This is a genomic window from Pseudomonas syringae (assembly GCF_002157375.1).
Lineage (GTDB): Bacteria > Pseudomonadota > Gammaproteobacteria > Pseudomonadales > Pseudomonadaceae > Aquipseudomonas > Aquipseudomonas syringae_T.
On the sequence record NZ_MTSA01000003.1, the window covers coordinates 288,358 to 344,944 of the forward strand.

The 56,587-nt window shown below is 59.1% G+C and carries 52 protein-coding genes, 2 tRNA genes and 1 pseudogene (2 of these 55 running past the window's edge); 33 read left to right on the forward strand and 22 right to left on the reverse strand.

What is annotated here, in order from left to right; translation table 11 throughout:
* The 4 genes from BW686_RS04765 to BW686_RS04780 all read left to right on the forward strand — a co-directional run.
* A protein-coding gene (locus tag BW686_RS04765; RefSeq protein ID WP_084914813.1) for a phosphotransferase family protein crosses the window boundary here: on the forward strand, positions 1–496 show its final stretch. Its footprint begins 572 nt before the window's first position; the window shows 496 of its 1,068 coding nt (coding positions 573–1,068); its start codon lies off the left edge, out of view; it ends in the stop codon at positions 494–496.
* Positions 497–519: 23 nt separating this feature from the next.
* Positions 520–1,287: an SDR family oxidoreductase gene (locus tag BW686_RS04770; protein WP_084914815.1), complete on the forward strand. Its 768-nt coding sequence runs from the start codon at positions 520–522 to the stop codon at positions 1,285–1,287.
* 103 nt (positions 1,288–1,390) lie between these two features.
* Positions 1,391–2,539: a Gfo/Idh/MocA family protein gene (locus tag BW686_RS04775; protein ID WP_084914817.1), complete on the forward strand. Its 1,149-nt coding sequence runs from the start codon at positions 1,391–1,393 to the stop codon at positions 2,537–2,539.
* A gap of 91 nt (positions 2,540–2,630) precedes the next feature.
* Positions 2,631–3,410, forward strand: a complete 780-nt coding sequence (locus tag BW686_RS04780; RefSeq protein ID WP_084914820.1) for a TSUP family transporter — start codon at positions 2,631–2,633, stop codon at positions 3,408–3,410.
* Here the strand turns inward: BW686_RS04780 and nudC are convergent.
* Complete coding sequence (gene nudC / locus BW686_RS04785; RefSeq protein WP_084914823.1) at positions 3,378–4,214, reverse strand: NAD(+) diphosphatase; 837 nt, start codon at positions 4,212–4,214, stop codon at positions 3,378–3,380. The genes BW686_RS04780 and nudC overlap by 33 nt on opposite strands.
* A 38-nt stretch (positions 4,215–4,252) precedes the next feature.
* Entirely contained in the window at positions 4,253–5,065 is an 813-nt protein-coding gene (locus tag BW686_RS04790; RefSeq protein WP_084915078.1) for a crotonase/enoyl-CoA hydratase family protein, read from the reverse strand.
* 226 nt (positions 5,066–5,291) lie between these two features.
* Here BW686_RS04790 and BW686_RS04795 point away from each other — a divergent pair, with 226 nt between their 5' ends.
* Together BW686_RS04795 and BW686_RS04800 are read left to right on the forward strand one after the other, a co-directional pair.
* Entirely contained in the window at positions 5,292–6,776 is a 1,485-nt protein-coding gene (locus BW686_RS04795) for an ATPase domain-containing protein (protein WP_084914825.1), read from the forward strand.
* Complete coding sequence (locus BW686_RS04800) at positions 6,773–8,821, forward strand: hybrid sensor histidine kinase/response regulator (RefSeq protein ID WP_084914828.1); 2,049 nt, start codon at positions 6,773–6,775, stop codon at positions 8,819–8,821. Before BW686_RS04795 ends, BW686_RS04800 begins: the two co-directional genes overlap by 4 nt.
* Positions 8,822–8,855: 34 nt before the next feature.
* On the opposite strand, the gene BW686_RS04805 is transcribed toward BW686_RS04800, so the two are convergent.
* The 5 genes from BW686_RS04805 to BW686_RS04825 all read right to left on the reverse strand — a co-directional run bounded on the left by BW686_RS04805 (position 8,856) and on the right by BW686_RS04825 (position 15,510).
* Positions 8,856–9,233 carry a response regulator gene (locus tag BW686_RS04805; protein ID WP_084915080.1) on the reverse strand — a complete coding sequence of 126 codons (378 nt, stop codon included), beginning with the start codon at positions 9,231–9,233 and terminating at the stop codon, positions 8,856–8,858.
* 113 nt (positions 9,234–9,346) lie between these two features.
* On the reverse strand, positions 9,347–10,528 hold the full coding sequence (locus tag BW686_RS04810) for a hybrid sensor histidine kinase/response regulator (protein WP_084914831.1): 1,182 nt from the start codon (positions 10,526–10,528) through the stop codon (positions 9,347–9,349).
* Complete coding sequence (locus BW686_RS04815) at positions 10,522–11,136, reverse strand: chemotaxis protein CheB (RefSeq protein WP_084914833.1); 615 nt, start codon at positions 11,134–11,136, stop codon at positions 10,522–10,524. Before BW686_RS04815 ends, BW686_RS04810 begins: the two co-directional genes overlap by 7 nt.
* The gene (locus tag BW686_RS04820) at positions 11,133–11,954 is read right to left on the reverse strand and encodes a CheR family methyltransferase (RefSeq protein WP_179149185.1); all 822 of its coding nucleotides are present in this window, start codon (positions 11,952–11,954) and stop codon (positions 11,133–11,135) included. The genes BW686_RS04815 and BW686_RS04820 overlap by 4 nt, the downstream gene beginning before the upstream one ends.
* A gap of 49 nt (positions 11,955–12,003) precedes the next feature.
* Positions 12,004–15,510: a response regulator gene (locus BW686_RS04825; protein WP_084914838.1), complete on the reverse strand. Its 3,507-nt coding sequence runs from the start codon at positions 15,508–15,510 to the stop codon at positions 12,004–12,006.
* A gap of 335 nt (positions 15,511–15,845) precedes the next feature.
* Between BW686_RS04825 and BW686_RS04830 the strand changes: the two genes are divergently transcribed.
* Together BW686_RS04830 and BW686_RS04835 are read left to right on the forward strand one after the other, a co-directional pair.
* Positions 15,846–16,205, forward strand: coding sequence for a response regulator (locus tag BW686_RS04830; protein WP_084915083.1), 360 nt, complete (start codon positions 15,846–15,848; stop codon positions 16,203–16,205).
* A complete protein-coding gene (locus BW686_RS04835; RefSeq protein ID WP_373270980.1) occupies positions 16,198–17,517 on the forward strand; it encodes a glycosyltransferase in 1,320 nt (439 codons plus the stop codon). Before BW686_RS04830 ends, BW686_RS04835 begins: the two co-directional genes overlap by 8 nt.
* Here the strand turns inward: BW686_RS04835 and cobF are convergent.
* Positions 17,514–18,272, reverse strand: a complete 759-nt coding sequence (gene cobF / locus BW686_RS04840) for a precorrin-6A synthase (deacetylating) (RefSeq protein WP_084914841.1) — start codon at positions 18,270–18,272, stop codon at positions 17,514–17,516. The genes BW686_RS04835 and cobF overlap by 4 nt on opposite strands.
* Positions 18,273–18,401: 129 nt before the next feature.
* On the opposite strand from cobF, the gene BW686_RS04845 reads away from it, so the two are divergent.
* The 8 genes from BW686_RS04845 to BW686_RS04880 all read left to right on the forward strand — a co-directional run bounded on the left by BW686_RS04845 (position 18,402) and on the right by BW686_RS04880 (position 27,826).
* Positions 18,402–19,307: an AraC family transcriptional regulator gene (locus tag BW686_RS04845; RefSeq protein ID WP_084914843.1), complete on the forward strand. Its 906-nt coding sequence runs from the start codon at positions 18,402–18,404 to the stop codon at positions 19,305–19,307.
* Positions 19,308–19,547: 240 nt separating this feature from the next.
* Positions 19,548–20,870, forward strand: a complete 1,323-nt coding sequence (locus BW686_RS04850; protein WP_084914846.1) for an ABC transporter substrate-binding protein — start codon at positions 19,548–19,550, stop codon at positions 20,868–20,870.
* Between the two features lie 87 nt (positions 20,871–20,957).
* The gene (locus tag BW686_RS04855) at positions 20,958–21,890 is read left to right on the forward strand and encodes a carbohydrate ABC transporter permease (protein ID WP_084914849.1); all 933 of its coding nucleotides are present in this window, start codon (positions 20,958–20,960) and stop codon (positions 21,888–21,890) included.
* A gap of 10 nt (positions 21,891–21,900) precedes the next feature.
* A complete protein-coding gene (locus BW686_RS04860; RefSeq protein ID WP_084914851.1) occupies positions 21,901–22,734 on the forward strand; it encodes a carbohydrate ABC transporter permease in 834 nt (277 codons plus the stop codon).
* 31 nt (positions 22,735–22,765) lie between these two features.
* Complete coding sequence (locus tag BW686_RS04865) at positions 22,766–23,872, forward strand: ABC transporter ATP-binding protein (protein WP_084914853.1); 1,107 nt, start codon at positions 22,766–22,768, stop codon at positions 23,870–23,872.
* 17 nt (positions 23,873–23,889) lie between these two features.
* Positions 23,890–25,371 (forward strand): mannitol dehydrogenase family protein, encoded by a 1,482-nt coding sequence (locus BW686_RS04870; protein ID WP_084914855.1) that lies wholly within the window; start codon positions 23,890–23,892, stop codon positions 25,369–25,371.
* A gap of 10 nt (positions 25,372–25,381) precedes the next feature.
* Positions 25,382–26,863 (forward strand): xylulokinase, encoded by a 1,482-nt coding sequence (gene xylB / locus BW686_RS04875; RefSeq protein ID WP_084914857.1) that lies wholly within the window; start codon positions 25,382–25,384, stop codon positions 26,861–26,863.
* Positions 26,864–26,887: 24 nt separating this feature from the next.
* Positions 26,888–27,826 carry a carbohydrate kinase family protein gene (locus BW686_RS04880; RefSeq protein WP_084914860.1) on the forward strand — a complete coding sequence of 313 codons (939 nt, stop codon included), beginning with the start codon at positions 26,888–26,890 and terminating at the stop codon, positions 27,824–27,826.
* 122 nt (positions 27,827–27,948) lie between these two features.
* Here the strand turns inward: BW686_RS04880 and BW686_RS04885 are convergent, their stop codons facing one another.
* Both BW686_RS04885 and BW686_RS04890 read right to left on the reverse strand, forming a co-directional pair.
* The gene (locus BW686_RS04885) at positions 27,949–28,503 is read right to left on the reverse strand and encodes a hypothetical protein (RefSeq protein ID WP_084914862.1); all 555 of its coding nucleotides are present in this window, start codon (positions 28,501–28,503) and stop codon (positions 27,949–27,951) included.
* 180 nt (positions 28,504–28,683) lie between these two features.
* Positions 28,684–31,566 carry a bifunctional diguanylate cyclase/phosphodiesterase gene (locus BW686_RS04890; protein ID WP_179149175.1) on the reverse strand — a complete coding sequence of 961 codons (2,883 nt, stop codon included), beginning with the start codon at positions 31,564–31,566 and terminating at the stop codon, positions 28,684–28,686.
* Positions 31,567–31,831: 265 nt separating this feature from the next.
* Here BW686_RS04890 and BW686_RS04895 point away from each other — a divergent pair, with 265 nt between their 5' ends.
* The 4 genes and pseudogenes from BW686_RS04895 to BW686_RS27060 form a co-directional block, all read left to right on the forward strand.
* Positions 31,832–32,896, forward strand: coding sequence for an NAD(P)-dependent alcohol dehydrogenase (locus BW686_RS04895; protein WP_084914865.1), 1,065 nt, complete (start codon positions 31,832–31,834; stop codon positions 32,894–32,896).
* Between the two features lie 315 nt (positions 32,897–33,211).
* The gene (locus BW686_RS04900; RefSeq protein WP_084914867.1) at positions 33,212–33,574 is read left to right on the forward strand and encodes an NUDIX hydrolase; all 363 of its coding nucleotides are present in this window, start codon (positions 33,212–33,214) and stop codon (positions 33,572–33,574) included.
* A 124-nt stretch (positions 33,575–33,698) separates the two neighbouring features.
* Positions 33,699–34,760 (forward strand): SDR family oxidoreductase, encoded by a 1,062-nt coding sequence (locus tag BW686_RS04905; protein WP_084914870.1) that lies wholly within the window; start codon positions 33,699–33,701, stop codon positions 34,758–34,760.
* A 716-nt stretch (positions 34,761–35,476) separates the two neighbouring features.
* Positions 35,477–36,316: pseudogene (locus BW686_RS27060) on the forward strand (IS3 family transposase); the annotation flags it as partial.
* A 327-nt stretch (positions 36,317–36,643) separates the two neighbouring features.
* Here BW686_RS27060 and BW686_RS04920 read toward each other — a convergent pair.
* Positions 36,644–36,720, reverse strand: a tRNA-Val gene (locus BW686_RS04920).
* Positions 36,721–36,887: 167 nt separating this feature from the next.
* A tRNA-Val gene (locus BW686_RS04925) sits at positions 36,888–36,964 on the reverse strand.
* 183 nt (positions 36,965–37,147) lie between these two features.
* Between BW686_RS04925 and BW686_RS04930 the strand changes: the two genes are divergently transcribed.
* Entirely contained in the window at positions 37,148–38,431 is a 1,284-nt protein-coding gene (locus BW686_RS04930) for an NAD(P)/FAD-dependent oxidoreductase (RefSeq protein ID WP_084914876.1), read from the forward strand.
* Between the two features lie 51 nt (positions 38,432–38,482).
* On the opposite strand, the gene BW686_RS04935 is transcribed toward BW686_RS04930, so the two are convergent.
* Positions 38,483–39,178: a hypothetical protein gene (locus BW686_RS04935; protein ID WP_084914878.1), complete on the reverse strand. Its 696-nt coding sequence runs from the start codon at positions 39,176–39,178 to the stop codon at positions 38,483–38,485.
* 220 nt (positions 39,179–39,398) lie between these two features.
* Here BW686_RS04935 and BW686_RS04940 point away from each other — a divergent pair, with 220 nt between their 5' ends.
* Positions 39,399–39,578: a hypothetical protein gene (locus BW686_RS04940; protein ID WP_084914881.1), complete on the forward strand. Its 180-nt coding sequence runs from the start codon at positions 39,399–39,401 to the stop codon at positions 39,576–39,578.
* 98 nt (positions 39,579–39,676) lie between these two features.
* Here BW686_RS04940 and BW686_RS04945 read toward each other — a convergent pair whose 3' ends face one another.
* Positions 39,677–40,432: a TerC family protein gene (locus BW686_RS04945; protein WP_084914884.1), complete on the reverse strand. Its 756-nt coding sequence runs from the start codon at positions 40,430–40,432 to the stop codon at positions 39,677–39,679.
* Positions 40,433–40,466: 34 nt separating this feature from the next.
* Positions 40,467–40,709, reverse strand: coding sequence for a hypothetical protein (locus tag BW686_RS04950; RefSeq protein WP_084914887.1), 243 nt, complete (start codon positions 40,707–40,709; stop codon positions 40,467–40,469).
* A gap of 132 nt (positions 40,710–40,841) precedes the next feature.
* Between BW686_RS04950 and nhaR the strand changes: the two genes are divergently transcribed.
* Positions 40,842–41,780, forward strand: a complete 939-nt coding sequence (nhaR, locus tag BW686_RS04955) for a transcriptional activator NhaR (protein ID WP_084914890.1) — start codon at positions 40,842–40,844, stop codon at positions 41,778–41,780.
* Here the strand turns inward: nhaR and BW686_RS04960 are convergent.
* Together BW686_RS04960 and BW686_RS04965 are read right to left on the reverse strand one after the other, a co-directional pair.
* Positions 41,728–42,903: an MFS transporter gene (locus tag BW686_RS04960; protein ID WP_084914893.1), complete on the reverse strand. Its 1,176-nt coding sequence runs from the start codon at positions 42,901–42,903 to the stop codon at positions 41,728–41,730. The genes nhaR and BW686_RS04960 overlap by 53 nt on opposite strands.
* 230 nt (positions 42,904–43,133) lie before the next feature.
* On the reverse strand, positions 43,134–43,643 hold the full coding sequence (locus BW686_RS04965; RefSeq protein ID WP_084914895.1) for a DUF1993 domain-containing protein: 510 nt from the start codon (positions 43,641–43,643) through the stop codon (positions 43,134–43,136).
* Between the two features lie 154 nt (positions 43,644–43,797).
* Here BW686_RS04965 and BW686_RS04970 point away from each other — a divergent pair, with 154 nt between their 5' ends.
* Positions 43,798–44,460 carry a YceH family protein gene (locus BW686_RS04970; RefSeq protein ID WP_084914897.1) on the forward strand — a complete coding sequence of 221 codons (663 nt, stop codon included), beginning with the start codon at positions 43,798–43,800 and terminating at the stop codon, positions 44,458–44,460.
* Between the two features lie 46 nt (positions 44,461–44,506).
* Here the strand turns inward: BW686_RS04970 and BW686_RS04975 are convergent, their stop codons facing one another.
* Positions 44,507–45,322 (reverse strand): shikimate 5-dehydrogenase, encoded by an 816-nt coding sequence (locus tag BW686_RS04975; RefSeq protein ID WP_084914900.1) that lies wholly within the window; start codon positions 45,320–45,322, stop codon positions 44,507–44,509.
* A gap of 200 nt (positions 45,323–45,522) precedes the next feature.
* On the opposite strand from BW686_RS04975, the gene BW686_RS04980 reads away from it, so the two are divergent.
* Together BW686_RS04980 and BW686_RS04985 are read left to right on the forward strand one after the other, a co-directional pair.
* Positions 45,523–45,888, forward strand: a complete 366-nt coding sequence (locus BW686_RS04980; RefSeq protein ID WP_084914902.1) for a hypothetical protein — start codon at positions 45,523–45,525, stop codon at positions 45,886–45,888.
* Between the two features lie 172 nt (positions 45,889–46,060).
* Positions 46,061–46,243, forward strand: a complete 183-nt coding sequence (locus tag BW686_RS04985; protein ID WP_084914904.1) for a hypothetical protein — start codon at positions 46,061–46,063, stop codon at positions 46,241–46,243.
* Between the two features lie 108 nt (positions 46,244–46,351).
* Here the strand turns inward: BW686_RS04985 and BW686_RS04990 are convergent, their stop codons facing one another.
* Complete coding sequence (locus BW686_RS04990) at positions 46,352–46,912, reverse strand: hypothetical protein (protein WP_084914907.1); 561 nt, start codon at positions 46,910–46,912, stop codon at positions 46,352–46,354.
* A gap of 262 nt (positions 46,913–47,174) precedes the next feature.
* On the opposite strand from BW686_RS04990, the gene pbpG reads away from it, so the two are divergent.
* The gene (pbpG, locus tag BW686_RS04995; RefSeq protein ID WP_084914909.1) at positions 47,175–48,116 is read left to right on the forward strand and encodes a D-alanyl-D-alanine endopeptidase; all 942 of its coding nucleotides are present in this window, start codon (positions 47,175–47,177) and stop codon (positions 48,114–48,116) included.
* A gap of 75 nt (positions 48,117–48,191) precedes the next feature.
* Here the strand turns inward: pbpG and BW686_RS05000 are convergent, their stop codons facing one another.
* The 3 genes from BW686_RS05000 to BW686_RS05010 form a co-directional block, all read right to left on the reverse strand.
* The gene (locus tag BW686_RS05000) at positions 48,192–49,622 is read right to left on the reverse strand and encodes an NAD-dependent succinate-semialdehyde dehydrogenase (RefSeq protein WP_084914911.1); all 1,431 of its coding nucleotides are present in this window, start codon (positions 49,620–49,622) and stop codon (positions 48,192–48,194) included.
* Between the two features lie 179 nt (positions 49,623–49,801).
* On the reverse strand, positions 49,802–50,662 hold the full coding sequence (locus BW686_RS05005; RefSeq protein ID WP_084914913.1) for a glucose 1-dehydrogenase: 861 nt from the start codon (positions 50,660–50,662) through the stop codon (positions 49,802–49,804).
* Positions 50,663–50,749: 87 nt separating this feature from the next.
* Positions 50,750–51,889, reverse strand: coding sequence for a glutathione-independent formaldehyde dehydrogenase (locus BW686_RS05010; protein ID WP_084914916.1), 1,140 nt, complete (start codon positions 51,887–51,889; stop codon positions 50,750–50,752).
* 270 nt (positions 51,890–52,159) lie between these two features.
* Between BW686_RS05010 and BW686_RS05015 the strand changes: the two genes are divergently transcribed.
* The 6 genes from BW686_RS05015 to BW686_RS05040 form a co-directional block, all read left to right on the forward strand.
* A complete protein-coding gene (locus tag BW686_RS05015; protein WP_084914919.1) occupies positions 52,160–52,750 on the forward strand; it encodes an amino acid synthesis family protein in 591 nt (196 codons plus the stop codon).
* Between the two features lie 33 nt (positions 52,751–52,783).
* Positions 52,784–53,617, forward strand: a complete 834-nt coding sequence (locus BW686_RS05020; protein ID WP_084914922.1) for an alpha/beta fold hydrolase — start codon at positions 52,784–52,786, stop codon at positions 53,615–53,617.
* Positions 53,614–55,095 (forward strand): aldehyde dehydrogenase, encoded by a 1,482-nt coding sequence (locus tag BW686_RS05025; protein WP_084914925.1) that lies wholly within the window; start codon positions 53,614–53,616, stop codon positions 55,093–55,095. Before BW686_RS05020 ends, BW686_RS05025 begins: the two co-directional genes overlap by 4 nt.
* Positions 55,096–55,108: 13 nt before the next feature.
* A complete protein-coding gene (locus tag BW686_RS05030; protein WP_084914928.1) occupies positions 55,109–55,594 on the forward strand; it encodes a flavin reductase family protein in 486 nt (161 codons plus the stop codon).
* 190 nt (positions 55,595–55,784) lie between these two features.
* Positions 55,785–56,537: a GntR family transcriptional regulator gene (locus BW686_RS05035; RefSeq protein WP_084914930.1), complete on the forward strand. Its 753-nt coding sequence runs from the start codon at positions 55,785–55,787 to the stop codon at positions 56,535–56,537.
* A gap of 1 nt (position 56,538) precedes the next feature.
* Positions 56,539–56,587: the start of an NUDIX hydrolase gene (locus BW686_RS05040; protein ID WP_084914933.1), read on the forward strand. The gene runs 515 nt beyond the window's last position; the window shows 49 of its 564 coding nt (coding positions 1–49); the start codon lies at positions 56,539–56,541; the stop codon falls past the right edge of the window.

The window sequence follows — 56,587 nt, forward strand, 5'->3', positions numbered from 1 at the left end:
GTGGGAGCGAGTCAAACGCTGGCTGATCGATAACATGCCTGCCGACTCCCACACCTCGAGCATCGTGCATAACGACTATCGCTTCGACAATGTGATTCTCGACCCTGCGGACCCGATGCGTATCATTGGCGTGCTTGACTGGGAACTGACCACGCTGGGCGATCCGCTGATGGACCTGGGCAACAGCCTCGCCTACTGGATTCAGGCTGACGACCCTGCGCCGGTCCAGTTGATGCGTCGCCAGCCCAGCAATGCCCCCGGCATGCTGACCCGTCAGCAATTCGTCGACTACTACGCCGAGCGCTCGGGCGTCCGCATCGACAATTTCGATTTTTACTACACCTACGGGCTGTTTCGTCTGGCCGGTATCGTGCAACAGATCTACTACCGGTTTTTCCACGGCCAGACCCAGGACAAGCGCTTTGCGCAGTTCATCAATATGAACCGGCTGCTTGAGCAGATGAGTCTCAATGTGATCGCCAACTCCAGCCTTTGATGGCGCCAAGACAGGGAAATGAGATGTCCAGAACCCAGCTTTTCGATCTCGACGACAAAGTGGCCTTTGTTTCAGGGGCCAGTCGCGGCATTGGCGAAGCCATCGCCAGGTTGCTCGCTCAACAAGGCGCACATGTTGTCGTTTCAAGTCGCAAGCTCGACGCCTGCCAGGCCGTGGCCGACGCGATCGTCGCCGAAGGCGGCAAGGCCACGGCCATTGCCTGCCACATTGGTGAAATGGAGCAGATAACCGCGGTTTTCGCTCAGGTCCGTCAGCAGTTTGGCCGACTGGACATCCTGGTCAATAACGCCGCCACCAATCCGCAATTCTGCAACGTGCTGGACACCGATCTCAGCGCGTTTCAAAAGACGGTTGACGTGAACATTCGCGGTTACTTTTTCATGTCTGTGGAAGCCGGCAAGCTGATGCGCGAAGGCGGTGGCGGCAGCATTATCAATGTCGCGTCGATCAACGCGGTATCACCCGGCGCCTATCAAGGCGTCTATTCCATGACCAAAGCCGCAGTGGTCAACATGACCAAGGTCTTCGCCAAGGAGTGCGCGGAATTCGGCATCCGCTGCAACGCCCTGCTTCCCGGCCTGACAGATACCCGATTTGCCTCGGCGCTGGTCAAGAACGATGCAATCCTGAACCTGGCGCTTTCACAGATTCCGCTGAAGCGCGTTGCTGCGCCCAGTGAAATGGCGGGTGCCGTTCTCTATCTGGCCAGTGAAGCGTCCAGCTACACCACAGGCGTGGCGTTAAATGTGGACGGTGGCTTCCTGTCCTGATCGGCGTTCGATCATTAAAAACAGGTAACGAGAATTAATTTTCCATTATTTAATTATTTGGAATATATTTTCCGCATAACAACAATCCATTCTGGAGAGTGTCATGCGGGAATCTCTAACGACTGACCGGTCGCATCTGGGTATAGGGCTGATCGGCACCGGTTTCATGGGCCGCGCCCATGCGCTCGCATTCGGCAATGCCAATGCGGCCCTTGAATTGCCAGCCCGCATCCGGCTGGCCGCACTGGCGGACGCAGACAGCGCCAGGGCCGAGCACTGCGCACGTGCCTGGGGCTTTGATCGCAGCCACGCCGACTGGCAACAGTTGATCGACGACCCGCATGTGCAGATCGTAGCGATTACCACGCCCAATCATCTTCATTTCCCCATGAGCATGGCGGCCATCGCTGCCGGCAAAGCGGTGTATTGCGAAAAGCCGCTGGCGGTCAGCCTGGCGCAGGCGGATGAAATGCGCCGCAGCGCCAAGGCTGCGGGCGTGGTCACTCAGGTCGGCTACAACTACCAGCATAACCCGATGATCGGGCTCGCCAAAGACATGATCGAAGCAGGCGAACTGGGCGATATCGTCAGTTTTCAGGGCGAGTTCAGCGAGGACTTCATGGGCAGCCCGACCTCACCCTGGTCATGGCGATGCGAACCTTCCCAGGCAGGCGGCGCACTGGCGGATCTGGGCAGTCACCTGCTGGCAATGGCACGCTACCTGATGGGCGACATCGAAGCCGTCTGCGCGGACTCCAGCACCGTACACCGTCAACGTCCGGCCAGCGCCGGCAACAGCGCAATGCGTGCCATTGCTGTGGATGACCAGACTCACGCGTTGCTGCGCTTTACCAATGGGGCCAGGGGAACCTTCAGCAGCAGCTGGCTCAAGCATGGCTACAAAAACCACCTGAGTTTCGAAATCGGGGGCACTCAAGGCACCCTGACGTATGACCAGGAACGCCTCAACGAGCTGCGCATCTACCGCTCGGGGACGCCTGGGCGCGACGGCTTTCAGCGCTTGCTGGCCGGGCCGGCGCTTCCCGGTTACGCCGCGTTTTGTCCCGCACCCGGTCACCAGTTGGGCTACAACGAACTCAAGGCGCTGGAAGTGCAGGCGCTGATTCTGGCGGTGTGTGGCCAGGCCAGCCGCGGACCGGACTTTGAAGAGGCCTGGCAAATCGAGCGCCTGGCCAGTGCGATTCGCCTGGCGGCGACGGAACAGCGCTGGGTTGCCCTCGCGGAGATCTGACTTCCTGAGATCACCGGCGAAGGAGTAGAATGCAGGCCGTTCCGGCAGCCATTCTGGCCTTTGCCTCTGATCTCTATAAGCCCCTCCCGCCATGCCTTTTGAACTCAGCGTCGACCTGACCACACTTGCCATCCTGGCTGTGGTTGCATTCATCGCAGGCTTTATCGACGCCATCGCCGGAGGTGGCGGGCTGCTCACCACCCCTGCCCTGATGACCGCCGGCCTGCCACCGCATCTGGTGCTGGGCACCAACAAGCTCAGCTCGACCTTCGGATCGGCAACCGCCAGCTACACCTTTTACCGCCGCAAGCTGTTTCATCCGCGACAGTGGCTGCACGCGATAGTCGGCACGGCAGTGGGTGCCGCCATAGGCGCGGTCATCGCCCACTACCTGCCTGCCGAGTGGCTGAATCAGATGCTCCCGGTGATTGTGTTCGGGTGCGGGTTATACCTGCTGTTCGGCGGCACGCCCAAGGCGCCGCTGGACGTTGACGCGCCCATCAAGAAGAAATGGCAGTTACCGCAAGGGCTCGGGCTGGGCTTCTATGACGGTATCGCAGGGCCGGGCACCGGTGCGTTCTGGACGGTCAGCACGTTGCTGTTGTATCCGGTTGATCTGGTCAAGGCCAGCGGCGTTGCCCGCAGCATGAATTTCGTCAGCAACGCCGTGGCTTTATCGGTGTTCATGTTTTCCGGCCAGGTGGATTACATCATTGGCCTGAGCATGGGCCTTGCCGTGATGCTGGGCGCTTACTTCGGTGCCGGTACGGCGATCAAGGGCGGTGCAAAATTCATCCGCCCGGTGTTCATCACCGTGGTGCTGGGGCTGACCGTGCGGCTAGCCTGGCAGCACTGGTTCGGGGGCGCCTGAGCGCTCGGCCAGGTAAGCTTCGATCAGGTAACGGGCGATCGACCGGCTGGCCGGTAAGGGCGGCAGGTCATTGATGTGAAACCAGCGCGCATCTTCAATCTCCTCAGCCTGAGGCACGATGTCACCGCTTTCATATTCCGCATGAAAGCCGAGCATCATCGAATGCGGAAACGGCCAGCACTGGCTGCCCCGGTATTTCAGGTTCTTGATGCGCACCTGAACTTCTTCCATCACTTCACGGTGTACACAGTCTTCAGCCGACTCGCCAGGCTCCACAAACCCGGCCAGCGCACTGTACATGCCCGTGACAAAACGCGGCGAACGGGCCAGAAGCACTTCATCACCACGGGTGACCAGCACAATCATGCTGGGAGAAATGCGGGGGTAAAGACGCAGGTTGTCGTGCTCACAGAACATCGCCCTTTCGCCAGGAATCTGTACGGTCGCACGACCACAAGCGCCGCAGAATCGGTGTTCTCTTGCCCAGGTGCTGACCTGCGCGGCATAGCCCAGCATCTGGAAAACCGCAAAATCGCCTTCCAGCATGAACTGGCGCAAGCCTTGCCAGGAACAGCCCTCGACCGACGCCGAACCGTCCAGCACCAGCAGATAAACCGGTTCCCCTTCAAAATGGCCGATGCCGTGCTCACTCTGCACCGGTAAATCCAGACCTTTCAGCCATTCCCTGGGGAACATGACGCCATTGGCGTCCAGCAAAAAGCCCTGGTCGCCCTGTACCACGGCCAGACCGCCACGGGCTTCGACCTCCAGGACTGCAGTTGTCCAACGCTGCGGGCGCGTCATGAAAAACTCCTCTGCTCATACTCAAGCACTGTCGTGCATCAATTATCGAAAACCGGCTTCTGCTTGCTCATCTGCGCGGCCATTGCCAGCTTCAAGTCTGGCGATTGCAGCATGGCGGCGTTCCAGACAGCAACGTGCTCAAGCCCGTCTTCAACCCTGTGATCACGCATATAGCTGATCATTTCCTTGGTGCCTTCAATCGCGATGGGCGACTTCCCGGCTATTTCCCGGGCCACCGCAAAAACACCCTCCAACAGACCGGCGAGATCATCGAAGGTGCGATTGACCAGCCCGATCCGCTGCGCTTCTTCCGCGCCCACGGTGCGTCCGGTGTAGGCCAGCTCACGCAGCATGCCGTCACCGATGATCCTGGGCAGGCGTTGCAGAGTGCCCACATCCGCAGCCATGCCCATGTCGATCTCGCGAATGGCGAACTGCGCATCGGCGGCGGCGTAGCGCATGTCGCATGCCGAGATCAGGTCAATGGCGCCCCCCAGGCAATAACCCTGAATGGCCGCCAGGACGGGCTTGCGGCATTTGTCGACGGCGGTGAATGACGCCTGCATGTCGCGAATGGTGCGCCTGAGCACGCGCGCGTTGCGGCCTGCATCTTCACCCAAGCGGCTGGCGACCGAGGCCAGCAAGGCCAGATCGATGCCTGAAGAAAAGTGCTTGCCCGCACCACTCAGCACAACGACCCGTACTTCGTCAGTGCGCTCGACCCAGTCGAATATCCGGATAATTTCGCTCCAGAATGCCTCGTTCATGGCATTGAGCTTCTCGGGGCGGTTAATTTGCACATGCGCAATACGGTCTGCCAGTTCGACCCGGAAGGCGTGGTAATCAGACACGGTTTGATCCTCGGACATTTTATTGTTCAGGCGCAGGACTATAACAATAGCCGTCGCGGTATCGACACCGGGCCAAGGTGATAATGACCGAGCCCGCCTTGATCTTGATACAGATATAAATATAACGCTGCGCGGCCGCTAGCTCTAATTACTGTGAACGGTCAGAATGCGGAGTGGTCCAGTATTAAGTGAGATCAAACCTAAACGGGTTACTAGAGGGCGATACTTGAATACGTCAAAAGCGGCAACCGGGATTGAAGGTCTGGATGACATCCTTTCAGGGGGTCTTTCATGCAGTCATGTTTTCCTTCTCGAGGGAGAACCCGGAACCGGCAAGACAACGGTAGCACTGCAGTTTCTACAGGCAGGCGCTGCGGCGGGCGAGATTTCCCTGTATATCACCCTGTCGGAGACCGAAAGCGAGCTTCGTTCAGGTGCAGCCTCGCATGGCTGGGAGCTCGACGAGCGGATCAACATATTCGAACTGACACCCCCCGAAAGTCTGCTCGATGCCGACCATCAGCAAAGCCTGCTCTACTCTTCCGACCTGGAGCTGGGTGAGGCCACTCGGCACATCTTCGAGGTGGTAGAGCGCGTCAAACCTTCTCGCGTGGTGATCGACAGCCTGTCGGAAATCCGGCTGCTGGCGCAAAGTTCGCTGCGCTACAGAAGGCAGATTCTGGCGATCAAGCACTATTTCACGCGTTACAACGCGACGGTGCTGTTGCTGGACGACCTGACCACCGAGGCGCTCGACAAGACCGTACACAGTGTTGCCCACGGTGTGATTCGTCTTGAATCGCTGACGCCTGTTTATGGTGCCGAGCGCCGGCGTCTGAAGATCGTCAAATACCGCGGCCAGAAGTACCGGGGCGGTTTCCACGATTTCACCATTGCCGAAGACGGTATTCATGTGTTCCCACGCCTGGTTGCTGCCGAACACCGCTCCAGCTACGCGCGCACGCAGATCAGCAGCGGCATTGCGGAACTGGACAAATTACTGGGTGGCGGCATAGAAAGCGGCTCCAGCACCCTGATTCTCGGCCCGGCAGGGACCGGGAAGTCGCTCATTTCGCTGGTGTTTGCGGTTCAGGCCGTGGCGCGCGGTGAGCGGGTCGGGCTGTTCATCTTCGACGAAGAGCTGGGCTTGCTGTTCGAGCGCATGCTCAAACTCGGGATCGACCTGCGCGCGCTGCAGGATACGGGCAATCTGGTCATTGAACAGGTGGACGCCGCAGAGCTGTCCCCCGGCGAGTTCGCGCACCGGGTACGAAGTGCGGTAGACCGCAAGCAGATAAAGACGGTCGTGATCGACAGTATCAACGGCTACCAGGCCGCGATGCCGGAAGAAAGCGCGCTGGTGCTGCACATGCACGAGCTGTTGCTCTACCTCAATCGCCAGGGGGCATCGACCTTCATGACGGTCGCGCAGCACGGGCTGGTGGGCGACATGCGCTCGCCGGTCGATATCACCTACCTCGCCGACAGCGTCATTCTCTTGCGTTACTTCGAAGCGATGGGTCAGGTGCGACGTGCCATTTCCGTCATCAAGAAGCGCACCGGCACGCACGAGTCCACTATTCGCGAATACCGTATCGGCTCAACCGGATTGACCATCGGCGAACCGCTTGAAGCGTTCCAGGGGGTCTTGCGCGGCATCCCGTCTTATCACGGTGAAAAAGGACCGTTGCTGGCGGATAAAGACCTGTGAATACACCGGCTTTATTATCGGAGCGCTCGATCATTCTGGCTCCCAGGGGGCGAGATGGTCAGATCGCCCTGCGGATTCTGGACGAAGCAGGCTACCCCGCTACCATCGCCAGCGATCTTGATCACCTGGTCCGGGAGCTGAGCGCCGGAGCCGGCCTGGCAATCATCGCCGATGAAGCACTTCGCAATAGCAATCTCAACCCGTTGCTGGAGCTTCTGAGTCTTCAACCTGCGTGGTCCGACTTGCCCATCGTGCTGCTTACCCACCACGCGGGCACCCATCATGTGCCCCCTGCCCGTCTGGGCAATCTGCTGGGTAATGTGACATTTCTGGAACGTCCCTTTCATCCGGCCACACTGGTGAGCCTGGTTGCCACGGCGGTCCGCGGTCGAAGGCGGCAATACGAAGCCCGCGCGCGCATGGAAGACCTTCACGAAAGTGAAGGACGCCTGCAAAACGCGCTGAAAGCCGGAAGACTAGGGTCATGGCAGCTTGAGGCGCAACAGCTCAAGCTCACCTGCTCGGCGATCACGAAGTCCCACTACGGTCGCGATGAGCAGAACGATTTCAGTTATGACGACTGGCTTGCCGCCGTCTATTTTGAAGACCAGCCCAGAATGCAATCGGCGCTGCAACGCAGCCTCGACACCGGCGTCGACTTCATTATCGAGTACCGCAACGTCTGGCCGGACGGTTCCTTGAGCTGGGTGGATGTGCGGGCTCGCGCGATTCGTGGCAAAAACGGTCTGGTAGGTTCGCTGGCGGGCGTGACGTCGGACATTACCGAGCGCAAGCAGGCTGAATCGCAATTGCGCCGCCTGAACGAGACGCTTGAACAACAGGTCGAGGAACGCACCTCCCAGTTGCGCCACAAGGAAGAGATTCTTCGTCAGTCGCAAAAAATGGAAGCGGTCGGCCAGCTGACCGGCGGGATCGCTCACGACTTCAACAACATGCTGACCGGTATCATCGGCAGTCTTGAATTGATCAGAAGACGCCTCGCCCGTGGACGCACCGAAGACCTGAACAGCCTGATCGATCTCGGCGTGACGTCGGCAAATCGCGCAGCGGCCCTTACCCACCGCCTGCTGGCCTTCTCACGGCGCCAGTCGCTGGATTCCAAGCCGGTCGAGATGAATCATCTGGTCAATGCGATGGATGAACTGCTGCAACGCAGCGTCAACGAAAGCATTCATTTGCAATTGCGTCTGGCAAATGACCTGTGGACCGCCGAAGCCGACCCCAACCAGCTGGAAAACGCTTTGCTCAATCTGGTCCTCAACGCCCGCGATGCCTTGCCGGACGGCGGCACGCTGGTGGTCGAGACTTTCAACCAGCAACTGGACAAGTCCTTCACCAATGCCCACGAAAACCTGCTGCCAGGTGACTACGTGGTCCTTAGCGTCAGCGACAATGGTTGTGGTATGCCTGAGGCGGTGATCAATAGAGCATTCGATCCGTTTTTCACCACCAAGCCCATTGGCCAAGGCACCGGGCTTGGCTTGTCGATGATCTACGGCTTCAGCAAACAGTCGCATGGTCATGTATCGATCAGCAGCGAAGTCGGTCGCGGCACGACCGTGCAACTGTACCTGCCGCGCTTTCAGGGCGCTTCGAACGAGGTCGAACAGAGCTTTCAAAGTAACGCCGTCTGCGCTGAAGATGGCGAGACGGTACTGATTGTCGAAGATGATCCCGCCGTCCGTGCCTTGGTCAGTGAGGTGCTCAGCGAACTGGGTTATACCTTCTTCGAGGCCAGCGAAGCGAAGGGGGCCGTGCCGATCCTGGAATCAGGTCAGCGAATCGATCTGCTGATCAGCGACGTGGGCTTGCCCGGCATGAACGGCAGGCAACTGGCGGACATCGCAAGGCAGTTGCGGCCGGAACTCAAAGTCCTGTTCATTACCGGCTATGCGGAACATGCGGCTGTGCGCGCAGGCTTTCTGGAAACCGGCATGCAGCTTATTACCAAGCCCTTCGCCTTCGATCACTTGACCTCGAAAGTCCGTGAAATGATCGAGTCCAGAGACACGATCAGGGCCTGACACGGCACAGCACGGTCGCCTGAGTACTCCCTTCTCAGGCCAGCAGCTTCTGGATCTGCGATTGCAGCGTTTCCATCGTGAAAGGCTTGGCCAGGATCGGCGCCTTCAGGGCAATCGGGCTGCCCGAATCGAGAATTTCCGCCGGATAGCCGCTGATGAAAATGACCTTCAGCTCAGGACGCAGCATCACGGCAGGCTCGGCGATCTGCACCCCAGACACACCGCCCGGCAGCCGATAGTCAGTGATCATCAAATCAAGGTGTGGCTTGGTCGCCAGAATCTCGAACGCCTGCTCGCCGTTTTCGGCCTGCAGCACACGATACCCCTCACCAGACAGATAGTCGGCCAGCAACATCAGGATAAGAGGTTCGTCTTCGACGATTAGTACGACGTTTTCTGCATCAGCGCTCATTGAACTGCCTTCGATCTTATAGATAGCTGCCATTACGACCACGGCATGCATGGGAGGTTGCGCCCGCTTTTGATTAAACTTGATTGCCAGTGGCTATCACTTGCCACGGTGCCTCACAACGGCAGACAAATCCTGAAGGTCGATCCCTTGCCCTCCTCGCTTTCCACTTCGATACGACCGCCGTGGGCAATCACGATCTGTTCGGAAATGAACAGCCCCAAGCCAAGCCCGGCGACGACATGGCTGGTCGAAACCCGCTCGAATTGCTGAAAAATACGTTTCTGGTTTTCAGCCGTGATACCGATGCCCTGATCGCTGACCTCGATAAACGCCTCACCGTCCCTGCTGTACACAGCTACCTCAATGGGTTTGCGCGCGCCGTAGCGCAGGGCATTGGTCAAGAGATTGGCCACCACCTGCTCGATACGAAACTCGTCCCATACACCAATGACCGGCTCATCGGCAGACAGCGTGACGGAGGAACCGCCAGCCGCGATCTGAGCCGCGAAACTTTCCAGCAATTGATTCAGCAGTTCACTCAGGTCAAACGGACTCGGCCTGATCGAGAGCTTGCCGGTACGGATTCTCGACACATCGAGCATGTCTTCGATCAAGCGGATGAGGCTCTGGATCTGTCGCTCGTCGCGGTCCACCATCGCGCGCAGCTTTTCCATGGTGAACGCCGCTTCGTTGTCCTTGGCCAGGTGCAGTTTGCGCAACTGGGTTTCCAGAATCAGGCCGTTGAGGGGCGTACGCACTTCGTGGGAGACGATCGACATGAAGTCATCACGCATGCGAATGGCGTGCTCCAGCTCGCCCTGCGTCGACTGCAGACGCTTGAGCAGCACTTCCTGCTCCTGCCGACTGCGCTCGAGTTCTTCGACCTGCAGTTTCATGGCCTTGCGCTGACGGTACAAATCGACAAACACATTGACCTTGCTCTTGACCGCATGAATATCCAGCGGCTTGTGCAGGAAGTCTACCGCCCCGCTTTCATAGCCCTTGAAGGCGTAATTCAGCTCGCGACCGGCCGCACTGACAAACACGATGGGGATGTTTTTGGTCTTTTCGGTGCTGCGCATCATTTCGGCCAGCTCGAAACCGTTCATGCCTGGCATCTGGACGTCGAGGATCGCCAGGGCAAACTCGTGCTGCAACAACAGCGACAACGCTTCATCCGCCGACAATGCCTTGTAGACCAGCCGATCCCCACGCTTGATCAGCGCTTCGAGGGCCAACAGGTTTTCCGGCAAATCATCCACAATGAGCAGTTTTGCCTGAATTTCACTTAACATGCGGTTCGTTCCAGCTCGACCAGCAAGCGGCCAATATCGTTCAGGGAGAGAAGGTAATCCGGCGCATGCAGCGCCAGAGCCGCTTCCGGCATGGTCGATGCCCGGGCCTGCGAAGGATCCTGGATCACCGTGAAACCACCATAGCTCTTGATCTGCTTCAAACCGCGCGCCCCGTCATTATTGGCTCCTGTCAACAATATGCCCGCCAGCCTCGGGCCATAGGCGTCTGCAGCCGAATCGAACAGAATGTCGATACTGGGCCTTGAATAAAACACCCGGTCTTCCTGGCTCAATGACAGAGAAAGATCGGACTCCACTGAAAGGTGATAACCCGAAGGCGCGAAGTACAGCGTGCCCGGCACGATATCTTCCTTGTCGTCAGCTTCCTTGACCGGGATAGACAGACGATTCTGAAAGACCTCGGCCAGTTGGCTGCGACGATCATCCGGCACATGCAAGACCGTCAGAATCGGCAGGCTGAAATGGGGTCGCAGCCCACTGAATATCTTCAGCATGGCCTCTACCCCGCCTGCCGAGGCGCCCACCACAATGGCATCGACGACCGGCAGGTTGCTAAGGGGCGAGTCTTCAGCAAACGTGGTTTTCATAGTTTTCGGTAGATACGCTCGGGTTTTACCAACGTTTCAAACGCGTCGCCGTAGGCAGAAAAATCCAGGGTTTCCTTACTGCCCAACGCCAGAAAACCGCGATGGCACAACGAGTCATGAAACAACCCGAACGCTCTGTCCTGCAGCTTTTTATTGAAGTATATCAAGACGTTGCGACAGGATATGAACTGGGTTTCGGAGAATACGCTATCGGTTGCCAGGCTGTGATCGGCAAACGTGACGTTCTCGCACAGGGTTTTGTCAAAAATCACATGATCATAGGCCGAGGTGTAGTAATCGGCGAAATGGCGCTGCCCACCCGACTGGCGGTAGTTCTCGGTGTAGGTCCGCAGGTTGTCCATCGAGAAAATGCCCTGCTTGGCCTTTTCCAGCGAAGAGGGATTGATGTCGGTCGCGTAAATGATCGTCCGTTCCAGCAACCCCTCTTCGCGCAGCAAAATGGCCGTGGAATAGACTTCTTCCCCGGTGCTGCAACCGGCTATCCAGACCTTGATCGACGGGTAAGTGCGCAATACCGGCACGACTTCTTTGCGGATGGCCAGAAAGTGCAAGGGATCGCGGAACATTTCACTTACCGGGATCGTGAGTATCTGCAATAACTGCATGAACGCGGCCGGGTCGTGCAGCACCCGTTCCTGCAGCGCAGAAATGGTTGCACAGTCAAACTGGCGCAGCGCATGCACCACCCGGCGCTTGATCGACGCGCCTGAATAGTCGCGAAAGTCGTAGCTGTATTTGAGGTAGATCGCCTCGATCAACAGCCGCAGCTCGATCTCCGCATTTCGGTCAAGGTGCATGATGCCGTCCACAGTGGTCATCAAGGGTGACCTTCCGGCGCGCAGTCACTCAGATACGCTCCATCTTCGGCAACCAGACGCGGATCAGCGAAAACAGCCGGTCCAGATCAATCGGTTTGGCCAGATAATCATTTGAACCTGCTTGCAGACAGCGTTCCTGATCGTCCTTCATGGCCTTGGCCGTGACGGCAATGATCGGCAGTTTGCGCCAGCGCGGGTCCTTGCGAATCTCGATGGTCGCTTCGTAACCGTCCATTTCCGGCATCATCACGTCCATCAGCACCAGGTCGATGTCTTCGACCTCATTGAGCCGGGCAATTGCTTCCAGACCATTGCGCGCGATTTCCACCACCGCTCCTTTGTGTTCCAGCGCACTGGTCAGGGCAAAGATATTCCGCACATCGTCATCGACCACCAGAATCTTGCGCGCCTCGAAGACCTTGTCACGGCTGCGTGCCGTCTTGAGCATTTTCTGACGCTCGTTGGACAGCTGCGACTCGACCTTGTGCAGGAACAACGTGACCTCGTCAAGCAAGCGCTCCGGTGAGCGCGCGCCCTTGATGATGATCGAGCGCGAATACTTCATCAGTTCGGCCTCTTCATCACGCGTCATGTTGCGCCCGGTGTAGACGATCACCGGCGGAAAGGCACAGATGTCTTCGGTGGACATGCGCTTGAGCAATTCATTGCCGAGCATGTCCGGCAACTTCAGGTCGATGATCATGCAGTCGTAAACATGATCACGCAGCAGGTCCAGCGCCTCTTGGGCGAAACCCACGGCGGTGATTTCGACGTCGTCGTCACCGATCAGGCGTGCAATGCTGTCGCGTTGCAACGCGTCGTCTTCGACCAGCAGGATGCGTTTGACCTTCTGGGTCAGCTTGGCTTCCAGCTTGGCAAATACATCCTTGAGTTCTTCACGGGTCGTCGGCTTCACGGCATAGCCGATTGCGCCCATGTGCAAAGCGGCCTCCTGACGGTCCTCGACGGAGATCACATGCACCGGAATATGGCGGGTCGGCGCCAGTTCCTTGAGGCGTTGCAGCACCGTCAGCCCGGAGTGGTCCGGCAGGCGCATGTCCAGCAGGATCGCATCCGGCGTGTAACGCGCGGCAAGGTTGAAGCCTTCGTCCGCGGCATGCGCCACCAGGCAGTCATAACCCAGTTCGTGGGCCAGATCGAACAGGATCTGGGCGAACCGCACTTCGTCTTCAATGACCAGAATACAGCGCCGCTCGAAGGGCGCCTTGTCGCGGTCATCGGCAAAGACGGCCACAGGCATCTCCACCGGCACGGGCTGTTGAGCAACAGGGGTTGCAGTGACCGGCAGTTGCGGCGCAGGAGCGGCATAGGCAACGACAGGCTCACTCCCCGGTTGCTGCGGACCCTGCTCGACATACTGCTCAGGCAGCACCAGCGTAAAGATACTGCCTTGGCCCGGCGCACTGGTCACGCTGATCGACCCACCCAGCAGCGCCGCGAGATCACGGGAGATCGACAGCCCCAGCCCGGTGCCGCCATAACGTCGGTTGGTGGTGCCATCGGCCTGACGGAAGGCCTCGAAAATCCCCTGCTGATGCTCCTCGGCAATGCCGATACCCGAATCACGCACAGAGAACACGATACCCGCGCCCGGCTGGCGCGAGACGACCATGCTGACTGCACCGGCTTCGGTGAACTTGATCGCATTGGACAGCAGGTTCTTGAGAATCTGCTCCAGACGCTGTCGGTCGGTGAACAGCATGGTCGGCGCACCCGCCTGGATGTCGACCGTAAACGCCAGCTTCTTCTCCGCAGCCAGCGGCTGGAACATGCTGCGCAAGCCTTCCACCAGACGCGACACGCTGCTGTTTTCCGGACGCACTTCAAGCTTGCCGGCTTCAACCTTGGAAATATCCAGAATGTCGTTGATCAGATTCAACAGGTCATTGCCCGCAGAATAGATCGACTCGGCAAATTTGACCTGTTCCGCCGTCAGGTTCTCGCTCGGGTTCTCGGCCAACAGTTTGGCCAGAATCAGCGAACTGTTGAGCGGTGTGCGCAGCTCATGGGACATGTTGGCCAGGAACTCGGATTTGTACTTGCTGGACCGTTGCAGTTCGTCGGCCCGCGCCTGCAACTCGGCCTGAGCGATATTCAGCTCTTCGTTGTTGCGATCCAGCGCATCGCGCTGCTCGGCCAGCGCCTGGCTTTGCTCGGCCAGTTGCTGGTTGGTCTGCTCCAGTTCGACCTGCTGGGTTTCCAGGTGAGCCTGAGACTCCTTGAGGATACGCGACTGCTCCTCAAGCTCTTCGTTGGCGGTGCGCAGTTCTTCCTGCTGTACTTGCAGTTCTTCGTTGAGTTGCTGGGTTTCGGCCAGTACTTCCTGCAAACGCTGGCGGTAACGGGCAGCCTCAATCGAGGTGCCGATGTTGTCCGACACCAATTCCAGAAACTCCACATCCTGCTCAGTCAGGGGCCGCAGAAAGCCCAGCTCTATCACGCCATTGACCTGATCGTCATTGCTGGTCGGAACCACCGTGATTGCACGGGGCGAACCTTCGCCCAGACCGGAAGCCACCTTGAGGTAATCGCCCGGCACTTCATTCAGGGTGATGATCCGGCCCTGCCGGGCAGCCTGCCCCACGACCCCTTCATCGCTGTGAATGGTCTGATTCTGCTCTTCCTGTTCGCGGGAAAAGCCGTAGGACGCCACGCGGGTCAAGCCACCGTGGTCCTGCCTGATATAAACCGCTGCCACCGAAGCGCCCAGGTATCGAGTCAGAAACTGCAGGATATTGCGCCCCAGCATGTTGAGCGTCAGTTGCCCCAACACCTGCTCGGCCAGTTCGCTTTGACCATTGCGCAACCAGGCAACTTTCTGCAAACGCTCGGCGTTGATTTCCTGCAACCGGAGATTTTCGCTGTAGGTGGTCGACAGGGACAGCAAGTCCCGGCGGCCTATATACGCGAGAATGGCACTGACAATAATCACGAAGATCAGGTACAGGACGACGGAAAGAATAGTGCTGCGCGTGACCTCGGCATTGCGGGTCAGGCGAAGCTGCTGCTCCATCTCCACCGCCTGATCATATTCGGTGCGGATCTGATCGGTGATTCGCTTGCCACGCCCGGCCAGTACAGGGGTCTGGAAGTCGCCGTTATTGCGCCGAAGATTGATCATGTCCTGGGCGAAAGCATTCCACTCCTGCTGCAGAGTAGACAGACGCCGGAACCGGTCGAGCTGTGTCGGATTGTCTTCCACCAGCGTCTTGAGCCCGTCCAGTTCGGCGAGCAGCAACGGCTTGGCAACTTCATAGGGGTCGAGAAAATGCTGGTCGCCCGTCAACAGAAAACCACGCATGCCGGTTTCCATGTCTATCGAAAGCTTCATGGAACGGTTGGTGTTGTTGATCACCCGATCTGTGTGCTCGACCCACTGTATGGCCGAGAGCAGGTAACTGATCAATAAAATGAAGAAAACCGCGCTCAGTACGCCGACGCCCAATGGCAAGCCAACGTTGCGCCCCAGTAATCTCCGAAAGCGCTGCTCATCAACGACAGACGTCCGATTCATTAAATATCCCTGACGAATGGATCAAAACCACAGAGTTTGCCGTAAAGCGGCGAAAAACACTCTTATTTCTGACATAGAGGATTGAAATTTCTCACATAAATCGGCGATAAGCTCGCGTGAAAACTGTGTGTCGGGCAATTCTGGCGTGAATCGATACCCTGAACACGGGTTTGCCCGGAAATTGAACTTCTACCCGCTTTTTATTTACTGATGCATAAGCGGTATGAGTAGCGGACTGAACGGGCTCGGGTATGCTGGTCCGACATATCAAGATGCCTGATACCCTGTTTCATTTGTTTTGTTACCTTTTCAGCTTTCTTTTTAAGGAGTCAACCATGCCGAACACAGGCCGCACCATTCTCGTTGTCGAGGACGACGCCATTGTGCGCATGCTGATTATCGACGTGCTCGAGGAGCTGGAATACAACGTCATCGAAGCAGAAGACGCTACTTCTGCCCTTGTCTTTGTCAATGACTCATCCGTTCATATCGATCTGCTGATGACGGATCAGGGGCTTCCCGATATGAAAGGCACGGTGCTGGCCAAAAAAGTTGTCGAACTGCGTCCGGAATTACCCGTGCTGTTCGCCAGTGGTTACTCCGAGAACATCGAGGTCGCACCGGGCATGCACGCCATCGGCAAACCGTTCTCCATCGATCAATTGCGTGACAAGGTAAAAAGCATTTTTGTCTGACCTCAACGTTACGCCCCATCATGACGGCCACGACGCTTCCACCCGCCTGCTGATCATTGGCTACGTCTGGCCCGAGCCGCGCTCGTCGGCAGCCAGCGGGCACATGATGCAGTTGATTCAGTGCTTTCTCGAACAGGGCTGGCAGATCACCTTCGCCAGCCCCGCCACGGAAGGCGAGCACCGCGCTGACCTGATCAGCCTGGGCATCCGCGAAATTCACATCGAACTCAATAGCAGCAGCTTCGACGCTTTTGTCAGCGAGCTGCGGCCCGACATTGTGCTCTTCGACCAGTTCATGATCGAAGAGCAGTTTGGCTGGCGCGTCGAGCAGCAATGCCCTGACGCCCTGCGCATTCTGGAAACGTCGGATTTTCAGAGTTTGCGTCACGCCAGGCACCAGATGATCAAAGACGCGCCTGATGACCTGCAGAATGTCTTTGAATACGCGCAAGACCGGCTTTTCCGCCAGATCGCTGCCAGTGACCTGGCGCAGCGTGAAGTGGCCTCCTTGTACCGTTGCGACCTGAGCCTGATGACATCGGATGTCGAGATCGCGTTGCTGACCGGGGCGTTCGGGTTACCTGCCTCGCTGCTGCACTGGTGCCCGCTGATGGTTGATGGCGTACCGGAAGGCTTCAAGCCCTTTGCCGAGCGTGCGCACTTTCTCAGCATCGGCAACTTCCGGCACGCGCCCAACTGGGACGCCGTGTTGTGGATGAAGAACGCGATCTGGCCGCTGATCCGGCAGCAACTGCCCGATGCGCAGTTGCACATCTACGGGGCCTACACCCCACCCAAAGCCGCTGCACTGCACAAGGCGGCGCAGGGGTTTCATGTGAAGCACTGGGCTGAAGATGCGCTGGAGGTCATGTCGAATGCACGCGTTTGCATGGCTCCTTTGCGCTTCGGGGCCGGCATCAAGGGCAAACTGATGGACGCCATGCTGTGCGGCACTCCGTCGGTCACCACGCCGATTGGCGCCGAAGCCATGAGCGGCGACCTGCCCTGGCCAGGGTCGATCGCCAACAGCCCGGAGGATATTGCCGCGGCGGCGGTCAGGCTTTATCAGGATCAAGCGACATGGCTTGAGGCGCAGAGCGCGGGCCGCACGCTGCTGCAGACGCGCTACCAGCATCGGCAACATTGCGACAACCTGATAGCGCGCATCCAGACCCTGCGCGACGGGCTGCCAGCACACCGTCTGGCCAACTTTACCGGCAGCATGCTCAGGCATCACCAGCACAAGAGCACCAAATACATGGCGCAGTGGATCGAAGCCAAGAATCGCATCAAGGACGAAAGCGCAGGCTAGGCCGGTTTGCGGAGCAAATACGTATCCATGATCCAGCCCTTGCGCTCGCGTGCCTCGGCGCGCAGCCGCTGGATCTGCCCGCAGACCTCATCCAGCCTGCCCGACACCAGTATTTCATCCGCCGTACCCAGGTAAGCGCCCCAGTAGATATCCAGGCCCTGCCCGACATAGCGCTCGAACGTGCAATGCGCGTCCAGCATGACCACGACGTTGGCCGGTTGCGCCAGCGGATCGGTCGCCAGGCGTCGGCCCGTGGTGATGTGTATCGGCTCGCCAATGCGGTTGAGCGGTATCCGGTGCCGTGCCACCAGGCTCTGGACACTGGTGATACCGGGAATCACCTGATAATCGAACACCATCTGGCCCCGCGCCAGGACCCGGTCAAGGATGCGCAGTGTGCTGTCGTACAGCGACGGGTCGCCCCAGACCAGAAACGCGCCGACCTGGTCGGCCTCCAGCTCATCACTCAGCAGTTGTTCGAACAGCGCCGCACGTTGCTCATGCCAATGATCGATGCCCCGCTCGTAGACATCCGGATCGCTCTCCCGCGGCGGGTCCTGGACCTGAACCAGCCGATAGCGCGAGTGGGTGATGTAGCGTTGGCACAGCTCTTTTCGCAGCCGCAACAGTTCATCGTCGGCATAGCCTTTGTCGAGGATGAAGAACACCTCGGCACGGTTCAACGCCGCAACAGCCTGCAAGGTAATCTGCTCGGGATCGCCGGCGCCCATGCCGATCAGGAGGATCTCTTTCATCGGACAACCGCTCCAGTGTGGCGAATCATGTCAGGCCTGTGATCGTAGGCGATTTTTGGCAAGGATCGGGCATGGAAGCAAAAAATCAGGCACATTACTGTTCTGGCAACTGCTGAACACGACCAAGCCATGAGTAAAACAACAAGAATTGCAGACCCCTCCTACGAACTGATGGACGACCACAACGGCCTGTCGATCATTTATCGCGAGCATGGCTTTCCGTGCCCGCTGGTGCGCTGGCATTTCCACAAGGAATACGAGCTGCACCTGATCGTCGCCAGCTCCGGTAAAGTCTTCGTCGGCGATTACATCGGCAACTTCAACCCCGCCAGCCTGTTTTTGACCGGCCCCAACCTTCCGCACAACTGGATCAGCCAGATCGACGAAGGCCAGGTGGTGCCCAAACGCGACATGCTGGTCAACTTTACCGACGAACTGCTGGAAAGCGGCAATCAGGTATTCGCGGAACTGAAAACCCTTAACCCGCTGCTGGAACGCGCGCGCTACGGCATTGAGTTTCGCTGCACGCGCACGATTCGTCAGGCCATGAAGCAGATGCAAAAGATTGCAGATTCACGCGGCGTCACCCGCCTGGGGCATTTTTTCATTCTGCTGGAACTGCTGGCAGCCAGCGACGACTACCAGCTGTTGTCGGGCACGGCTGTCGCTCATACCGCCGATGAGCACAGCGTCGACCGTACCAACCGCGCGGTGGATTACATTTTTGCCCACTACGGACGCGAACTGCCGCTGGAAGAAGTGGCGGAGTACCTGGGCATGAAACCCACCTATTTCTCCCGGGTATTCAAACAGGCCACCGGGCGAAGTTTCGTGGAGTTCGTCAATCGACTGCGCATCAGCAAGTCCTGCGAGTTGCTGGCCGATGGCGAAAAACCGGTCACTGATGTGTGCTTCGAGTCGGGCTTCAACAATATTTCCAACTTCAACCGGCGCTTTCAACAGCTCAAGGGCATGACGCCCTCACATTATCGCCGCCTGGCCGTTCAGCGCCTGACCGAACAAAACCTGTACTGATTCGCCCTGCTTTCGCTGGCATCGTCTAGGCTGCCATTGCGCCGACGCCTGCCGGAGGGCGGTTGCGGATTGCTGCAGCTTATCGGCACAGTGCAAAAAAGTATCAGTCGGAGTGCTGCGCAGGATTTGTCTTTAAACCTGAACGCCGTTGTAATCAGTCCACATCTTCCTCACCTCCGGAAGAGAAAAAAACAATAACCATCCTTCTGCTGCTCATTGGGCGTGGAAGAGGAGTGATCAATGAAGACCTCAGCAAAACTTCTGCTCGCCAGTTCCGTCCTCAGTACCTGTTTCGTATTCAGTGGCAGCGCCACGGCCGGCACCGTGACCATTGCCACGGTCAACAACAGCGACATGATCCGCATGCAACGCCTCTCCAGCGAGTTTGAAAAAGCCCACCCTGATATCAAACTCAAGTGGGTGGTGCTCGAAGAAAACGTCCTGCGCCAGCGTCTGACCACGGACATCGCCACCAAGGGCGGCCAGTTCGATGTGCTGACCATCGGCATGTACGAGGCGTCGCTCTGGGGTCAGAAAGGCTGGTTGCAGGAAATGAAAGACCTGCCCGCCAGCTATGACCTGGACGATGTGTTCCCGTCAGTGCGCGACGGCCTGTCGGTGGACGGCAAACTGTTCGCTCTGCCGTTCTACGCCGAGGCGTCGATCACCTACTACCGCACCGACCTGTTCAAGGCCGCAGGCCTGACCATGCCGGAACGCCCTACCTGGACCCAGATAGCCGACTTTGCCGGCAAGCTGACCGACAAGTCCAAGGAACAGTACGGTATCTGCCTGCGCGGCAAGGCCGGCTGGGGTGAAAACATGGCACTGATCACCACCCTGGCCAACGCCTATGGCGCGCGCTGGTTCGATGAACAGTGGACACCGCAGTTCGACCAGCCGGAATGGAAGAACGCGCTGAACTTCTACGTCAACACCATGAAACAATCCGGCCCGCCGGGCGCTTCCAGTAACGGCTTCAACGAAAACCTTGCGCTGTTCAACAGTGGCAAATGCGCGATCTGGGTGGACGCCAGCGTCGCCGGCTCGTTTGTGACCGACAAAAAGCAAAGCAAGGTGGCCGACGATGTGGGCTTCACCTATGCGCCTCACGAAGTGACCGACAAGGGGTCGGCCTGGTTGTATTCGTGGTCGCTGGCGATCCCGACCAGCGCCAAGAACGCCAAGGAAGCTGCCGAGTTTACCCAGTGGGCGACCTCCAAAGAGTACGCCAAGCTGGTGGCCGACACCGATGGCGTGTCCAACGTACCGCCTGGCACCCGCGCCTCGACGTACAGCGATGCGTACAAGAAGGCCGCGCCGTTCGCCAACATTACCCTCGAGTCGCTCAAGGCCGTCACGCCCAAGTCGCCGACGCTCAAACCCGTGCCTTATGTCGGCATTCAGTTGGTGACCATTCCTGAATTCCAGGCCATCGGCACCAGTGTCGGCCAGCAGTTCTCGGCGGCCTTGATTGGTCAGGCCACCGTCGAAAAAGCCTTGGAAAACGCGCAGACCGCCACCGTGCGGGACATGAAACGAGCGGGTTACCCTAAAAAGTAAACCCCGTGCTGCGGGGTGAGCGCTTCGGCCCTCACCCTGCCCTTCAACTGCGCAACCACTCTGGTGCAATCCGGTTCGGAGCTTCCCATGACTACCTCAGCCTCCCCTGAACGCACGGACCTGTCCGGCGTTCAGCCCCCGATCAAAAGCCGTCGCTTCAAACCGGGCTGGTTTCTGGTCAGCCCTTCGGTAGCGCTTCTGCTGGTGTGGATGATCGTGCCGCTGGGCATGACCATTTATTTCTCGCTGATCCGTTACAACTTGCTGTCGCCCGGTGAAAACGAATTCGTCGGGCTGGAAAACTTTCAGTATTTCGTCACCGACAGCGGCTTTTTGCCCGGTGCGGGCAATACCTTGCTGCTGGTCGGCAGTGTGCTGGCGATCAGCGTGATCCTCGGCGTACTCATTTCGGCCCTGCTGGAAGCCAGCGAGTTTTTCGGTAGAGGCATTGTCCGCGTCCTGCTGATCTCACCCTTCTTCATCATGCCCACCGTCAGCGCGCTGATCTGGAAAAACCTGATTTTTCACCCGGTCTCCGGCGTACTCGCGGCGGTGTGGAAGTTCTTCGGCGCGGAGCCCATCGACTGGTTCGCCCACTACCCGATGCTGTCGATCATCATCATCGTGTCCTGGCAGTGGCTGCCATTTGCCATCCTGATTCTGATGACCGCCATGCAGTCGCTGGATCAGGAGCAAAAAGAGGCAGCGCGCCTGGACGGTGCCGGCCCGCTGGCGATCTTCTGGCACTTGACCCTGCCGCACCTGGCCCGCCCTATCGCCGTGGTGGTGATGATCGAAACGATCTTCCTGCTCTCGGTGTTCGCTGAAATCTTCACCACCACCAACGGCGGACCGGGCTTTGCTTCGACCAACCTGGCGTACCTGATCTACATCCAGGCGCTGCTGCAGTTCGACGTCGGTATGGCCTCGGCGGGCGGGCTGATTGCCGTCGTCATTGCCAACATCGCGGCGATCATCCTGATCCGGATGATCGGCAAAAACCTCACCGACAAGTCATGAGGACCTTGCCATGATGACGCTCAAACAATCACGACGCCTGCAAAGCCTGCTGCTCGGAACCCTGTCCTGGCTCATCGCCGCACTGGTGTTCTTCCCGATCTTCTGGATGGTACTGACCAGCTTCAAGACCGAGATCGACGCCTTTGCGACGCCGCCTCAACTGTTTTTCACCCCGACGCTGGAGAACTACCTGCACATTCAGGAACGCAGTGATTACTTTCACTTCGCCTGGAACTCGGTGCTGATCTCGTTCAGCGCCACGGCCCTGGCGATGCTGATCGCCATACCTGCGGCCTATTCGATGGCATTTTTCGAAACCAAGCGCACCAAAGGTACGCTGCTGTGGATGCTGTCGACCAAAATGCTGCCGCCGGTGGGTGTGCTGATGCCGATCTACCTGTTGGCCAAGACGTTTGGTCTGCTGGATTCGCGGCTGGCGCTGATCATCATCTACACGCTGATCAACCTGCCGATCGTGGTCTGGATGATCTACACCTACTTCAAGGACATTCCCGGTGAAATCCTCGAAGCCTCGCGTCTGGACGGTGCCAGTACCCGCCAGGAGATCTTTCGTGTGCTGATGCCGATCTGCAAAGGCGGCCTGGCGTCCACCGCGCTGCTGTCGTTGATTCTGTGCTGGAACGAGGCGTTCTGGTCGCTGAACCTCACGTCGTCCGCTGCGGCGCCATTGACTGCGTTGATCGCGTCCTACTCCAGTCCTGAAGGGCTGTTCTGGGCCAAGCTTTCAGCGGTGTCGACCCTGGCATGCGCACCCATCCTGATTTTCGGCTGGATCAGTCAGAAACAACTGGTTCGCGGCCTGTCGTTCGGCGCTGTCAAATAGCCCCGACCCAAAGAATAAAAAGGAGTCAAACATGGCTAACCTGAGCATCCGCAATCTGCAAAAAGGCTTTGACGGTCACCAGATCATCAAAGGCATCGATCTGGACGTGAAAGACCGAGAGTTCGTGGTGTTCGTCGGGCCTTCGGGCTGTGGCAAGTCCACCCTGCTGCGGCTGATCGCCGGGCTTGAAGAGGTCACGTCCGGCACCATCGAGCTCGATGGCCGAGACATCACCCAGGTCACGCCGGCCAAACGTGACCTGGCGATGGTGTTCCAGACCTACGCGCTGTATCCGCACATGACGGTGGGAAAGAACCTGTCGTTCGCGCTGGACCTGGCCGGTGGCGACAAAGCCGACATCAAGAAAAAGGTCGATGAAGCCGCTCGTATTCTGGAGCTTGGCCCGTTGCTGGAGCGCAAGCCCAAGCAGCTCTCCGGCGGCCAGCGTCAGCGTGTGGCCATCGGACGCGCCATCGTGCGCAACCCGAAGATTTTCCTGTTCGATGAACCCCTGTCCAACCTCGACGCCGCGCTGCGGGTGCAGACCCGCCTTGAACTATCGCGCCTGCACAAGGAGTTGCAGGCCACGATGATCTACGTCACCCACGATCAGGTCGAAGCCATGACGCTGGCCGACAAGGTGGTGGTGCTCAATGGCGGCAAGGTCGAGCAGGTCGGCTCGCCGCTGGAGTTGTATCACCACCCGGCCAACCTGTTCGTGGCCGGTTTTCTCGGCACGCCGAAGATGGGCTTCCTCAAGGGCAAGATCAGCCGTGTCGACAGCGCCGGTTGCGAGGTCGAACTCGACGCCGGGACCCGCATCAGCCTGCCGGTCAACGCCACCGGGCAGAGTGTCGGCGCGCCGGTCACCCTGGGCATTCGCCCGGAACACTTGAATCTCGCGCAGAACGGCGACTGCCAGTTGCAAGTCATCGCCGACGTCAGCGAACGCCTCGGCAGCGATACCTATTGCCATGTGCGCACCCATTCCGGCGAACCGCTGACGCTGCGTATTCGCGGTGACCTGGCGAGTCAGTACGGCGAAACGCTGAACCTGCACCTCGACAGCACCCATTGCCACCTGTTCGACGCGCAAGGTCTGGTGATTGCCAAAGCCTTGCAGACGGCCGCCGCCTGAGCTCCGGAGAATCCTTCATGAAACTGAACAAAAACAATCTGTCGCAACTGGATGCAGACATTGCCCTGCCCGCGTACGCGGTCGAAAGCACGCGTCAGGGCATTGCCCACATCGGGGTCGGCGGTTTCCATCGGGCGCATCAGGCGTTTTATACCGATGCGCTGATGAACAGCGGCGAAGGCCTGGACTGGAGCATCTGTGGCGTGGGCCTGCGCCCTGAAGACAAAGCCGTGCGGGATGCGCTGGCGCAGCAGGACTACCTGTACACGCTCTATGAGCTGGGTGACACGCCAGACACCGAAACCAGCGTCATTGGCTCGATCAGCGGCATGCTGCTGGCCGAAGACGGCCCGCAGGCGCTGATCGACAAGCTGGCCAGCCCGGACATCCGCATCGTTTCGCTGACCATCACAGAAGGCGGTTATTGCATCGACGACAGCAACGGTCAGTTCATGGCGCACCTGCCGCAGATTCAGCACGACCTGGCACACCCGGATCAGCCCAAAACGGTGTTCGGCTTCCTGTGCGCCGCGCTGGCTCGCCGACGCACCGCTGGCGCGCCCGCCTTTACCCTGATGTCCTGCGATAACCTGCCGCACAATGGCGCGGTGGCGCGAAAGGCGCTGCTGGCGTTTGCCGCGTTGCACGATGCCGATCTGCATGACTGGATCGCCGCCAACGTGAGCTTCCCGAACGCAATGGTGGATCGCATCACGCCCATGACCAGCGCCGCACACCGGCTGCAACTGGCAGACGAGAAGAACATTGACGACGCCTGGCCCGTGGTCTGCGAACCGTTCGTGCAATGGGTGCTGGAAGACAAATTCGTCAACGGTCGTCCGGCCTGGGAAAAAGTCGGCGTGCAGTTCACCGACGACGTGACGCCCTACGAGGAAATGAAGATCAAGCTGCTCAACGGCAGCCATCTCGCGTTGACCTATCTGGGCTTTCTGAAAGGCTATCGCTTCGTACACGAAACCATGAATGACCCGCTGTTCGTGCGTTACATCCGCGACTACATGGACCTGGACGTCACCCCGCAACTGGCGTCGGTGCCGGGCATCGATCTGGAAGGTTACAAGGACACGCTGATCGAGCGCTTTTCCAACCAGGCGATTGCCGATCAGCTGGAACGGGTCTGCTCGGACGGCTCCTCTAAATTCCCTAAATTCACCATTCCCACCATCAATCGCCTGATTGTCGATCAAGGAAACCTGGAGCGCGCTTCGCTGGTGGTGGCCGCATGGGCGCTGTATTTGAAGGGCGTTGACGAAAACGGGGTGACCTACAAGATTCCCGACCCGCGCGCCGAGTTCTGTCAGGCACTGGTGGCTGACGACGCACTGATGACCCAGCGTTTGCTGCAGGTGGAAGAGATTTTCGGTCTGGCCATTCCGCAATCGGCCGAATTCGTGGCGGCGTTCGAGCAAAACGTCAATAATCTGCGCGAATCGGGTGTCAGCGGCACCCTGGAAAAACTTCTCGCCACCGGCCGCTGAGGGACACATCATGTTTCTTGGAATCGACTGCGGCACCCAGGGCACCAAAGCGCTGGTGCTGGATGCCGAAAGCGGCAAGGTACTGGGCGAAGGCTCGGCCCCCCACAGCCTGATCAGCGACCACAACGGCCGCCGCGAACAGGACGTGCAGCAATGGCTGGGGGCGTTGCAGCAAGCCGTCCGCGAGGCGTTGGCCCTTGCTGACGTTTCCGGGCAGCAGATTCTGGGCATCGGCGTCTCCGGTCAGCAACATGGTCTTGTGCTGCTCGATGATCAGGGTCAGGTGCTGCGCCCGGCCAAATTGTGGTGCGACACCGAAACGGCCCCTGAAAACCGGCGGCTGCTGGATTATCTGGGCGGACCTCAAGGCTCGCTCGACCGTCTGGGACTGGTGATCGCGCCGGGCTACACCGTGTCCAAGCTGCTGTGGACCAAAGAGCAGCACCCCGAGGTGTTCGAACGTGTCGACAAGGTGCTGCTGCCCCACGATTACCTCAACTACTGGCTGACCGGGCGTTGCTGCACCGACTACGGCGATGCGTCGGGCACGGGCTATTTCAACGTTCGCACACGCGAATGGGACTTGCCGCTGCTCGCCCACATCGACCCGAGCGGGCGTCTGGGCAAGGCATTGCCACCCCTGCTTGAAGCCGATCAGCCGGTGGGTACCCTGCGGCCCGAGGTTGCCGAATTGCTGGGGCTCAATCCGCACGCGCGGGTCTCCAGCGGCGGCGGCGACAACATGATGGGCGCCATCGGCACCGGCAATATCCAGCCGGGGCTGATCACCATGAGTCTGGGTTCGTCAGGCACTCTGTACGCCTACGCGGACCAGGCCACGGTCAGCGAACACGCCTCCGTCGCGACGTTCTGCTCGTCGTCCGGTGGCTGGTTGCCGTTGATTTGCACCATGAACCTGACCAACGCCACCACGGCCATACGCGAGCTGTTCGCGCTGGACATCAAGAACTTCAACCAGGCGGTCGCCCAGTCGCCCATCGGCGCCGAAGGCGTGCTGATGCTGCCGTTTCTCAACGGTGAACGCGTGCCCGCCCTGCCCGACGCCACCGGCAGTATCGTCGGGCTGGACAGCACCAACCTGACCCAGGCCAACCTGTGCCGGGCGGTGGTCGAAGGCACGACCTTCGGTCTTCGTTACGGCCTGGACCTGCTTCGCGACAGCGGCATACGCAGCGAAAAGATCCGTCTCATCGGGGGTGGGTCCAAAAGTGCAGTCTGGCGTCAGATCGTGGCCGACATCATGGACACGCCGGTGATCTGCACCCACCATTCGGAAGCTGCCGCCCTCGGCGCAGCCATTCAGGCCGCCTGGTGCTGGTCGACGGCCAACGGCAAGGCTCAAGACTTGCACACCCTGTGCGAGCGCTGCGTGAGCCTCGACCCAAGCAGCGAGACCCACCCTGTCGCGGACAACGTGACGGCGTATCAGCAGGTCTATCAGTCCTATCAGGCGCAACTGCGCGACGTTTGAACCCTGTCTTTTCATGGAGCACTTATGTTTCTGGTTTGCGGCGAAGCACTGTTTGATATTTTCACCCGCGCTGAGGACGGCGGCTCCCTCAATCGACTGGGGTTCGATGCCATTGCCGGCGGTTCTCCGTTTAACGTCGCCATCGGTCTGCGGCGCATGGGCGTGGACGCCACCTTTTTTGCCGGGCTGTCCACCGACTACCTGGGACGCCGCCTGCGCGCCGTGCTGGAGCAGGAGACGGTCAATGCCGATCATCTGGTCGACTTTGATTCACCCACTACGCTGGCGATGGTCGCGGTAGGCCCCGATGGCTCGCCCACTTACAGCTTTCGCGGTGACGGTTGCGCCGACCGGCAATTGCGCCTGGAGCACTTGCCTGAACTGGGCGAGCATGTCCGCGGTATTCAAGTCGGTTCGTTCTCGCTGGTGGTGCAACCGATTGCCGACACGCTGCTGGCGCTGGTCGCCCGCGAAAGCGCCACACGCCTGATCTCTCTGGACCCCAACGTGCGCCTCAACCCGGCGCCGGACATTCAGCGCTGGCGCAGCCAGATCGCCTCGTTCGCCGAGCACGCGCACTTGATCAAGGTCAGCGATGAAGACCTGCACCTGCTGTACCCGGAAAGCAGCCCACAGCAGATCGCCGAAGGCTGGCTGGGCAAGCACACGCAACTGGTGGTTGTCACACGCGGCACTCAAGGTGCCAGTGTCTTCACTCGGCAGCACGGTACATGGTCGGTGCCGGCCAAAACCGTGGTGACGGCGGATACGGTGGGCGCAGGCGACACGTTCCAGGCGGCGCTGTTGACGTTCCTGAGCGAACGCCAGCTGGACACGCCAGAAGGCCTGGCGACGCTGTCGCGGGCAACACTGGACGAGATGCTGAATTTTGCCGTCGGCGCAGCCGCGCTGACCTGTACGAAAGTCGGCCCGGACCTGCCGTATCGGCATCAGTTGGGGTAAAAGGCTTAAACGCTACCCCCATGCATCCGCATCAGTGGCGGTGCATGGGCGATAGTCTTCGTGAGCCAGCTCACGAAAGAGCCATTACTGCCGCTTTAAAAGCAACTGAAAAAAAGGCCTGATCAGGCCACCATTCCGGCCTTGATACCTCTGATGCGGGTGTTGATGTCGTCCGCCACATCATTCTGCTTGTCCTTGAGCGCGTCCTGGACTTTCTGGTCGATGGCCAGTTGGTCCTGAGGCGTCATGGCGTCGTAGTTTTTCTGGGTGACGCCCGTCAGCTTCTCGCGCACTTTCTCTTCGGCTGTCTGCTTCAGAGAATCCATGAACTTCTGTTGTACCGAATCCGTCGAGGCGGTGTCAGAGGCGCTGGCAGCGCTAGCCACCGAACCGATGAAACCGTTATCGCTATCACCCGTCTTGGCCGACAGTGACGTATCACCGGCAGACTTCAGGTTGATCATCATCCGTGCAAAGGATTCGTTGTATCCGCTGTTGTCCTGCTTGCTGTCCTGCGATGTTGTATCGCTGGTCTGCGCCATGACCGGTGCCGAACCTGAACTCAGGCCAGCGGCGGCGACCGCACTGAAAGCGTCCTGAGACACCTCATCCACGGTCTTGCGCCCGACGACCGCTCGGGAAACCAGCTGCTCAAGCGCACTCGTGCCAATAATCATCTCTTCACCTCTTGATGAACATGCTGCGCAGGTTCAACAGCAAGTCCGGTGCCAACTCGGTGAATCGTCTTTAATCCATTGATTTATATGATTTTCACTCGAAAGACCAAGACACCCGGCGTCAAAAAAACAGGTGTAGGTTGCCGATTGCGGCAAGCCTTCGCCGGGAAAACGCTGCCGTCAGTCCGGCGTGTGATCCAGGCCGAGGCCCAGTTGCCCGATGGGCATCGGTGCGGAGAAGTAATAGCCCTGAGCCTGGGTCGCGCCGATCTCGCGCAGCAGCTCCAGGGTTTCCAGGTCTTCGACCCCTTCGGCAACCACCGTCAGGTCAAGGGATTCAGCCATGCGCACAATGGCGCGGACAATAGCCCGACTGCGCACACTGGAGGCCAGTCCGAAAATGAACGACTTGTCGATTTTCAGGCCACTGAAATGATACTGATGGACATAACTGAGGGACGAGAAGCCCGCGCCGAAATCGTCCAGCATGACCGACATGCCCTGCTCCGCCAGCAGTTGCATCGACAAACGCGCCTGCTCGGGGTCGGCCACCAGCGCGCCCTCGGTCAGTTCCAGGCACAGGCGCTGAGGCGCAACATTGTGTTCGGCAAGCATCGCCAGCACTTCTGCAGAGAAGGTCGGACGCGTGATGCTGTAACTGGAGCAGTTCACATGCACCGGCGGCCACTGACTGTTCTCGGGTTGCGCCAGAATGGTGATGACCCGGTTGAGCATGTACAAATCCAGTCGCCCGATCAGGCGCAGGCCCTCCAGCGCAGGCAAAAAGCTCTCCGGCGCGATGATCCGGCCATCCGGCGTGCGCCAGCGGATCAATGCCTCGAGGGCCTGCAGCTCGCCGGTGTTGACGCAGACAATCGGCTGAAAATAAGGAATCAACTGATCCGTGCGCTTCAGCGCGGTACGCAATGCGCCTTCCTGCTCGACCTGATCCAGAACCTCTCGGCGCAGTGCCTGGTTAAACACTGCAAAGCTGTCACGTCCGCCATTCTTGACCCGATACATGGCGGTATCGGCATCGCGCAAAAGATCAGCCGGCTCTTGATGGAACTGGCTGTCGGCACTTACCACACCAATGCTGCAGGAAGAGAACACCGTGTGGTCATCAATCACGAAGGGCTGTTCGAACGCGGTCAGTATCCGTTGGGCGATGTCCATGCCGGTCTGCAAAGGCGCATCGATGCTCAGCACGGCGAACTCGTCACCGCCCAGCCGCGCCAGCAGATCACCCTCGCGCATGCAACTGCGCAGCCGCTCGGCTGCCTGGATCAACAGCATGTCGCCGCAATGATGACCCAGGCTGTCATTGATCATCTTGAAACGATCCAGATCGATAAACATGACCATCAGTTGCTGGCCGCTTCGGCAGAACGCCTGCCAGGCGTGCTTGAGGCGATACTGCAGATGACTGCGGTTGGGCAGCCCGGTCAGCGAGTCGTGGGAATTTTCATGTTGCAGCCTGGCATTGGCCTGGTCCAGCTCCCGGGTTCTGTCGCGAACCCTGGCTTCGAGGCGCAGGTTCGCGGTATGAATGGCTTCCGCCGCGTTGCGGCGAGACAAGGCAGTGTCGATGTGGCGCGATACGAAGGTCAGTAACTCCTGATCACGCTGGGTATAGCTGACATCTTTCGAATAGCTCTGCACCACCAGCACGCCACGCACCTGTTCCCCATCGAACAAGGGAATGCCCAGCCAGGAAAAAGACGGGGTGGGGTCTTTCTGGACTTCAATCTCTCCGAGACTTTCCAGCCTGCGGGCATCTTCGTAGTCGATCAGGCAAGGTCGTCGCTGACCGATCACATACTCCGTGAAGCCACGCTGCCCGCGTCGGGAACGCGGTGGCACGGGCCTGTACTCGTCGATGTAATACGGAAACGTCACCTCGCCGGTGGTGCTGTCATAGAGCGCGATGTAGAAGTTCAGCGCCACCAGCAACTCGCCGACAATCATGTGCAGGCTGTGGAACAGCTCGTTCATGTCCCCCGGCTGGCTGGAAAGCTCGGCAATCCGGAACAGCGCGCTTTGCAGGTGCTCGGCGCGCTCGCGGTCCTTTACTTCTTGCCTCAGCGCATCGTTGGCCGCACAAAGCTGTTGCGTGCGCAGGGCCACGATCTGCTCCAGATCGGCACGCCGTAACAGACGGTCCAGCGCCATGGCCACATAGCGCGAGACCACCGCGAACAACGCCCGGTCCTGAGCGCTGTAGACGCGAGACACGTCGTACACCTGCATCGCTACCATACCGAACACTTCGTCCGAAGCGTTCTTCAGGGGCGCGCCCATCCAGAACTCCGGCAACCGTCCGTAGCAAAAAAATCGGCCTTCGTTTTTGGCCAGTTCGATACACGACGCGCCGAGGAACAGGGGCTGGCCGGTACTCAGGACATAACCGGTCAGGGAAATTCGATCCGGGTCGATGAACTCGAACGCCTCGGCCGCCATTGCCTCGTCATCGAACCGGTCGATGTAATAGGGATAGGTGATCTTGCCGCACTGCGGGTCATACAGGGCGACGTAGAAATTTTCAGCATCGATCAACGTGCCCAGTTGTGCATGGATGCCTTGCAGGAAAGCACCACGATCAAGCGGCGAACTGGCCAAGAGGCTGATCTCATACAGTACCCGTTGGGTATTTTGCGCCCGCACCAGTGCCGCCGTTTGTAACAATGCCCCCAGCCTGCCTGCCAGTTCCACCAGGTGCGGATGGTCTTTTTCGGCCATCGGAGCCAGCACCCAGCCCAGCACGTCTTCACCCTGACCGGCGACGCGGCGATCAAGCTGCAACTGCTGGCAGAACGTATCAAAGTCTTCCGCAGCGATGTGCCCGGGCCACACAACCTTGTCGTCACCCTGCCCCAGCAGGCATTTCAGGTCACCGGCAGCATACGCGGCCCAGGCAATATCCGGCATGTGCGCCTGGGCTGCGCTCAGCACCGCATCGATGGAGTCCATGTCCGACAAACCGTCGGGACTGTCATTCAGCGCGTAGCCGTGATCGGAGGCCACGCTCGGGCACAGGTCTGTGGCCAGATTAGAGACAGTCATTGAAGCACCAGATACAGAAGCCGACGGCGGTCATGATTGAAACCATGACCAGAGGTAACACATGTGTAGCGACATTGTTGCAAAGTTCATTCCTTTTTGGCAGACCTCTTTCATGCACCGGGACGGGTATGTGACGCAGGGCACTATCCGGCCGCCGGACCGGTCAGATTCAAGCGAGGCGTGAAGCCCGCAACAGCGATAACCAAACGGCGACTACGCTAACCTCCGGCTTCACGCCAATCCCCCCACTGAACAGGTGACAGTAATGGTCAAGACTTACAGCTACGCAGCGCAATCGGCGAAAGACGTGCTCAAGCCGTACCAGTTCGAACGCCGCGCTCCGGGCGCCGATGATGTGCAGATTGATATTCTTTACTGCGGCGTTTGCCACTCCGACCTGCACACGGCCCGCAATGAATGGCACAACACGCTCTACCCGTCGGTGCCCGGCCATGAAATCGTCGGCCGGGTGACTGCGGTAGGCGCCCATGTCACGCAATTCAAGATCGGCGACATCGCCGGTGTCGGTTGCATGGTCGACAGTTGCCAGCAGTGCGCATCCTGCGCTGAAGGCGACGAGCAGTACTGCGAGAGCGGTTTTACCGGGACTTACAATGGCCCGGTGTTTGGCGGTGAAAACACCTTCGGCGGCTACTCCGACACGATTGTGGTCAAGGAAAAGTTCGCCTTGCGTGTTTCGCACGATGCCAATCTTGCGGCGGTCGCGCCGTTGTTGTGCGCGGGCATCACCACGTACTCTCCCCTGCGCCACTGGAAAGTCGGGCCGGGCATGAAAGTCGGCATCGTCGGTCTGGGCGGCCTGGGCCATATGGGCGTCAAGATCGCGCATGCGATGGGTGCCCATGTCGTACTGTTCACCACATCCCCCGACAAGCGCGAGGATGGCCTGCGCCTGGGCGCCGATGAGGTGATCGTGTCCCGAGACCCGGCGCAGATGGCAACCCAGACCAACCGCCTGGACTTCATTCTCAACACCGTTGCAGCGCCGCACGACCTTGACGCCTTTCTCTCGCTGCTCAAGCGTGACGGCACCATGACACTGGTCGGTGCTCCGGCAGAACCGCACCCGTCGCCGGCGGTTTTCAACCTGATCTTCAAGCGCCGCAGCCTGGCGGGTTCGCTGATCGGGGGCATTCAGGAAACCCAGGAAATGCTGGATTTCTGTGCCGAGCACGGCATCGTCTCGGACATCGAAATGATCGCCATGCAGGACATCAACGAGGCCTACGAGCGGATGCTCAAAGGCGACGTCAAATACCGCTTTGTCATTGACATGGCGAGCCTCAAGCAGGAGGCCTCTGCCGCCTGAAAGACTGTCCGTTAGAGGGAAGCTGGTTGCCAGGGAAGGCAATGCCTGCAAAAAAATCTTGCCGTACGTCGCGCAGCGGGAACTGATGCCCGGCATTTTCTCACTGACCTCCCATACTGTTCAGAAAAGTATCAGCGCTCATTCGCCGGTTTCACGGCGTTTGTGGCCCGGAAAACGCATGATCAGCGCTTGACGACTGATAATAATGAACTTTTTATTACAACTTAGTGACTACTCTTGACTGCCGGTAAGTCTCAAGTTCACGAAGTCCTTGCAGATATTGATGTCAACGGACGTTTAACAGGTGAACGGAATATGAAACTACGAGCGACAGTCATCTGCAAACGCGACGGCCAGGTGCTTTACGTACGCAAACCGAAATCCAGGTGGGCATTGCCGGGTGGCAAGATCGAATCTGGAGAAACCCCCGTTCAGGCCGCAGTACGCGAATTGAGCGAGGAAACCGGCCTGGTGAATCTGGACCTGCTGTACCTGGCGGCCTACGAAAAAGATGAAGTGACCCATTATGTGTTCATGACACAGGTCCCAAGCTCCATCGAGCCGTCACCGCAAAACGAAATTTCCGCCTGCAAATGGCTCGCCTCCAAGAACCTCGGCGACCTCAAAGCCAGTAGCGCCACCAAAACCATCGTCAAATCGTACGCCCTGCAGGGCTGAGGCATTCTCAGGCAAAACCGGCAGAGTACAGGGGCGCCGCATGATCGGGTTGAACCGTAGAGCCTGATGCTGTTCTGAAGCAGCAGACGGTTCATTCACTTCACCCCCGTCTCAGGAGATCCCCATGACTCAGACCGCCCTGGTTGTTGGCGCAAGTGGCATTGTCGGCGGCGCAATCACACAGTTGTTGCTGGAAAACGATTGGCAGGTTGCCGCCCTCTCCCGTAGTCCATCGACCCGGCCCGGCGTGATTCCCGTCGCAGCAGACCTTCAAGACCCCGAATCCGTCACTGCAGCGCTGGCCGACCTGAAGCCCACTCACGTCTTTATCACCATATGGTCGCGTCAGGCCACCGAAGCGGAAAATATCCGCGTCAACGCCGCCATGGTGCGCAATGTGCTGGACGCCGTCCGGCCTGCGGGCAGTGTTCAGCATGCGGCACTGGTCACCGGCCTCAAACATTACCTCGGCCCGTTTGAGGCGTATGGCAAAGGCACGCTGCCGCAGACCCCGTTCAGAGAGACACAGCCACGCCTGGAGATCGAGAACTTCTATTACGCGCAGGAAGATGAAGTCTTCGCCGCCGCCGAAAAAGATGGCTTCACCTGGAGCGTGCATCGTCCGCACACCGTGACCGGCGTGGCCGTGGGCAACGCGATGAACATGGCAACCACCCTGGCCGTCTACGCGTCGATCTGTAAAGCCACTGGCCGACCTTTCGTCTTCCCGGGCTCACGCGTGCAGTGGGACAGCCTGACCGACATGACTGATGCACGCCAACTGGCCCATCAGCAGCTGTGGGCTGCCACAACACCCGCAGCGGCCAATCAGGCGTTCAACATCACCAACGGCGACGTTTTTCGCTGGAGCTGGATGTGGGGCCAGATCGCAGAATACTTTGGCGTAGAGCCGGCAGCCTTCCCGGATCAGCCTTCACCGCTGGAAACCCAGATGGCCGATGACCAGGCTGCCTGGACCGACATTGTCCGTGAGCACCAGCTCAAGGAAGCTGACATCAACCGGTTGATCTCACCCTGGCACACCGATGCCGACCTGGGTCGTCCGATTGAAGTGGTCACGGACATGTCGAAAAGTCGCAAATTGGGCTTTACGGCGTTTCAGGCCAGTGACGATGCCTTTTTCAACGTGTTCGAGAAATTGCGTAAAGACCGTCTTATTCCCTGAGGCCTGGCTGTTCAGGCGGCTCCCGTCCTCACTGGCGGGCGCGGGAGTCGGCGGTCATTCAGTGCAAAGCACACGCAACAAAAAAGGGCCAACCTTCTTGACTATCGTGCCGACGCTCCGCGTCGGCATGCAGTTCGTGACGCTCCGCGTCACACGGCGGTTCTGCGGTGTCAGTGATGGTTGTTTACGGCTCAGGGCACCTTTTCGCCCCTCGGCGACCTACTTTGATGGGGCCAAAGTAGGCAAAGCCCTAAGCTCCGTTTCCGGCCCGACTTCGTCGGGTTCCTTCGCCCTGACACTGATCCGGGGGTCGCCGCAACGGGCCATCCCTGGCCCGGTGCGGCTAGCCTGGCGTCCTGCCAGGCTACCCCCGAATCAGCGTCAAGGCTCTGCCGTCACTTACGTCGCACTCTGCGTCGCCAGTGCCAGTGCCATCGCCACAAAAAATCGCTTTGATTTATGTGCCGTGATTACGGGCACAGCATGACATTGTGCCGCGGCGGCTAATGTGACGCCGAGCGTCACGGCATGCATAGCAATACAGGACATCAGTACGAAAATCGTCAACAAAAAAGGGCCAACCTTTCGGTTGACCCTTTTCTTACCGCCCAGCAGAGCGGAGAAAGGGAACCTCACAGTCGAAGACATTTTCTACACCGACTGAACCTCAGGAATAGGCTGACAAGCTTGAAGCTGTCATCAAAGACCTCTAGCGCCATACCATCTTCAAGCAAGGCACTACCCACCAGCCAATCGAGTTACTGTGCGAAGTGCTCGATATACCTCGCTCTTGCTACGACTACCATTGCCTGCGATGCTCGCCCCAGACCCCAAGCGGGCTTGTCTATGGATCAGGGTCAATGAAATATTCAGGCAAAGTCGAAGCGCAGCGGCGGCCGCAGTATCGTGTCGATGATGCAGGAGGATGGCGAGCAACTCGGTCGGCTCAAGGTGCGTGGCCTGATGCCAGAACTGGGATCAATCAGCAAGCAGCCGGATTAGCATCCTTGAAAAACAACATTGGAGCACCCTGACATCTCGGATAGTTGAATCGAGAGTTTGATCTACCCGCGCCCAATCAGGTCTGGTGTGGCAACATCACCTACATCCGGGCACAAGGGAAATGGCATTGCCTGCGATTGTAATGGGCCTCTTCACGCACCGGATGGTGGGCTGAGCGTTTTCGAACAAGCCAGATACGGACTTGATCAAAGCGGAAAGCCTCAAGGCATGCTGTTTCACTCCAAGGTACCCAATATGGAAGCCGACAGTTTTGCAAGCGGTTTTGGCGATACCGCATGAGCATGAGCATGAGCATGAGCCGCCAGGGTAGCCGGGGTAATTGCTACGACAACTCGCCATTGGAGCGAGTGTTTCGCAGCTTGAAAGCTGAATGGATACCGTCTGTGGGCTATATGACAGCTCAAGAAGCGCGCCGCGACATCAGCTACTACCTGATGCCTCTTTACAACTGGATTCGGCCACACTAGTTCAATGATGGACGGACACCCACTCAGTACGAAAAAACACTTAACGTCGTATCAAGGATTAGTTGACAATTACGGTCCGGCATACATCAGACACGCAGCTCAATTGGCTAAAAGCCTGGCATTTTGAGGTTGCGAGCAATGAGCACCACCTTAACAAGAAGGTGTTCAAGCTATACAGATCAATAGGTTAGGTATGGTCGTTCACATTTGCTCGTGTGAATGCCACTGTGAATGAGGTGTGAACGTTCGTGTGAACGACGATTTGAACGAGAACAGACGTTCTCATTGCAGTGTGTGAACGATGCCTATAGATTGTGAACGTTTTCTCAAGGCAACAAAAAAGGGAACCCTTTCGGATTCCCCTCTCGACCGCCCAGCAGAGCGGATTTTGTTTGGTAGGCGCGATTGGACTCGAACCAACGACCCCCACCATGTCAAGGTGGTGCTCTAACCAACTGAGCTACGTGCCTGCTGTGGGGCGGCATTCTACGGATATTCGATTACCTGTCAAATTCTTTTTTGCAGTAACTCTCTGAATAATTGAAATTTTTGCCCTGACCAACAAAGCGTCACGCACAAAAAAGGGCCAACCTTTCGGCTGACCCTTTTCTTACCGCCCAGCAGAGCGGATTTTGTCTGGTAGGCGCGATTGGACTCGAACCAACGACCCCCACCATGTCAAGGTGGTGCTCTAACCAACTGAGCTACGTGCCTGCTGTGGGGCGGTATTCTACGGGTATCGAGTTGTGTGTCAATCTGTTTTTTTCGCTAACCCTATGAATTAAAGCGGTTTTTGCAAAAAAACCTGCATCAGCCCTTTTCGCTCAATGCTGGCAGAGCGTTCGCGTCTCGGGTAGGATCAGCGCCATCGTCAAGAATATTAAACGGAGCATCAGGATGGCAAACACGCCTTATCCTCAGTCCTACTACGCTGCCTCAGCCAATCCCGCGCCGGAGCGCCCCGCTTTACAAGGCGAGGTTGAAACCGACGTGTGCGTCATCGGCGCCGGTTACACCGGCTTGTCCAGTGCGCTGTTTCTGCTGGAGAACGGATTCCGTGTGACAGTGCTGGAAGCTGCCAAGGTCGGGTTTGGCGCGTCCGGACGCAACGGTGGTCAGATCGTCAACAGCTACAGCCGCGACATCGATGTGATCGAGCGCACCGTCGGGCCGCGACAGGCGCAACTGCTGGGGCAAATGGCCTTTGAGGGTGCATCCATTATCAGGGATCGTGTGTCACGCTACGGCATTCAGTGCGACCTGAAAGATGGCGGTGTGTTTGCAGCCATCACCAGCAAGCAGCTGGCGCATCTGGAAGCCCAGCAGCGACTATGGGAGCGTTACGGCCACAGCAAGCTGGAGTTGATGGACAAGCGCCGGATCAACGAAGTCGTGGCCTGCGATCAATACATCGGCGGTTTGCTGGACATGACCGGCGGCCACATTCACCCCCTCAACCTGGCGCTGGGTGAAGCTGCAGCTGTCGAAACACTGGGCGGCACGATTTACGAGCAGTCCGCAGCGATCCGTATCGAGCGCGGTGCCAGCCCGGTCGTGCATACCGCTCAGGGCAAGGTGCGGGCGAAGTTCATCATCGTGGCCGGCAACGCTTATCTGGGCAATCTGGTCCCGGAACTGGCAGCCAAATCGATGCCCTGCGGCACTCAGGTCATCACGACCGAGCCATTGAGTGACGAACTGGCCAAAACGCTCCTGCCGCAGGACTACTGCGTCGAAGACTGCAACTATTTGCTGGATTACTACCGCCTGAGTGCCGACAAGCGTTTGATTTTCGGTGGTGGCGTGGTCTATGGCGCGCGCGACCCCGCCAACATCGAAGCGATTATCCGGCCAAAGATGCTCAAGGCATTCCCGCAGCTCAAGAACGTCAAGATCGACTACGCCTGGACCGGCAACTTCCTGCTGACCCTGTCACGCCTGCCCCAGGTCGGAAGGCTTGGCGACAATATCTATTACTCCCAGGGTTGCAGCGGTCACGGGGTGACCTACACCCATCTGGCGGGCAAGGTGCTGGCCGAAGCATTGCGCGGGCAGGCCGAGCGTTTCGATGCGTTCGCCGACCTGCCCCACTACCCGTTCCCTGGTGGTCAGATGCTGCGCACACCGCTTACCGCACTGGGCGCGTGGTATTACAGCCTGCGTGACCGGCTAGGGTTCTAAACCTTCAACCCGCACAAAAACGGCACCTCTGAGGTGCCGTTTTTGTTGATTTCATTTAACGCTGCGCTCCAGCGTTCTTCTGGCCTCACCTGCCGCCTGCTCCTGACCCGCCTTCGCCAGCGCATCGGCTGCCTGCAACCAGCGCTGCCGATCGACGTCGGCGGGCAACTGACGAGGCGACTGAACCAGCACCGCCCAGTTGCCTGCGTCTTGCCAGGCGGATGCGAAGCTGCTGAAACTCATTGAGTAGCGACGATCCATGCCAGTGCTCAGCAAGACCGTCTGCTTGATCCGGTTGTAGCCGATCAACACCGCATAGCGCGGTCCTTTCCAGAATGCAGAACCTTGGGAAAAGCGCAGCATGACCGGGTAACCGGCCGAAACCTGAGCCAGCAGGTCCTGCAACTGGCCATCGAGCGGGTAGACCATGAAGCCGTATTCCCGCGCGACGTTTTGCATGTTCTGCTCCAGTCGGCCTTCGGCACCCGGCAGTTGCAGCGGCTTTTCGAGCAGGCCGGGAGTGGTCTGTACCTGCTGGTTGGCCAACATGCTCGCCAGCACCATTGGCCCACTCTGGTGCGCATTGCCCCGGAAGAACGGCACCGAGGTCAGTTCGACCCGGTCCGGAAGGCGCTTCATCTGCGGGGTGACCATTGATGAACAACCGGCAAGGCCAATGATCAGGGCCAGGACCAGCCAGGACCGTCTGGCGCCAGCGGCACCGACAATGAGAGAAACCGATGACATGCTTACTCACTTCAACTGATGTCGGGCAACCCGCGACCCGATCCGGACGTCGATGATAGAGCCGTCCGGGTTCCGGGTATAGCGTTGTGCAGCAGTGCATCGAAGGCAATAGAGCAAATCGGTCATAGCCCGATGCCATTGGTCAATTAACCGAAACATGCTTCGTACTAGAATGTCAGTTATCAAGACCGTGGTAAAAAAGCAGGATGTGGAGGCACTTATGAGCCTGGAACTGACAATCGTGATGCTGATCGCTTCGTGGCTTGCCGTCTCGAGCGCCATGCTGTGGGGGGTCATGCGCGTCTCGCGTCGCCATCATCCACGCAGCGCTGCGCCGCTTGCCGTGCAGAAACCGGAAATGACCAAGCCTGTAAACGGTCAACCTGTCGTCGCTGGCTGAAGAACATCACCCTGCCCCTGTGCAGGTGAACAATGCCTTGAACGTAAAAAGGTCGACCCGTATGAACGGGTCGACCTTTTTTCCAGCAAAGCCGGCTATCAGCTATGTGACACTCGCGCGGCTTTTCTGCGCCTTGCCCTGCGCACCAGCATGTTCAGGCCTTCGATGGCTGCCGAGAACGTCATGGCCGCGTAGATATAGCCTTTGGGCACATGAGCGCCAAACCCTTCGGCGATCAACGTCATACCGATCATGATCAGGAAGCCCAGCGCCAGCATGACCACCGTCGGGTTATCGTTGATGAACTTCGCCAGCGGGTTGGCAGCCACCAGCATCACGACCACGGCACTCACGACAGCAATGATCATGATCGGCAAGTGCTCGGTCATGCCCACGGCAGTGATGATACTGTCGATGGAGAACACCAGGTCCAGCATCAGGATCTGCACGATGGCCGCGCCCATGCTCAACGCCACTACCGAACCTAAGGCTTTCTCTTCGTCAGTCTTGACGTCCATGCTGTGATGGATCTCGGTAGTCGCTTTCCAGACCAGGAACAGGCCACCGGCAACCAGAATCATGTCTTTCCACGAGAACGCCTTGCCGAACACCTCGAACACGGGCTCTGTGAGTTGCACGATGTAGGCGACGGTGCTGAGCAAGCCCAGGCGCATGACCAGCGCCATGCCGATACCCAGTTTCCGGGCTTTCTCCCGCTGATGCTCCGGCAGCTTGTTGGTGATGATCGAGATGAAAATCAGGTTGTCGATGCCCAGCACGACTTCCATCACGACCAGTGTTGCCAGGGCGATCCAGGCTGCCGGGCTTGTCACGAGTTCCAATAGGTATTCCATAGATCACTGCCCTGCCTGAGCCAATAGTTTCAAGTTAGATTTCTTTATCGGACTTTTTTTCGGTGTCAGCCGAGCTTGGTGGCGACTCCAGCACTGAAAGTTCCTGCCGGGTCTCTTCAAGCGCTTTGGTTGCGGCCTTGTGAGTATCGTCCACCGCCTGTTTTGCGGTGTTGGCGGCGGTATCAAGCACCTGCTTTGTGGATGACTCTATCTGATCGCATCCCGCCATTACCAGCAGCGAACAGCTCAAAAGCACAGCACACATGGGTTTGTTCATGGGGTCCTCGATAAGCAAGGCCGGGTATTGGTGTCGGGTCCGGCGTTGCGAAGCATTCTAAACACCTTGAAACATCAGGAAAATTCGATTTTATAACGCGTATACTTCGGTTTTACCGAATCGGCGATAACCATGCTCAATTACCGTCAGCTGCACTATTTCTGGGTCGTGGCCAAAACCGGGAGCATCGTGCGCGCCTGCGAGCAGTTGAACCTGACGGCCCAGACCGTCAGCGGGCAGATCAGCCTGCTGGAGGCCTCGCTGGGCGTCGATCTGTTTCAGCGCGTGGGACGACAATTGGAAATGACCGAAGCCGGTCGACTCGCACTGCCCTATGCAGAGCAGATGTTTCAGCTGGGCAATGAACTGGAGAACCTGCTGCGTTCGCAACCTGACGAGCAGCAGTTGCTGTTTCGCATCGGCGTGGCCGATGTCGTGCCCAAATCGATTGTCTACCGTTTGATAGCGCCGACCATGAACCTCAGCGAGTCCATCCGCATCACCTGCCGTGAAGACAAGCTGGAACGGCTGCTGGCGGATCTGGCGATTCAGCGCCTGGACCTGGTGATCTCGGACAGCCCCATGCCGCCGCATCTGGACATCAAGGGCTACAGCCACCGACTGGGCGAATGCGGAGTCAGTTTTTTTGCAACCCGCGAAGTGGCCGAAAGCGTCGGGACCGACTTTCCACAGTGCCTGCATGGCGCACCGCTGTTGATTCCAGGCCAGGAAACCGTGGTCCGCGGCAGGCTAATGCGCTGGTTTGCCGAGCAGAAGATTCAGCCGCGCATTGTCGGAGAATTCGATGACAGTGCGCTGATGAAGGCTTTCGGCAAGTCCGGCAGCGGCATCTTCGTTGCGCCCAGCGTAATTGCCGATGAAGTACAGAGCCAGTATGGCGTGCAGGTGATCGGCCAGACCGATGCCGTGACCGAGTCATTCTACGCAATCACCGTGGAACGCAAGGTCAAGCACCCCGGCGTTGTCGCCATTGCCGAAAGTGCTCGAAACCAGTTATTTACCGACGCGGGATCAGCGCCTGGGCCGCACGCGGACCGCGATCAAGCTTGATCAACAGCAGCGCCAGCGCTATCGCCAGAACAATGATGCCGGCAGCGGCGAAACCGACGTTACCCAGCCCCAGGTGATCGATCACTCGGCCACCAATGACGGCGCCGATCCCGATGCCCAGATTGGCGCCGGCGATGTTCAGAGACGCCGCAAACGCTGGCGCTTGGGGCGCAGCCTTGATCAGACGGACATGGCTGACCAGAAACAGCGCCGCCTGGGTGATGCCCCACACCGCCAGCGCAAGTGCCAGCGCCACCACCGAGTGAATGCTCGGCACCACCGCCACCATGCCCACCACCATGAAGGCGCAGAACACCAGACTGGCGATCAGCGGGTGGCGATCGACCATGCGCCCGCCGAGCGAATTACCGAGCAGGCCTACCGCGCCAAACCCCATCAGGCACCAGCCGACCAGATTGCCGTCGAAACCGGCCAGACGCTCCAGCATGTCCGCCAGGTAGGTGTAAGCCGTGAACATGCCGCTGAAGACCAGTATCGACAGCAGCACATGGCCTTGCATCATCGGGCTGCGCAGAATGCCGAATTGCTTGAGGATCGACGCCGGGTTTTTCTTTGCGGCAGTGCTTGGCAAATAAACCGCCAGCAGCAGCGCCTTGGCGAAGGCCAGGCCTGAGAGCGCGAAAAACGCGCTGCGCCAGCCGAACGCGTCAGAGATCAGAGTGCCCACGGGGATGCCAAATACCGTGGCGCAGACAATTCCGAAGCCGATTCTGGCAATGGCTCGCCCGGCGAACGCCGGCCCGGCAATGTCGACCGCCGTTTCACTGGCCAGCGCCCAGAACACGGGCAGCCCCAGCGCGGGAATCAGGCGCGCAATACCCATGACCGGCATATTGGGGGCCATCGCTGCAAGCGCATTGGACAATCCGAACAGGATGAGGATGCTGATAAACAGACGCTTGCGCTCGAAGCGCGAAAAATAAGCGGTCAGGAACGGACCGAAGGCGGCGACCGTAAAGGCGAACAGCGTCACCAGCAGGCCTGCCTGGGAAACCGTCACATCCAGGTCACGGGCAACAGCAGGCAAAAGACCAACAATGATGAATTCTGTCGTCAGTACCGTGAAACCGGCAGCCGACAACAGAAGTATGGGCAACAACATGAAAACTCCAGAACAACGATACAGGCCGTGATGACAGCGCAACATGCAGGGGGATTAAAGCGGGATGGAGCACTTATCGCCGCACACAGGCCCCGAAGCACCTGGAAGACAGGGCTGATAGCCTGATGGCGATAAATACAGCCTCTGTGGGAGCGAACCAGCTCGCCCCCACGAGACGGGTATACAGGATGGAAGCAGAGCGTAGAAACAAAACCACCCGCCTCCAGGCCTTAGAACTTGCCCATGAAGTCCCGCTTGCCGATTTCTACACCGTTATGACGCAGGAGGTTGTAGGCCGTGGTGACGTGGAAGAAGAACTGAGGCAAGGCATAGCTGAGCAGGTAAGCCTGACCATTAAGGCGCTTTTCCTTTTCAGTGCCCGGACGTAGCACGATCTCGATACCTTCTTTGCCGTCGACCTGATCGGGCGTGATGCTACCGATGAACGCGAGGGTCTTGGCCAGCAGAGCCTGCAGCTCTTCGAAACTGGTTTCAGTGTCGTCGTACTGCGGAATCTCGATGCCTGCCAGACGAGCCGAAGCGCCTTTGGCGAAATCGACGGCAATCTGCACCTGACGGGTAAACGGCAGCATGTCCGGGAACAATCGGGCCTGCAACAGGGCGGGCGACTGGATCTTCTTCTCGGTCGCGTGGGCTTCGGCCTTGGTCAGAACGTCGCTCAGCGCGTTGAGCATTTGCTGGAAGACAGGAATGGAAGCGGCGTACAGGGAAATAGACATGACGTCTCCTGGGTGGGAAAGGCGCAATTATAGACTGACCCGACGCGAAACACCGTGACACTTTTCAGCCTGTAGACCGATGCAAGCAGCAGGTACTGGCAATAATTCCTGCCACGCCCTACGCTGATCCCCCGCCATCACTCAGGGAAGCGTCATGTCCATTGAATCATCCGTCACCGAATCCTCCCCGAATGCCGAGGCGTTACAGCTCAACAGCACGGAAGTGCGCATTCTTGGCTGCCTGATCGAGAAACAGGCAACCCACCCGGAAACCTACCCGCTGACCCTCAACGCACTGGTCATCGCCTGCAATCAGAAAACCAGCCGCGATCCGGTGATGAACCTGACTCCGGGCCAGGTGGGCCAGAGCCTGCGTGCGCTGGAAGGTCGCGGCCTGACCCGGCTGGTCATGGGCAGTCGTGCCGATCGCTGGGAGCACAGGGTCGACAAGGGCCTGGAGCTGGTGCCCGCGCAAGTGATCCTGACCGGACTGTTGCTGCTGAGGGGTCCGCAAACCGTGAGCGAGCTGCTCACCCGCAGTCACCGCATGCACGATTTCGAAGACAGCGAGCAGGTCGTTCATCAGTTGGAGCGCCTGATTGCCAGAGGGCTGGCGACGCTCGTGCCGCGCCAGTCCGGGCAACGCGAAGATCGCTACATGCACCTGATCGGTGACCCGGCGGACCTTCAGGAGCTTCTTGCCTCACGGCACCAGGCACCGGAGCGCAGCCCCCACAGCCCGGCCGCAAACCAGCGCATCGAGGAGCTGGAGGCGCGTGTCGCAGCACTTGAAGAGCGCCTGGCCAGGCTGGAGTAATCAAGGGTATGCCCTGCTCGCCCTCGCGCTGGCAGGCAAATCGAAATCAGCCGGCTCTGGCGAACGCTGCAGCCTGCTGATATTGCTCGTCCGTCGGGCGAACACCGGTATAAAGCACAAACTGCTCAAGGGCCTGAATCGCCGCCACTTCATCACCGCTCACGACGCGTTTGCCTAGACGGCGTGCGAGCTTGATCAGGGGAGTTTCGGCAGGCGTGGCCACGGCATCGAAAACGGTGTCGGCAGCGGCGACGGCCTGTTCGTCAAACGCCAGTTCATCAGACTGCGGGCCTTGCATGCCCAGCGGTGTGACATTGACCAGCAACGCGGGACGCGCGTCGCCCAGTTCCGCCTGCCAGCGAAAACCGCAGGCCTCGGCCAGACGCCGGCCGGTGTGTTCATTACGCGCCACGATCAGGCCGTCGGTGAAACCGGCATCGCGCAGCGCAAAGGCGACCGCCTTGGCCATTCCGCCGCTGCCACGCAGGGCAAACGCGCTACGCGGTACGGCGTGGCTGTCCATCAATTGCGCCACGGCGATGTAATCCGTGTTGAACGCCTTCAAATGCCCTTCCGTATTGACGATGGTGTTGATCGACTGGATGGCGGCGGCCGAAGTGTCCAGCTCATCAACCAGTGCTATGCAGGCTTCCTTGAACGGCATCGATACGGCGCTGCCGCGAATGCCCAATGAGCGGATGCCCGCCACGGCAGCCGCCAGGTCATTGGGCGAAAAGGTCTTGTAATAGAAGTTGAGGCCCAATTGCTGAAAAAGATGATTATGAAAACGAACGCCGAAGTTTCCCGGGCGTGCGGCCATGGACATGCACAACTGCGTGTCCCTGTTAGCCGTGATGGGCATGCTGTTTCCTCCAGACGGTAATGGCTTGAATCTTCGACAAAAGCGTAAGCTATGCAGCACTGAATGCGAGCGCGCACCTTACATAAAATTTACTCAGCACTTTCGCAGATTCTTACAATTTCGATGTCATAGTGTTATCCCGTGGCAGTGCTTGAGAATGATGCAGGCGCGCGACAACGGGTTGAGAGCGAGGAACAGTCATGATTCGTCAAATCCCCAAAATCGCCTTGTTTGTAGGTGCCTTGGCCCTTGCTGGCCAGGCGAATGCTGACCGTGGCTGGGGTGGCCCTGCCGTGGTGGGTGCTATCGTAGGCGCCGCCGTTGTCGGCGCGGCGGTATCTTCAAGCCATGACAGAACGGTCTACGTAGAACGTGAACCGGTCTACGTGCAGCAGCGGCCGGTCTATTACGCGCCGCCGCCGGTCTACTACCAGCCGGCACCGGTCTACCAGGTTGTCGAGCGCTACCCACCACCGCCGCCTCCAGGTTATTACTACCATCGCTATGGCCCGCCGCCACCTCCAGGCCCCGGCTACTATTACGGCCCGCCGCGCGGCCGCTGGTAACGGAACAAAAAACCCGCCTTCATCGGCGGGTTTTTTTATGGTGTGCGCACAACCCTGTCTGCGGGTGCAATGCCGCTAACCGGTGTTGTTATCAATGACCACTATTGAGAGCGTCGATTTCTGCCGTGATCGATTGCCCCCTACAGTAGCGGCATGGATTGAGGAGGCAGTTATGAACAAGGTACACATCATGTCCGTCGTCGGTAGCGCAGTGCCCGCCCCGCTCAGAGCGCAAGGTCTGCTGGCCTGCTGGTATCTGATTCAGGACGGTGAACCGGTCAGTGGCCCGCTCGCGTCCCTGCCGGTCGCCGAAGCGCTATACCGGCAGATGCAGCCCCGCCTTCTCAACAGCTGATTGTTTACGAACCTCGTGCGTTGCTCCGCACATCCCCTTGCCCGCCTCTCCTGATGCGGGCTTTTTTAGGCCTGGAGAAAACACTCGGACCAGCGGCACAGGGACGCCTTAACCGCGTTCGGCCATTGCCGCGTTGACCTGACAACGATGCGTCAGCTTCTGCAGGCGTTTTTCCAGGGCCATGAACACCACGCGATCGTTGCGACCGCTGTCGAGCTCGTCGATCAGGTCATTGGCGACCTGACGCAGTTCGTGGGCAAGCACCACGCGATCATCGTTCAGGTCCTGTTTGTGGGACTCGAACAGCCGGTGCAAATAATCCTGCAGCGTGTATTTCAGGCTGTGCCGATCACTGGCGCGCAAATGGGCAAGGTTCAGGCTGATGCGCCCTTGCAGTTCGCTCAGCTCGCCGCACAGGTACTGCATGCGCCGCGCATAGCCCACTTCGCGATCACGCAACTGCTTGTGCGCCCGCTCGGCTTCCTGCCTGCGCTGGATGGCCGGGACCGCAATGGCAACCATCAATCCGACGATCAGGCCAATCGCCTGCATCCAGCCAGCCCAGTCGGACGAGCGTGAGGTAAACCCGGCGCCCAGCAACACAACCACCACCAGTGAAGCAACGATCACCAGTACCAGGTAATCCCTGCCGATAAACCCCTTGAGCATTGCATGACTCCTTGAATCGCTGACCTGAATGGCATGGAATGCTAATCGGTGCAGGCCTCTCGCACCACGACTATTCAAATTCCGGCGCGTTTTAGAGCAGTTTGAAAGCAGAACGCCACTTAACCGTCACTTAACGGAATACCGATTCCTGCATTTATTGACAAATCGCCCTGCAGCAGCCATCGACAGACATCAAAGTCTGCTCATAAAATGCAGCGTTTTGACGCGATCCCTTCTATTAACACACTTTATCGAGTGAGCCTTGCTCTTGAAAATTCGTCTGTCTGTCTTGGGCCTATTATGTGTACTTACAGGTCCGGTTTTTTCCACCACCACGTTTGCCAATGAATCCGCTGCTCTCAACCGTGATCCTTCCAATCTGCACCTGGCCTCTGGCAGCGCACTGGTCGTCGATTTGCAGACTGACAAAGTGCTGTATTCCAGTAATCCGGACGTCATCGTTCCCATCGCTTCGGTAACCAAGCTGATGACCGCGATGGTCGTGCTCGATGCCAAGCAGTCGATGGATGAGGTCATTCCGGTCAACATCTCTCAGACGCCGGAAATGAAAGGTGTGTTTTCGCGCGTCAAGCTCGGCAGCGAAATGAACCGCCGGGACATGCTGCTGATCACCCTGATGTCGTCGGAAAACCGCGCCGCGGCGAGTCTGGCGCACAGTTATCCCGGCGGTTATCCGGCCTTTATTCTGGCGATGAATGCCAAGGCCAAGGCACTGGGCATGAAACACACGGCGTACGTCGAGCCTACAGGGCTGTCGGTGTACAACGTATCGACCGCCCGCGACCTGACCAAGCTGGTGATGGCGGCACGCAAATACCCGCTGATCAGTGAGCTGAGCACCACCGAGCAGAAGACCGTCACGTTTCGCAAACCAACCTACGTCCTGGGCTTCAGCAACACCGACCATCTGGTGCGCAAGGACAACTGGGACATCAGGCTGACCAAGACCGGCTTCACCAATCAGGCCGGTCACTGCCTGGTACTGTTGACCACTATGGCCAATCGTCCGGTGTCCGTGGTGATTCTTGACGCATTCGGCAAGTACACCCACTTCGCCGACGCCAGCCGTATTCGCAAGTGGATGGAAACCGGCCAGAGCGGTCCGGCGCCGGAAGTTGCGCTGCAATACAAGAAAGAGAAGAACCTGGTCATGAAACAGACCGGTATCCAGGCCAAGGACTGATCATCCTCGCGGCGAAACGAAAAACGGTCGCGATGCTTGCACATCGCGACCGTTTTCATTCAGCCAGGCCCGCACTCAGTTGTATTGAGTGACCAGCTTGGTGTTCAGGTACGCTTCGATGGCCTCGATACCGCCTTCGGAGCCGTAGCCGGAATCCTTGATCCCGCCAAACGGCACTTCCGGCAAGCCGATGCCCTGATGGTTGATCGACAGCATGCCGGCTTCGATGTAGGTGCTCAGCGCCTGCGCGGTCTTCATCGAGGTGGTAAACGCATAGGACGCCAGCCCGAACGGCACACGGTTGGACTCGGCAATCGCCTCTTCCACGGTGTCGAACGGCACCAGCAGCGCAACCGGGCCGAACGGCTCTTCGTTCATGATGCGCATTGCCGGCGTCAGACCGCTCAACACGGTGGGTTCGAAAAAGTAACCCGCCCCGTTCACTGCCTTGCCACCGGCTGACAGTGTTGCACCGGCACCCACAGCCTCTTCAATCAGGCCGACCAGCGCAGGAATACGGCGATCATTGGCCACCGGCCCCATCGTCGTGCCCGCGTCCAGACCGTTGCCCACCTTGATCTCGCGGGTCAGACCGACGAATTTCTCGGTAAAGGCTTCCAGCACCTTGCGCTGCACCAGAATACGCGTCGGCGATACGCACACCTGGCCAGCATTGCGGAACTTCGCGGTGGCAAGTACGCGCGCGGCGAGGTCGATGTCTGCGTCATCGAACACCAATGCCGGGGCGTGACCGCCCAGTTCCATCGTGGCGCGTTTCATGTGCTGACCGGCCAGCGCGGCGAGCTGCTTGCCGACCGGCGTGGAGCCAGTGAAGGTGACTTTGCGAATGACCGGATGCGGGATCAGGTAGCCGGAGATTTCTGCCGGGTCTCCGTAAACCAGACCGATCACCCCTGCCGGAACGCCTGCGTCGGCGAATGCACGGATCAGTTCGGCGGGCGACGCCGGGGTTTCTTCCGGGGCCTTGACGATGATCGAGCAGCCCGCCGCCAGCGCAGACGACAGCTTGCGCACCACCTGGTTGATCGGAAAATTCCACGGTGTGAACGCCGCGACCGGACCGACCGGTTCCTTGATGACCTTCTGCTCGATGGACACGCTACGCGATGGCACGAGACGGCCATAAGTGCGACGCCCTTCTTCCGCCAGCCAGTCGATGATATCGGCAGCCGACAAGGTTTCCATGCGCGCTTCGGCCAACGGCTTGCCTTGTTCCTGGGTCATGATGCGGGCAATGCTGTCAGCGCGCTCGCGCACCAGGTTGGCGGCTTTTTGCATGATCTTGTAACGGTCGTAGGCCGACGTCGCGCGCCAGGTGGCAAAGCCACGCTCGGCTGCCGCCAATGCTTCGTCAAGATCGACGATGCCGGCGTGCGCCACACTGCCCAGCGACTCACCGGTGGCCGGGTTGATGACGGGCAAGGTGCGGTTATCGCGACTGGCGCGCCAGTGACCGTCGATGTAGAGCTGTACGTCTGGATACATGAGGATTCTCCATAGTGATGTGGAGGGAACGGCGGAAAGAGCGGAAGGCCGCTCGAAAAAGCTGTCTGGCATTTAGGGAGGTAACAGGCTGCGGGTCAAGTGACATCCGCAAGAATGCCCGGAACACGGTGTCAAGCCGGGCGCTCGCGTTGAGCACCCGACGGTACTGGCCACAGGCTTTACAGAATCGGCTTGCCACCGGTCACGGCATAACGCGAACCCGAGATGTAGCTGGCTTCGTCAGAGGCCAGCAACACGTAAATCGGGGACACTTCCACGGGCTGGCCGGGACGGCCGAGCGGGGTTTCGCTGCCGAAGCTTTTCACGTCTTCGTCGGTCATGGTTGCAGGGATCAGCGGCGTCCAGATCGGGCCGGGTGCCACGCTATTGACGCGGATGCCCTTCTCACCGAGCAACTGCGCCAGGCCACCGGTGAAGTTGGCAATCGCGCCTTTGGTGGTTGCATACGCCAGCAGCGTCGGCTTGGGCATGTCCGAATTGACCGAACTGGTGTTGATGATCGACCCGCCTCTGGGCATGTGCGGGACGGCTGCCTTGCAGATCCTGAACATCGCGGTGATGTTGATATCGAAGGTCTTGACCCACTCCTCGTCAGAAATCTCGTCAAGGGTTTCATGAGTCATCTGAAACGCGGCGTTATTGACCAGCACGTCGATGCGACCGAATTCTGCAACGGTCTTGCTCACAATATCTTCGCACTGCTGCTTCTGCGCCAGGTCACCGGGCAGCATCAGGCATTTTCTGCCGGCTTCTTCTACCCAGCGCTTGGTCTCTTCAGCATCTTCGTGCTCGTTCAGGTAAGAGATCGCCACCTGCGCGCCTTCACGAGCGAAGGCAATCGCCACCGCACGCCCGATGCCGCTGTCCGCGCCGGTGATCAGCGCGATCTTGCCTTGCAGCCGCCCGGAGCCCTTGTAGCTTTTTTCGCCGCAATCCGGGTACGGGTCCATTTTGCCCTGCTGACCGGGAACCTCTTGCGGCTGGCTGGCAAACGGCGGCTTTGGATAGTCTTCATTCATCTGAGTCAATCTCCTCGAATAGGGTATTCAGAGCGCGGTGCCCTTGTCGGTGGCATTGGCCAGGCACGCCAAGGGTCACCAGGCAGATCAGCCGTTTGGCTTGAGCACGACTTTGGTCCAGCCATCGTCGCGGGCGTCAAAGTGCTGGTAGGCGGCAGGGCCTTCTTCGAGCTTCAGGCGATGGGAAATAATCTGCGACGGCTTGGCGCGGCCATGATGAATCAGCTCGGCCAGGCGACGGTTATAGGCCTTGACGTTGGCCTGACCGGTACGAATCTGCTGGCCTTTGAACCAGAACGAACCGAAATCGAAGGCCATCTTGCCTTCCTTCGCCAGATCGTTATGAGCGCCCGGATCCTGTGGCACGAAGACACCCACGACGCCGATCCCGCCCGTCGCCTTGGTCGACGCCACAAGGTTGTTCATGGTGACGTGATTGGCTTCATGGCCGTGCCGGTCACAGCACTGATAGCCGACGCATTCGCAGCCACGGTCGGTGCCCTTGCCATCGGTGAGATTGAGGATCTGGTCAACCGCACCCTGCTCCAGGGAGTTGATCGGCGTAGCGCCCATCTTCGCGGCGAGCGCCAGGCGGTCCGGATGATTGTCGACGACAAACACTTGCGACGCGCCCTTGATCATCGCCGAGTGCGCGGCCATCAGGCCTACAGGGCCAGCGCCGTAAATGGCAACGCTTTCGCCCGGCAGCAGACCGGCCAGCTCGGTGGCATGCCAACCGGTGGGAAAGATGTCCGAGAGCATCACGTAGTCGTCTTCACGCTCGACGGCGTCTTCGGGCAACAGCAGGCAGTTGAAATCGGCGTAAGGCACACGCAACAACTCGGCCTGCCCACCTTCGTGGGTGCCCATGTCGGCGAAACCATAGGCCGCGCCCGCGCTGCCGGGGTTGGCAGTCAGGCAATACCCGGTCAGGCCTTTTTCGCAGTTTTCGCAAAATCCGCAACCGATGTTGAACGGCAGGCAAACGCGATCCCCGACCTTGATACGGTCGACGCCCGCACCGACTTCGATGACTTCGCCCATGTTTTCATGGCCGAAAATGCGCCCGGTCTTGAACGAGGTACGACCTTCGTACATGTGCAAGTCCGAGCCGCAGATATTGGTGGTGGTCACTCTGACAAGAGCGTCTGTCGGCTTCTCTATTTTCGCATCCGGCACGTTTCTGACGCTGACGTCGCGCGGACCGTTATAGACGATGGCTTTCATTTATGGCTCTCCTGAGGTGAAAAATACGACGAGCTTTCTATTGCTCACGGTGTATCTGTCACGACAGGGGCAGCCGTGTTCAAAACGATTGCCTGCAGAGCTGACGAATGGTCGTTGGCGTCATCCGTCAAGTGATTGGAGACGCCGCCCGCGGGCGCTTGCCTGCTGCGTCGTTGCGCGCCGCACGAGCCGCAAATAAAGCATTTGCACCGCCAGTCTTATGGTATACCATCATACCAAATACAACAGCGCTCGATCCGGGAGTCGTTCATGAGCTTTGAAATTCGCAAGATCGTCAATTACACCGAAGAAACCTTCATCGAGGGCGGTAAAGCTACCGACAAACCGGTCACGATGGTAGGCCTGGCGGTGGTCATCAAGAATCCGTGGCTGGGCCGTGGATTTGTCGAAGACCTCAAGCCCGAAATTCGCGCCAACTGCTCGGATCTGGGTGAACTGATGGTCAAGCGCCTCACCGACGCTATCGGCGGTGCGGACAACATCGAGGCGTATGGCAAGGCCGCAGTGGTAGGTGCCGACGGTGAGATCGAACACGCCTCGGCGGTGATTCATACCCTGCGTTTCGGTAATCACTACCGTGAAGCGGTCAAGGCCAAGAGCTACCTGAGCTTCACCAACAAGCGCGGCGGCCCCGGCACCTCGATCCAGATCCCGATGATGCACAAAGACGACGAAGGTCTGCGCTCGCACTACATCACCCTGGAAATGCACATTGAAGATTCGCCACGAGCCGATGAGATTGTCGTCGTGCTCGGGGCTGCCAATGGCGGGCGTCTGCATCCGCGCATCGGCAACCGCTACATCGATCTGGAAGAACTGGCCGCCGAAAAGGCGCAGTAATCGTCCCTATCCACTTCAGTGCAGGAGCGATCCATGATTCAGCTCACCGCTGAGCGCACCCCGGCGGGTACCAGCTACCTGGCTACCGGCCAAGGCCACCCTGTGGTGTTGATTCACGGGGTGGGGTTGAACAAAGAGATGTGGGGCGGCCAGGTCGTCGGGCTGGCCCCGCATTATCAGGTCATTGCCTATGACATGCTCGGTCATGGCGCCAGCCCGCGTCCGGACCCGGACACCGGGCTGCCGGGCTATGCCGAGCAATTGCGTGAATTGCTGGTCCACCTTGGCCTGCCGCAAGCGACAGTGATCGGCTTCTCGATGGGCGGGCTGGTGGCGCGCGCATTCGCGCTGCAGTATCCCCAGCACCTCTCGGGGCTGGTCATTCTCAACAGCGTCTTCAATCGCAGCCCGGAACAGCGCGCGCGCGTCGTCGAGCGCACCAGTCAGGCTGCCGAGCACGGGCCTGATGCCAACGCCGCCGAGGCCCTGTCACGCTGGTTCAGCCGCGAGTATCAGGCGGCCAACCCGGCACAGATCGCGGCCATCCGGCAAAACCTGGCCAGCAACGACCCGCAGGGCTACCTGACCACGTACAAGCTGTTTGCCACCCAGGATATGTACCGCGCGGAGGATCTGGGCGATATTCGCGCACCGACATTGATTGCCACCGGCGAGCTGGACCCCGGCTCTACACCGGAGATGGCCCGCGAACTGGCCATGCGCATCCGCGGTGCCGAAGTTGCGATACTGCCCGATCAACGCCACATGATGCCGGTTGAATCGCCGCGTCTGGTCAACCAGGTGTTGCTCGACTTTCTGGACAAGTCGGCGGCCGTCCATAACTCGATCAAGGGGATTGTTGCATGAGCCTTACCCGCTTTCAGATGTGCATCGACGGTCAGTGGGTCGATGCGCTGTCCGGCAAGACCTTCGACAGCCTCAACCCGGCACTGGCCGAACCCTGGGCGCAATTGCCCGACGCCGATGAGGCGGATGTCGAGCGCGCCGTGCAGGCGGCGCAAAAAGCATTCGAAAGCCCGACATGGCGCGGCCTGACGGCGACTGCACGCGGCAAACTGTTGCGCCGGCTTGGCGATCTGATTGCTGAAAACAAAGAACAGCTGGCGCAACTGGAAAGCTGCGACAACGGCAAACTGATTCGCGAGACACGCGGCCAGGTCAGCTATCTGCCAGAGTTCTTTCATTACACCGCCGGGCTCGCGGACAAACTTGAAGGCGGCACCCTGCCCCTCGACAAGCCCGACCTGTTTGCCTACACCGTGCATGAACCGATGGGCGTAGTGGCCGGGATCATTCCCTGGAACAGTCCGCTGTACCTGACCGCCATCAAGCTGGCACCGGCGCTGGCGGCGGGCAACACCATCGTCCTCAAGCCTTCGGAACAAGCCTCGGCCACCGTGCTGGAGCTGGCGCGACTGGCGCTTGAGGCAGGTATTCCGCCCGGTGTGGTCAACGTCATCACCGGCTACGGCCCGACCACCGGCGCGGCCCTGACCCGTCACCCACTGGTGCGCAAGATTGCCTTCACCGGCGGCGCTGCCACGGCACGTCACGTGGTGCGCAGCAGCGCCGAAAACTTTGCAAAGCTGTCGCTGGAACTGGGCGGCAAGTCACCCAACATCATCTTTGCCGACGCCGACCTGGACAGCGCCATCAACGGCGCAGTCGCCGGCATCTATGCGGCCTCGGGGCAAAGCTGTGTTTCCGGCTCGCGACTGCTGGTGCAGGATGAAATCTACGACGAGTTCGTCAACCGCCTGGTCGAACGCGCCAGCCGCATCCGCATCGGCAACCCTCAGGATGAAGCCACTGAAATGGGGCCGATGGCCACTGCTCAACAACTGGCAGTGGTTGAAGGCCTGGTGGCTGATGCACTGGCCGAAGGTGCGCGTCTGCGCCTGGGTGGCAAGCGTCCCGAACTGGACAGTCAAGGCTGGTTCTACGAGCCGACCCTGTTCGAGTGCGACCGCAATTCGATGAAGATCATGCAGGAAGAAGTGTTCGGCCCTGTGGCATCGGTGATTCGTTTCAAGGACGAAGCCGAAGCACTGGCAATTGCCAACGACTCCCAGTTCGGCCTTGCCGCCGGCATCTGGACCCGCGACCTGGGCCGCGCCCACCGCCTGGCGCGGGATATCCGCTCGGGTATCATCTGGGTCAACACCTATCGTGCCGTGTCGGCAATGGCGCCCATCGGCGGTTTCAAAAACAGCGGCTACGGTCGCGAGAGCGGGATAGACTCTGTGCTGGCCTACACCGAACTGAAAACGGTGTGGATCAACCTTTCGCAGGCGCCCATGCCTGATCCATTTGTCATGCGTTAACGAGGTCGCTGCGATGATCGAACCCAGTATCTACAAAGAAGTCATGGCGTCATTCCCTTCGGGCGTCACGATTGTCACCACGCTGGACCCTGAGGGCAATCTGGTCGGTATCACTGCCAGCGCCTTCAGCGCGCTGTCCATCGACCCGGCGCTGGTGCTGTTCTGCCCCAACTACGCGTCCGACACCTACCCGGTGCTGCGCGACAGCAAGAAGTTCGCGATTCACTTGCTGTCCGCCGACCAGCAGGTCGAAGCTTATGCGTTCGCCAGCAAGGGCAAGGACAAGACCAAAGGCATCGAATGGCAGTTGAGCGAGCTGGGCAACCCGCTGCTGGCCAATGCCACGGCGATCATCGAATGCGAGTTGTGGCGCGAATACGATGGCGGGGACCACGCGATCATCGTCGGTGCGGTGAAAAACCTGATCCTGCCGGCGGTTCCGGTCACTCCGATGATTTATCACCGGGGCAAGATGGGGGCGCTCGCACCGATCGTCTGAGGCGGCATCGGGCGGTTTTGGTGGTAGCAGGCATCGGCGTGATAAACTCCGCGCGTCCCGGGCCCGAGCGTTCGGGGCATGCAGCAGCCCGCGTCGTTCGCGGGTTGCGGCGTGAGCAAGGCCATGTTTCAAGTCACGCTTTTACATCGCCGGCCCCTTTACATTGACAGCACCATTCCGAGCACACCCGATGAAACGCCTGCCACTCGACGACACGTTCAAAGTCAACCGCAACCCCGTCACCCTGCGGGAGATTGTGCTGGACAAGCTGCGCAGCGCGATCATGAACTTCCAACTGCTGCCCGGCGATCGCCTGGTCGAACGGGACCTGTGCGACCGTCTTGGGGTCAGCCGCACCTCGGTGCGCGAGGCGCTGCGCCATCTGGAGTCCGAAGGTCTGGTGGAGTTCGCCGACGCCAAAGGCCCGCGCGTGGCGATCATCACGCTGGAAGATGCCTGCGATATCTACGAGCTGCGTTGCGTGCTGGAGGGCCTGATCGTCCAGCTGTTCACCCTGCGCGCCAGCCCCAGGGACATCCGGGCACTGGAGAAAGCCCTGGAAGTGAATCGTCAATCGCTCAAGGAAGGCGAGTTGCAACAGGTCATCGATTCAGTCCAGGGTTTCTATGACGTGCTGCTCGAAGGCTCCGGCAATCATGTCGCTGCCACCCAGTTGCGCCAGTTGCAGGCGCGTATCAGCTACCTGCGCGCCACCTCCGTGTCCCAGGAAAACCGTCGCGGTGCCAGCAACAAGGAAATGGAACTCATGGTCGAAGCCATCAAGAGCGGCGACCCGCTGGCCGCGCATCAGGCCTCGGTCGATCACGTTCGCAACGCTGCCCGGGTGGCCCTGGAATACCTGAAATCCAAGCAGGACGAAGACGCCAGCGTCCGCGACATCGTCGCGCCTGTGGCCCTCAAAGAACCCCGCATAGGTCGCTGACATGGGCACACCGCGCTTCTGTCCTCAATGCGGCAGCGCTGACCTGGCTC

What these genes read in the sequence shown, in the direction of transcription:
- BW686_RS04770 (WP_084914815.1), top strand. Translation starts at nt 520, where the DNA reads ATGTCCAGAACCCAGCTTTTCGATCTCGACGACAAAGTGGCCTTTGTT.
- BW686_RS04775 (WP_084914817.1), top strand. Translation starts at nt 1,391, where the DNA reads ATGCGGGAATCTCTAACGACTGACCGGTCGCATCTGGGTATAGGGCTG.
- BW686_RS04780 (WP_084914820.1), top strand. Translation starts at nt 2,631, where the DNA reads ATGCCTTTTGAACTCAGCGTCGACCTGACCACACTTGCCATCCTGGCT.
- nudC (WP_084914823.1), bottom strand. Translation starts at nt 4,214, where the DNA reads ATGACGCGCCCGCAGCGTTGGACAACTGCAGTCCTGGAGGTCGAAGCC.
- BW686_RS04805 (WP_084915080.1), bottom strand. Translation starts at nt 9,233, where the DNA reads ATGAGCGCTGATGCAGAAAACGTCGTACTAATCGTCGAAGACGAACCT.
- BW686_RS04810 (WP_084914831.1), bottom strand. Translation starts at nt 10,528, where the DNA reads ATGTTAAGTGAAATTCAGGCAAAACTGCTCATTGTGGATGATTTGCCG.
- BW686_RS04815 (WP_084914833.1), bottom strand. Translation starts at nt 11,136, where the DNA reads ATGAAAACCACGTTTGCTGAAGACTCGCCCCTTAGCAACCTGCCGGTC.
- BW686_RS04820 (WP_179149185.1), bottom strand. Translation starts at nt 11,954, where the DNA reads ATGCACCTTGACCGAAATGCGGAGATCGAGCTGCGGCTGTTGATCGAG.
- BW686_RS04825 (WP_084914838.1), bottom strand. Translation starts at nt 15,510, where the DNA reads ATGAATCGGACGTCTGTCGTTGATGAGCAGCGCTTTCGGAGATTACTG.
- BW686_RS04830 (WP_084915083.1), top strand. Translation starts at nt 15,846, where the DNA reads ATGCCGAACACAGGCCGCACCATTCTCGTTGTCGAGGACGACGCCATT.
- cobF (WP_084914841.1), bottom strand. Translation starts at nt 18,272, where the DNA reads ATGAAAGAGATCCTCCTGATCGGCATGGGCGCCGGCGATCCCGAGCAG.
- BW686_RS04845 (WP_084914843.1), top strand. Translation starts at nt 18,402, where the DNA reads ATGAGTAAAACAACAAGAATTGCAGACCCCTCCTACGAACTGATGGAC.
- BW686_RS04850 (WP_084914846.1), top strand. Translation starts at nt 19,548, where the DNA reads ATGAAGACCTCAGCAAAACTTCTGCTCGCCAGTTCCGTCCTCAGTACC.
- BW686_RS04855 (WP_084914849.1), top strand. Translation starts at nt 20,958, where the DNA reads ATGACTACCTCAGCCTCCCCTGAACGCACGGACCTGTCCGGCGTTCAG.
- BW686_RS04860 (WP_084914851.1), top strand. Translation starts at nt 21,901, where the DNA reads ATGATGACGCTCAAACAATCACGACGCCTGCAAAGCCTGCTGCTCGGA.
- BW686_RS04865 (WP_084914853.1), top strand. Translation starts at nt 22,766, where the DNA reads ATGGCTAACCTGAGCATCCGCAATCTGCAAAAAGGCTTTGACGGTCAC.
- BW686_RS04870 (WP_084914855.1), top strand. Translation starts at nt 23,890, where the DNA reads ATGAAACTGAACAAAAACAATCTGTCGCAACTGGATGCAGACATTGCC.
- xylB (WP_084914857.1), top strand. Translation starts at nt 25,382, where the DNA reads ATGTTTCTTGGAATCGACTGCGGCACCCAGGGCACCAAAGCGCTGGTG.
- BW686_RS04880 (WP_084914860.1), top strand. Translation starts at nt 26,888, where the DNA reads ATGTTTCTGGTTTGCGGCGAAGCACTGTTTGATATTTTCACCCGCGCT.
- BW686_RS04885 (WP_084914862.1), bottom strand. Translation starts at nt 28,503, where the DNA reads ATGATTATTGGCACGAGTGCGCTTGAGCAGCTGGTTTCCCGAGCGGTC.
- BW686_RS04890 (WP_179149175.1), bottom strand. Translation starts at nt 31,566, where the DNA reads ATGACTGTCTCTAATCTGGCCACAGACCTGTGCCCGAGCGTGGCCTCC.
- BW686_RS04895 (WP_084914865.1), top strand. Translation starts at nt 31,832, where the DNA reads ATGGTCAAGACTTACAGCTACGCAGCGCAATCGGCGAAAGACGTGCTC.
- BW686_RS04900 (WP_084914867.1), top strand. Translation starts at nt 33,212, where the DNA reads ATGAAACTACGAGCGACAGTCATCTGCAAACGCGACGGCCAGGTGCTT.
- BW686_RS04905 (WP_084914870.1), top strand. Translation starts at nt 33,699, where the DNA reads ATGACTCAGACCGCCCTGGTTGTTGGCGCAAGTGGCATTGTCGGCGGC.
- BW686_RS04930 (WP_084914876.1), top strand. Translation starts at nt 37,148, where the DNA reads ATGGCAAACACGCCTTATCCTCAGTCCTACTACGCTGCCTCAGCCAAT.
- BW686_RS04935 (WP_084914878.1), bottom strand. Translation starts at nt 39,178, where the DNA reads ATGTCATCGGTTTCTCTCATTGTCGGTGCCGCTGGCGCCAGACGGTCC.
- BW686_RS04940 (WP_084914881.1), top strand. Translation starts at nt 39,399, where the DNA reads ATGAGCCTGGAACTGACAATCGTGATGCTGATCGCTTCGTGGCTTGCC.
- BW686_RS04945 (WP_084914884.1), bottom strand. Translation starts at nt 40,432, where the DNA reads ATGGAATACCTATTGGAACTCGTGACAAGCCCGGCAGCCTGGATCGCC.
- BW686_RS04950 (WP_084914887.1), bottom strand. Translation starts at nt 40,709, where the DNA reads ATGAACAAACCCATGTGTGCTGTGCTTTTGAGCTGTTCGCTGCTGGTA.
- nhaR (WP_084914890.1), top strand. Translation starts at nt 40,842, where the DNA reads ATGCTCAATTACCGTCAGCTGCACTATTTCTGGGTCGTGGCCAAAACC.
- BW686_RS04960 (WP_084914893.1), bottom strand. Translation starts at nt 42,903, where the DNA reads ATGTTGTTGCCCATACTTCTGTTGTCGGCTGCCGGTTTCACGGTACTG.
- BW686_RS04965 (WP_084914895.1), bottom strand. Translation starts at nt 43,643, where the DNA reads ATGTCTATTTCCCTGTACGCCGCTTCCATTCCTGTCTTCCAGCAAATG.
- BW686_RS04970 (WP_084914897.1), top strand. Translation starts at nt 43,798, where the DNA reads ATGTCCATTGAATCATCCGTCACCGAATCCTCCCCGAATGCCGAGGCG.
- BW686_RS04975 (WP_084914900.1), bottom strand. Translation starts at nt 45,322, where the DNA reads ATGCCCATCACGGCTAACAGGGACACGCAGTTGTGCATGTCCATGGCC.
- BW686_RS04980 (WP_084914902.1), top strand. Translation starts at nt 45,523, where the DNA reads ATGATTCGTCAAATCCCCAAAATCGCCTTGTTTGTAGGTGCCTTGGCC.
- BW686_RS04985 (WP_084914904.1), top strand. Translation starts at nt 46,061, where the DNA reads ATGAACAAGGTACACATCATGTCCGTCGTCGGTAGCGCAGTGCCCGCC.
- BW686_RS04990 (WP_084914907.1), bottom strand. Translation starts at nt 46,912, where the DNA reads ATGCTCAAGGGGTTTATCGGCAGGGATTACCTGGTACTGGTGATCGTT.
- BW686_RS05000 (WP_084914911.1), bottom strand. Translation starts at nt 49,622, where the DNA reads ATGTATCCAGACGTACAGCTCTACATCGACGGTCACTGGCGCGCCAGT.
- BW686_RS05005 (WP_084914913.1), bottom strand. Translation starts at nt 50,662, where the DNA reads ATGAATGAAGACTATCCAAAGCCGCCGTTTGCCAGCCAGCCGCAAGAG.
- BW686_RS05010 (WP_084914916.1), bottom strand. Translation starts at nt 51,889, where the DNA reads ATGAAAGCCATCGTCTATAACGGTCCGCGCGACGTCAGCGTCAGAAAC.
- BW686_RS05015 (WP_084914919.1), top strand. Translation starts at nt 52,160, where the DNA reads ATGAGCTTTGAAATTCGCAAGATCGTCAATTACACCGAAGAAACCTTC.
- BW686_RS05020 (WP_084914922.1), top strand. Translation starts at nt 52,784, where the DNA reads ATGATTCAGCTCACCGCTGAGCGCACCCCGGCGGGTACCAGCTACCTG.
- BW686_RS05025 (WP_084914925.1), top strand. Translation starts at nt 53,614, where the DNA reads ATGAGCCTTACCCGCTTTCAGATGTGCATCGACGGTCAGTGGGTCGAT.
- BW686_RS05030 (WP_084914928.1), top strand. Translation starts at nt 55,109, where the DNA reads ATGATCGAACCCAGTATCTACAAAGAAGTCATGGCGTCATTCCCTTCG.
- BW686_RS05035 (WP_084914930.1), top strand. Translation starts at nt 55,785, where the DNA reads ATGAAACGCCTGCCACTCGACGACACGTTCAAAGTCAACCGCAACCCC.